Genomic DNA, 55,379 nt, shown 5'->3' on the forward strand with positions numbered 1-55,379 from the left:
GGGGATTGCGAGCCCGGACTCACGGGAGCAGCAGTTCCGCGCGGATCTTGACCACCGCCTTGCGCACGGTCTGCGTGGCCGGGGTGGTCTTGCACTGGCTTAAGTGCGCGTCGTGCGGCAGGTACAGCGCGAACTGGCCGGGGTGCAGCGTGAACAGGGCGTTGAAACGGTCCGGGTGGTTGTACTGGGCCGCGTCCGTGGCCTCGTCATAGGGCGTTTTGGCGGTGAGTTCCTCCAGGCAGAAGCGGGCGTGGACCTCCGGCCCGGTGAGCGGCACGTGCAGGTCCGCGTAGACGCGGTGCGCCTCGAGCGTGGTGTCGAGCAGGTTCTTGGTCTGAAAGTCGAAGACCACGCCGTACATGTCCGCGCGGCCGTTGCCGCAGAGGTCGATGGCGTGCTCGCCCAGGGCCGTGTCCGGCGTGAGGGCCAGCACCCAGGCGAAGGCCTTCTGCCAGGCGGGGCGCTGCGAGTAGAGCTGCCAGTTCTCCAAGGCGTCGAGGATCATGGGTGCCTCCCAGTTCGTGCGGCGGCCGCTATTGCAGCGAGGCCGGGTTTTTGGTTCCCACCGGCTTGACCGGCTTGCCCGGTTTGGCGGACTGCTTCTGGGGCAGGCGGTCGCGCAGGTAGTCCTGGGCGGTGATCGGCTTTCCGGCGGGCTTGGGGGCGTCGGTCGAGACGGGCGGCAGGGGCTTGGGTATCATGTCGCTCGCCAGACCTGCGGCGGGCAGGTAAAATGCCAGGGCCAGGACGGCAAAGGTGGCGCACAGTCGTTTCATGAGGACATCCTTGGTTGTCGGCGTGATGTCGGCGTAGCTTCTTGTAGGGAGCACGCCTCGCGGCGTCAAGGCGGTGAGCGCCAGCCCCCCCACATGTCACTTGCCTTTGGTGAAAAAGTGGCTAAGTGAATGGGCGAGGATACCCCCCCATGAGTAAAATCATCTGCCACTGCTTCGGCTTCACCGCCAAGGACATTGAACAGGACCTGGTCCTGAACGGGCGCTCCACGCTCATTGAGCGCATCAAGGCCACCCTCAAGTCCGGCCAGAGCCAGTGCGCCACGAAAAACCCCAAAGGGTGCTGATGTATCGCCGAAGTCCGCCAGGTGGTGGGCAAGGTGTTGCAGGAGCAAGCTGGAGTTGCGGCGCCAGAGCCGGACGACTGCTCCGATTGCGAGGCCAACGGCCCCTGCTGCTAGCCCGACCACAGGCCCGCCTGCTTCTTTAAATATATATAGCGCCGAAATAAACAGCGCCCGCCAAGCTGAAGCCTGACGGGCGCTGCGTCGTTTCGTCCGGGACTCGGCCTACTCGGCGGGCTTGTCCTTCTTGGCCGGGCGCTCGGGAAGCTTGCCGGTCATGGTGATGACGGCGCGCTCCACGGCCACGGGCCGGTGGCTGGTCTTCTGCGACAGGCAGTTCACGGGGCACACGTCCACGCACACGCCACAGCCGACGCAGGCGAAGAACTCAAGAGCCCAGGTGCCCTCGGTCTTGTCCTTGGTGACGGTGAGGCACTGGGACGGGCACTTGCGCGAGCAGGTGCCGCAGAAGATGCACTTCTCGATGTCGTTGATGAGTTCGCCTCTGGCGTGCTCGAAGTTGTCGCGCACGTAGAACGGATAGTTCCTCGTGGCGGCCTTGCCGAACAGGTTGGAGATGACGGTTGGCAGCATTTTCATGGTTCTACCTCTCCGTGCAGCTGATGCAGGGGTCGATGGACAGGACCACCACCGGCACGTCAGCGAAGTCGAGCCCGGGCAGGATGGCTGCCAGGGGCGGGATGTTGGCGAAGGTTGGGGTGCGGATGCGCACGCGCTCCAGGTTGTTGGTGCCGTTGCCCTTCAAGTAGTACAGGCACTCGCCGCGCGGCTGCTCCACGCGGGTGATGACCTCGCCCTCGGGCTTGCCCTTGACCTTCACGGCCAGTTCGGAGCCGTCGAGCTTGTCCAGGGCCTGGCGCACCAGGTCGATGGACTGGAGCGACTCGCGGAAGCGCACGGTGCTGCGCGCCCAGCAGTCGCCGGCGGTTTCGACGATGGGCTCGAAGGCGATCTCGTCGAAGCCAGCGTACTTGAGCTGGCGCATGTCCTGGGCCACACCGCTGCCGCGCAGCATGGGGCCGGCGGCGCCCAGGTCATAGGCGGCCTGCTTGGTCAGCACGCCCACGCCCACCGTGCGCTTGCACACGGTGGAGTCGTTCATGATGGTGGACTGCAGGCTCTTGATGCTGGCCTCGACCTCCACCAGGGTGTCCTTGATCCAGCGGATCTGGCTCTCGTCCAGGTCGGCGCGCACGCCGCCGACCACGTTCACCGAGACGATGACGCGGTTGCCGGTGGTGGCCTCGTTCAGGTCCATGACGCGCTCGCGGATCTTCCACAGCTGCATGAACAGGCTCTCGAAGCCGAAGCTGTCGGCAAAGAGGCCCAGCCACAGCAGGTGGCTGTGCAGGCGGTGCAGCTCGCTCCAGACCACGCGGAGCATCTTGGCGCGGCGGGGCACCTCGATGCCCATCATTTCCTCAATGCCCTGGCAGTAGCACAGGGAGTGGATCATGGAGCAGATGCCGCAGACGCGCTCCACGATCTGGATCATCTGGTTGTAGTCGCGCTTGACGGCGAGCATTTCCAGGCCGCGGTGCACGTAGCCCAGGGTGGGCAGCGCCTCGACGACCTTCTCGTCCTCGACCACAAGCGACAGGTGGATGGGCTCGGGCAGCACCGGGTGCTGCGGCCCGAAGGGGATGACGGTGCGGGCCATTTAGTTCGCCTCCTTCTTGCTCACGGCGTATTTGCAGAAGGGCGAGCTGGCGGCGGTCTGCACGGTCTCGTTGTAGAGCTTGCCCTGGTAGTCCAGCACCAGCCCGTCGAAGGAGAGCGCGAACTGGTCGCGGATCTCGTTTTCCACCAGGAAGGCGGCAAAGACCACGCCGGAGATGGAGGGCAGCTTGCCACCCTTCTCCACCTGCACGCGCAGGTTCTTGAGCTTCAGGTCGCGGTCGAAGTGGTACAGGACTTCCATGTTCTTCTCGTCAAGCTCGACGCTCGACATGGTGACGAACCGGTAGCCCTCGGCCTTGATTTTCGTCACCTCGGCCACCAGCTGGGCCGGGGTGATGGCGGTTGCTTCAATACACATCAGCTTGCCTCCAGAATGCCCTTGAGCTTGCCCAGACCCGTGACAACGGCGTCCATGATGGCTTCGGGCTTGGCCGGGCAGCCAGGCACGTACACGTCAACGGGGATGACCTTGTCCACGCCGCCCAGAACGTTCGGGGCCTCGCGGAACACGCCGCCGGAGCACCCGCAGGCGCCGATGGCGATGACGAGCTTGGGGCTCGGCATCTGGTCGTAGATGTTTTTCAGGATCACGGCGTTGCGCTTGTTCACGGTGCCGGTGACCACAAGCACGTCGGCGTGGCGCGGGTTGCCCACGTTGATGATGCCGAAGCGCTCCACGTCGTACACAGGGGTCAGGCAGGCCAGCGTCTCGATGTCGCAGCCGTTGCACGAGCCGCAGTCGAAGTGCATGAGCCAGGGGCTCTTGACCTGGGATGTTTTCAGGAATGATCCGAACATGAGCTTACTCCAGATACAGCCAGACGAGGTTCGCCGTGGCCAGGATCAGGGTGATGGGAGCAACGCGCCCCAGCATGGTGCGCCAGGTCAGGCGCGCGCTGATGTTGTCGATGACGAGCGCCGCGAACAGGAACAGGCCCGCGGTGACGACCATGGTGAGCGGGCTGGTGGCCCACAGGAACGAGCAGATCCAGAGCACCACGGTCACGTCCGCCCAGTGGGCGATCTCAAGCAGGGCGAAGTCGCGTCCGGCGTAGTCGGTGTACACGCCGCGCACAACTTCCTGGTGCATGTGGTGGCTGGCCGCGATGTCGAACGGGCTCTTGCGCAGCTTCACCAGCACCACGAACAACAGGCCGGGCACGATGAGCGGCATCTTGAAGAGCAGCGGCCCCTGGGCGGCCATGAAGCTGTAAGCGTCAAAGGCTCCGGCGGCCTTGGCCATGCACAGGATGCCGACCATGAACACCGGCTCGTAGGCCAGGAGCTGGAACAGCTCGCGCTGGGCGCCGAGCTTGCTGTAGGGCGAGTTGCCGCAGAAGGCTCCCAGGGCCACGAAGCTTGCGCTGGCGGCCTGGACGAAGAAGCACATCAGCACGTCGGCCCCGGCGGCGAGCATGACGTCGGAGGCCAGCGAGGCCACCAGCGCCCAGCGCACGAACATGCCCTGCCAGTGGCTGGCCGGGGCGATGACCTTGCTCATGAGCTTGCCCACGTCGTAGAAGGGCTGCATGAGCGGCGGGCCCATGCGCGACTGCAGGCGGGCGGTGACGACGCGATCGACACCGGCCACAAGCCCGCCCACGAGCGGGGCGAGGATGAGTCCGGCGACGGCCAGGTAGAATGTATTCAGATTCATATGAGCGCACCTCCCACCAGGGCGAGCAGCAAGGCGACGGCGACGACACCGGCCAGCTTGGTCAGTTTCGGTTCGCCGAAGAACTCCGTGGCGTACTCGTTGCCCTCGGACAGCGTCCAGTTGCGGCCCAGCGCGCCGACGAAGCTTCCGGCCTCCTTGGAGGGCAGCCCGCCGATGTATGGCGTGGCGAGCTTGGCCTGGCTCTGGCGGCCCAGCACCTTGATGCCGACGATCCAGGCCAGCATGGCGGTGATGAACAGCGGCGGCATGAGGCCCCAGCCACCGCCGAGGGCGTTGCCCACGCCAGCGGGCAGGAGCATGGCGTTCAGCCAGGGGGCGGCCATGCCGAGGCCCACGGCCCCGGCCAGCATGGTCAGGATCGGGCCGGTGGAGAGGCTTGAGGTGTGGGCGGCCGGGTCGGCCTTGGAGCCCATGGACACGCCGCTCATGAGGGTGCCGGTGAAGCGCACCCAGCAGACGACGCCAAGGGCGCTGCCCACGGCCATCATGACCATGGACACCGGGCTTGCGGCGGCGGCCTCAAGGGCGGCCCACTTGCCGACAAGCATGCCGAGCGGCGGCAGCACCATGGCCATGGAACCGGCGCTGGCGGCCAGGGCCGTCACCGGAGAGGTGGCGATCATGCCGCGCAGGTCTTCCAGGTCGCGGCTGCCGATGGTCTGCTCCATGTCGCCCACGCAGAGGAACAGCAGTCCCTTGGTGCAGGCGTGGATGACCATCAGCACCACGCCCGCGGCGATGGCTACAGGCGTGCCGATGCCGGCGCAGGCGATGATGAGGCCCAGGTTGGCGGCGGTGGAGTAGGCCAGGATCTTCTTGGCGTTGCTCTGGCCCAGGGCCAGGGCGCTGGCGGCCAGGAAGGTGAAGGCTCCGGCCAGGGTCAGCACGCGGCCGGTGGAGGTGCCTTCGAACACCGGGGCCAGGCGCAGGCACACGAACACGCCCACCTTGACCATGGTGCTGGAGTGCAGCAGCGCGGAGACCGGCGTGGGCGCCACCATGGCGCCGAGCAGCCAGGCCTGGAAGGGCAGCTGGGCGGCCTTGACGCAGGCGGCCATGGCGATGAGCGCCAGGGGCAGCAGCGTGGTGCCGGTCCACAGGGCCGGGCTCACCAGCGCCTGGATGTCGGCGATGCCGTGCTGCTTCTGGATGAGCAGGATGCCCGCGTGCAGGAACACGCCGCCCATGCTGTTCATCCACAGGGCGCGCAGGCCGCTCTTCTTGGCGTCAGCGGTCTGGTCGTGCCCGATGAGCAGGAAGGAGCACAGGGTGGTGGCCTCGTAGAAGGCCGAGAAGACGTGCAGGTTGTTGGACAGGGCCAGGCCGTTCATGAAGCCCAGGAAAGCCAGGAGGATCATGAAGAACTGCGGCTGGCGCGAGGTCTTCAGGTGCAGGTGCTCCTCGTGGTGCTTCATGTAGGGCAGGGCGAAGATGCTGATGAGCGAGCCCACGAGGGACACCACCAGCACGAGCGCCAGGGACAGGCCGTCGCAGACCACGGCGGTCTTGACCTCTGCCGGCGCGGCCAGGCCGAACTCGCCAAAGGCGGCCAGGCCGAGCTGCAGCAGCGCGAAGACGATGACGAGCGGGTGCTTCTCTTTCAGGCCCATCAGCAGGAAATAGACCGGGAAGAGGAAGGACGCCGCCTGCGCCACGTGCAGCGCAGTGGCGGAAGCCAGGAACGCGGGGCTCGCCGTGAGCGGCGCCTGGGTGGCAAGACCCACGGCGGCCGCGGCCAGAACCGCAGCGGTGGCCATGACCAGCATGGACCGCAAGGCTGGTGCCCGAAGCACCAGACAGGCGAGTCCCGCGGCCACGGGCCAGAGAACCAGAAGCCCGATGTACGCATCTATCATGTGATGAAACCCCCTCAAAAACATGATGAACTTATAGGAACGCAGCCCTTTACCCGAATTTTATTTTCAGGGGAAGAGGGGGAAAGGCTGCCTCGCGCCAAATGGAGTAGTTTTTGGGGTGGGGAAAAGGGTGTGGAAATTCGAGCCGATCCAGAAATGCCAAGGGCTGCGGTATGAGAATAAATTTGTTGGAATTTATGTGGCGGCAGGTCGGCGGATCAACGAGCCGGGGCGCACCTGCACACCGTTTTGCATGCTGGCGACAACGTTATTGTCGACGGAATCGACAATTTTTGCCTGGCCGAGGACAGAGTGGGCGCGTTCGTCCAGCACGTCCACCAGCATGCCGGCCTTCAGGCCGTGAACCGGTCCGGGGCTGAAGAAAATGCGCTGGCCGTCGTCGGCATCACGGTCGTCCTCTGGAGCGTCGTCCAGCGGGCTGTCCTTTGGCGGGGCCATGGCGCGGAAGATTTCGGCCATGCCAGCCGCGCGCAGGGCCTGCGCAATCTTGCGGGTGAGCACGAAGCTGGCGGCCATCGGGAGAAGGGCCAGCCCCAGCAGGCACAGCACAAGGACGTAGGGCGAGATCCCGAGGGTGCGCATGGTCAGAGAGCTCGAGGCGGCCCTGATGGCGCCTGCGTCCGGGTGCACGCTGATGGTGAAGGCCTGGCGCTCTCCTGCGTCGGTGCCGTTGTGGTAGAACATGGCTACCCGGTGCACGCCCACGGGCAGGTCCGGGGCCAGTTCGGCCTCCGCCCGCCAGATGGAGCCGCCCATCCAGAAGCCGGAGTACTGCTCCTTGACCTTGACGGAAATTCGCGCGTCGGAGGGGCGCGGCTCGATGTCGTGCATGTCCTTCGCGCCGCGCGGCAACTGCTCGCTCAGGCTGACCGTCTGCCCCGCCAGCGCGTCCAGGCGGTTCGGGTCCTTGAGCCCGCCAGCGATCACGCCGTCAAACAGCGCGGCCAGGATCAGCAGCATGAGGACGCAGCCGACCTGCCCGCAGAGCCTGCGCTGGGCGTAGAGCGCGGCGTAGCTCATCAGCCTGCGCTCTGCTGGACGCGGTCGCGCAGCTTGCGGAAGCCCACGAACCCGATGACCATGGTGGGGATGAACATCAGGAAGAACGGCTTCATGAAGGACGGGGTGAAGGTCTCCGGGTTGGCGCTGGCGCTGGCCATGGCGATGCAGAGTTCGACGAGGATGGCCAGGTCGAGGACCACGATGAAGAACTTCTGACGCCAGTTCATGCTGATTCTGGGGTTTTCGGATTCGTCGCGGAAGATCATGGTCTGGCTCCTTCTGTTTCTTGTGTGGCGGCGGGCCGGGTTGGAAGTCCCCGACCCACCGGCCGTTCGCCGTCTACTTCTTGAAGATGTTGGTCTTGGTGATGTTCATGTAGCGCAGGGCCTTGCCGTCTTCCTTGTAGTACACGCGGGCTTCGTCGCCGGCGTCCCAGGTGCTCTCGGGCATGGCGAAGTACTCCTCGGGCAGCTGGATGACCGAGAGGGTCTTCTGGCGGCCGGAGTAGATGGTCACGGTCTTCTTGTCCTTGTCGACCACGGGGAACTTCTTGGCCTTGTCCGCTTCCTTGTCGTAGACAAGCGGATGGTTCTTGTCGATGTTCTCCTTGAAGTCGACCATGACGAAGTCGATGGTCTTGAAGTTCTGCGTGGCCGGATCATAGATGGTGATCTGGTTCTTCTTGTTGTCGATCTTCATGCGCCCGCCGGCCTTGGGGTCCGGGCCGTTCTCGGCCGGGTCCGTGGGCAGCACGTAGGTGATGGGCGGCAGATACGTGTAGTCCGGGTTCTGGGTGTCGTTGGCCTTGTCCCGGATGAAGGTCATGGTCCTGGTCGCGGGATCAAACTTGACCACACGGCCCTGATCGACCTTGCCGTAGTCCGTGCAGCCGAGGAGCAGCATCAGGGGCAGGGCCACGAGGATGGTGCGCCACATGCTTTTGCCGTTCATATCGAGTCTCCTTCGTTTTCTAGGTCGCGTTGATGTTCTGCGCAGCGTGCGGTGCGCCTAGCCCCTGGCCGCGATCATGGCCAGTTCCCTCTTGCAGCCGGCGATGAACCTGACGAGGATGTACAGGGACAGCGTGGACACGACGCCGAGGACGAAGAAGGTGGAAACGTCGTCCAGGATCGGCATGTTGTACTGCTTGGCGGCAAGCTTCAGGATGATGGAGACCATGCAGCCCACGACCGCGAGGCCGAAGGCGTAACGGATGCCGTAACCCTTGATGTACTTGGTGGCCACAGCGCCCACCTGGGCACCCATGGAGGCGCCGATGAGCATGATGACGGCGGCCACGAGCTCGGTGCGGCCCTTGTAGGTATAGGTGCCAGCGCCGTACAGGCCGGAGATGGCGACTTCGAACAGGTCGGTGCCGACGGCCACGTGGGTCGGGCAGCCGACGAGGTAGATGAGCGAAGGCATGCGGATGAGGCCGCCGCCGATGCCCAGGATGCCGGCCAGCCAGCCGGTGAAGAAGCTCACGGCCACGGGCAGCCACATGGAGCAGTAGATGCCGGCCTCGTTGAAGTGCATCATGGGCGGGATCTTGATGGCGTGGAAGGTCTTGTGCCACTCGACGCCCTTGGCGTCCTTGATGTCGCCGCCGGAGGCGAGCATCTCGGCTTCCTTGCGCTTCTTCACGTTGATGTCGTGGAAGACCATCCAGGCGATGCAGGCCAGCAGCACCACGTACAGGTAGCGCACGACCTTCTCGACGCTGCCCAGGCGCTCCAGCCACATGATCATTTGCGCGCCGATTTCAAAGCCCACCACGGTTCCGATGAGCATGACGATGCCGAGCTTGTAGTCGACGTTGCCGAACTTGCCGTGGCGCATGGTGGAGATGAGGGACTTGCCCGCCATGTGGGCGATGTCCGTGCCGATGGCGAAGGCCATGGGGAAGCCCAGGATGTTCAGGCCGGGAGTCACCATCCACGCGCCGCCCATGCCGAAGAACCCGCCGATGATGCCAACGCCCACGCCAAGGATGATGAGGCCAGGCCAGAAGATTTTCACGCCCGCGATGGGCATGAGCACGTACAACCATTCCATATCGCACTCTCCTCTTGTTTGGCCTTGGTTAGTGGTCCGCGATCTCGCGGGACTTCAGGTCGATGCCGATGAAGCTCATGAGGAAGTCGGCAAAGGTGCCGAAGAGCACGCCGATGGTCGGGATGAGAGCCATGGTCAGCAGCGCGAAATACAGATGGCTCTCGTTGTACAGGTTGGTCCACCAGGCTTCCCAGCCGGAGAACTTGCGAGTGTCGGCCACGATGACGATGTTTGAAACCTTGGCCGCTGCGGCCAGTGCGAACTCCGGCAGCGCCAGACCCACGAACAGGCACCATGTGAACAGCTTCGTGAAGCGGATTTTCATTGGGCTCCTCCTTCCAAAATGACGTTTCTACTAGACCCCTGCCACTGTTCCGGCCACCGTGGTGCGGACTTGAACCCACTTGGCCGGCATTGTCCGTCTTTCGTGATTATTCCTTGAGCAAGGCCTGTGCCACGCGAAAAAGCTTGACGGAATCATTGGAAATGTTTTAGTCGTGCAAAACTGGTGTGCGCGACTTGCGGCATTGCGCAAGGTTGTTTTGCGGTTGAAAACGTTCATTTTTGCGCGAATCGGCGCCTGTGATGGCGGAGGGGGATTGATGGCGTGGAGTCCCAATCGTGCGAAGGCGGAGGCCGATGCGAGGCAGCATTTCTTCGCCACCTGGAGCGTGCAGAAAAAGCTCCTTGTGTCGCTTATTCCTTCCATCGCCTTGATTCTGGTGTTCACCGGCTATGTGACCAACCTCTATTCCACCCGTTACCTGAACCAGTCCCTGCATCGCACGGCGCAGACCCAGAACCTGGCGCAGGCGATGGACTTCGAGGCGCTGCTGGAGTTCTTCCGCAAGGGGATTGTGGTGGTAGCGGAGTCAGGGCAGGTGGGGCGCGATTCCCTCACCGCCGCGTACAGGCAGTGGTCGGTGTATCGTCCCGGCATAGTGGCGGAACTGGCCTTCGTGGGGTTGAACGAGGCGGACACGCTGCTGCTGGTCCCGGTGGATGGCAAGCTGGCCGAAATCAGCCAAGGCCAGTACCAGTTCATCAAGAACAGCCCCATGGTGCTGGCGCAGAAGGCCCATGAGATCCGCCCCGGCTGCACGCAGCTCTCTGAGCTGACCGAGGTCGCCTATCCGCCTTCAGCATTTCCCGAGGCTCCCCGCGCCCGCAGCATGGACGTCTACCGCATGCTCACGCCGGTGTTCGATGCCCAGTCCAAGCTGCGCGGGCACCTCATCGTCTCCATCGACGCCTTGGCCCTGCGCAACATCCTGTCCCTGTACAACTCCCCGAAATCGCCCCTTTTCTCGTTCGCGCGGTCCAGTGAGAACCGCTTCAGCTTCTTCTTCGACGCGGAAGGCTGGATGCTCTTCCAGTCTGAAAACCACGAGGACCGCGGCAAGGAGCTGTCCGTCGAAATCGCCCGGTTGGGCATGACGGGCGACTACGGCATGCCCGAGTACCACAAGGCGTTTCGTCCGTCGACACGGCACGAGTCTTACTGGCGCATGATCGTGGAGACACAGGCCGGGCAGCAGGGGCTCATGGAGGCGGAGGCGCTGCCCACCGCGGCGGGCATTCTGAGCGACCAGCACTTCCTCGTCTATGCGCCGGTTCGCTTCCGCGCCCAGCCGGACAAGGACGCCGAAATCATCGGCGGCCTGGCCTATGTCGACCGCAGCCGCCTGGCCGACGCGGCAGAGTTCCGGCACATGGACGTCATGGCCGTCATCACCGTCGTCGTGGTCGCGCTCATCGTGCTGCTGGTGATCTTCATCAGCAGGGTGATCACCCGGCCCGTGCTGACGCTGGCCGCGGAGATCAGCGCCATCTTTGAGGAAAACTCGCTGCGGCCAGTGCGGCTGGCCAGCTACGACCGCGAGTCAATGGTGCTGAAGGATGCGCTGAACAAGATGATCAAGGCCATCCAGGACAAGCAGGAGCAGATTCGCCAGCGTGATGAGCACATCCAGATGGTCTCGCAGCGGCAGAAGGTGTCCTTTGACGGTGAGCTTCCGGCGAGCCTTGGCTGGCAGCTGGTGGGCGAGATACCGGACCTGATCGGCCAGAGCCCGCTCATGAACTCCTTGCAGAGCATGATCCGCAAGGCCGCGGGCTCGGAGGCGGATGTGCTGGTGGTGGGCGAGACCGGCACAGGCAAGGAGCTGACGGCCGAGGGCATCCACAAGTTCAGCTCGCGTTCGACCAAGCCGTTCATATCCATCAATTGCGGCGGGTTGGACGAGAACCTGCTCCTCGACGCGCTCTTCGGCCACGTCAAGGGCGCCTTCACCGAGGCCAATGCCGACCGCAAGGGCGCGTTCCTGGCGGCCAACGAGGGAACCCTGTTCCTGGACGAGATCGGCACCGCCTCGGACAAGGTCCAGAAGGCGTTGCTGCGCGCGCTGTCCGTGCGCCGCATCCGGCCTCTGGGCAGCGACCAGGAGATCGACTTCAACGTGCGCGTGGTGGCCGCCACCAACGTGGACCTCATGGAACTGGTGCAGCGGGGCGAGTTCCGCGAAGACCTCTACTACCGCCTCAAGGTCATCACCATCCAGACCCCGGCGCTGCGCCAGCGCAAGGAGGACATACCCCTGCTGGCCAACCACTTCCTGAAGGAGTCGGCTTTGCATTCGCGTCGCGGCGAGATGGGGCTGTCGCGGGGGGCGCTGGAAAAGCTCATGGCCCATGACTGGCCCGGCAACGTGCGCGAGCTCAAGAACTGCATCACGCGGGCCATGGCCTTTGCAGACGGCGAGGTGCTCTACGCCGAGGATCTCGTGTTCGATGACACCATGCTCTCGCCCCAGGTGCATTGGGACTCCGCCGAGGCGCGTGCCTTTGCCCCCAGGCCGCATGAATTGCCGCCCAGGGGAGTCGCGCAAGATCAGCCCCAGTCCTCGCCGCGCCCTCCGCAGATTGCGCAATCGTCTGGGAAGAGCGGAAACCCGCGACACGACATTGCCATCGGTCTGGCAAAAGCCGGGGGCAGCTTCACCCGCCTGGACTACCAGAACGCCCTGGGCGCGGACGTCTCGCAGCGCACGGCCCAGTATGATCTGCAGACGCTTGTCAAGGGCGGCGTGCTGCGCAAGACGGGAAAGGGACCGGCTACGCAGTACTCCTTGGGCGAGGTGTAGCGTGTCTATTTCTGGCGGTTGCGCGAAGGCGTCATCTACGGATTGCGCGATCTTGCTGCGCGCGATTTTGTGTTGCGTTCGTTGCGCGAAATTCTCTGGGAGCGCGCGGCATGCATAGCGAAATCCTTGAGAACTTGAAGCGCTTCTTATGCTTCCTGTTCGGCAGTGGCAGGGCCTGCGTTGACGACCTGGCTGTGCAGGAGCTTTTCCGAAAGAAGTACAGGCACTTCCAGGAGCTTCTTGAGTCCAACTCCGAGTTGTTGAAAATCGTCTCGGACATGGAACTCAAGCTCCAGGGCGGCCAGCTCTTCGGAATGTCCTACGTGCGCAGCCAGGCCACACGGGCCGTGTTCCATGCCTTGCGCCTGGCGGCGAGCTTCGAGAGCCTCTCGGGCAAGCCGAACCCGAACCTCCGGGCAAAGGTTGAGGAATTGCAGGAGCGCATCAAGGCCGAGCTCGAATCACGCAAGGAACTCCAGGACCAGGAACGTGTCCTGTCGTATTCTCAGATAACACGAGAGATGGTCGACGCCGTTGGCGGCAAGAGCGCCAACCTGGGCGAGGTGAAGAATCGCGTGGGGCTGCCGGTGCCGCGCGGGTTCGCCATCACCACGAGCGCCTTTCGGCTCCTGTTCGAGCAGGCGGGCTTGTGGGACGAGATCAAGCGCATCAAGCTCGGCATCATCCCGGATGCCCCGAATTCCCTGGAAGAAGCCAGCGAGGACATCCAGCGCGCCATCCTGAGCGCGGCCATGCCCGCGGACCTCGAACAGGAACTGCTTGACGCGCACTCGCGGCTTGCGAGGGAATGCGGCCTGGAGCCGGACGAACTCCGCGTGGCCCTGCGCTCTAGCGCCTTGGGTGAGGACAGCGAGCTCTCCTTCGCCGGGCAGTACCTGTCTGTGCTGAACGTCCCGCGCCAGCGCCTGCTGACCAACTATCGCTACGTGCTGGCCAGCCTGTACACCCCGCGCGCCATCTCCTACCGCCTGCTCAAGGGCATCGTGGACGAGGACATGGCAATGAGCGTGGCCTGCCTGGAGATGATCGACTCGGTGGCCAGCGGCGTCATGTACACGCGACACCCCTTCCACGCCAGCGACGACCGCATCCTTATCAACGCGGTCTGGGGGCTTGGCCCTTACGCAGTGGATGGAGTCATCACGCCGGACAGCCTTTCGGTGGACCGCAAGGATTTGTCCATAAAGGACTGGCGCGTTGCCGAGAAGCCTGTCCGGCTTGTCTGCGCGCAGGGCGGAAAACTTGTCGAAGAGCCGGTGCCGCAGGAGGACCAGGCGCGCCCCTGCCTGAGCGAGGCCCAGGTCGGCGTTCTGGCCGACTATGCGCTCAAGCTGGAGAAGCACTACGGCCTGGCCCAGGACATCGAGTGGGCGCTGACTCCCGGCGGCGAGCTGCTGGTGCTGCAGTCGAGACCGCTTGGGGTGGTGCCGGGGGTCCAGGGAGTCCCGGCGGGCATGCCGACCATTGAGGGACGCGACATTCTGGTTCAGGGCGGCGAGGTTGCGCAGCCCGGCGTCGGCTCCGGCCCGGCCTTCCACGTCACCTGCGACGACGACCTTCCGGCGTTTCCGGAGGGCGGCGTGCTTGTGGCGGCGCACTCCTCGCCAAAGTTCATGGTGGTGATGCAGAAGGCCCAGGCCATCCTGGCGGATTCCGGCAGCATCACCGGGCACATGGCCTCGCTCACGCGGGAGTTCGGCGTGCCGACCATCCTTGGGCTCAAGACAGCCACCCGCGACATCCCCCCCGGGGCCATGGTCACGGTGGACGCCTACACCGGCAGGGTCTACGCCGGGGCGGTGGACGAGCTGCTGGCCTTCAAGGCCGAGAAGACCACCCTCATGGCCGGAACTCCCGTTTATGAGGTGCTGACCCGCGTGGCCCGGCACATCGTGCCCTTGCGCCTCACCGATCCCAAGTCGCCGGATTTCAAGGTGGCATCCTGCGCGACCCTGCACGATCTCATGCGCCTGCTGCACGAGCGCTCCTACGGCGAGATGTTCACCCTGAGCGACATGGCCTCGGGCGAGACCGGCGTGTCCCGGCGCCTGCGCGCCCAGACCGGGCTCGACCTGCACGTCATCGACCTGGGCGGCGGCGTGGACCCGGAGGCGCCGCTCGGGCGCAACCTTCGGCCCGAGGACGTCATCTCCAAGCCTTTCGCGGCGCTCTTGGGTGGGCTGGTGCTGGACCAGGAGCAGCTCTCAACGCCCAGACCCGTGCAGGTGGGCGGGCTTTTGTCGGTCATGGGCCAGCAAATGATCCAGAACCCGGCGGCCGATGGTCAGCGCTTCGGCGACCGCAGCTACGCCATCATCTCAGACAAGTACCTGAACTTCAGCTCGCGCGTGGGGTACCATTACGGCGTGCTCGACTGCTACTGCGGCCGCACCGAGAGCAAGAACTACATCACCTTCTCCTTCAAGGGCGGCGCGGCGGACGACGTGAAGCGCGCGCGCAGGGCGCGGGCCATCGGGCTGATCCTGGAAGGCCTGGGCTTTTCCGTGGACGTGACCGGCGACCGCGTGGTGGGCCGCCTGCACAAGCGCGATACCGAGGAGACCCTTGAGAAGCTCTGGCTCATGGGCAAGCTTCTTCAGTTCACCCGCCAGACGGACATGCTCATGACCGACGAGAAGAGCGTGCACGCCCTGGCCGACTGCTTCCTGACCGGGCGCTACGTGCTGGACGGGTCCTGCCCCCTTACGGAACAGGCCCAAAAAATGCGGAAAACGAAGGACAACCAGGCCTCGTAGCCCAACAGCTGGTTTGCAGTCATGCCAGGAACGCAAAGGCGCGCGGCTGTGCGTGGCGGCGTGGCGCCGCGGGGCGGCTAAAGCGCTGTGACGGTGGAACCGGCGGCGCGTTCCAGGGTGTGGAAGAGCCGCGCCGCCACCTCGTCTGGCTCGATGGAGGTGAGACATTCCCGGCCGCGCTTGCAGGCGGTGCTGCCGTGCAGGGAGCAGGGGCGGCATTGCAGGGGCTGCTCGAGCACCGTGTCGTAGCGCCCGCTGGGGTAGAAGCCCCAGGCCCTGGACGTGGGGCCGAAGAGGGCCACCACGGGGGTGCCCACGGCGGTGCCAAGGTGCATCGGGCCGGAGTCCGCCGTGACCAGGGCCTTGGCCTGGGCGATGAGCGCGCAGGTTTCGCGCAGAGACGTGCGGCCCGTCAGGTTGCGCGGGTCGTCCAGGGCTTCCAGGTGGTCCGGGTTCTTGCCGATGATGATCCAGTCAAGCCCGGCGCGTTCAATGAGAGGGATGAGCGAGAGCCAGTAGCCCATGGGCCAGGCCTTGTCCGGGTGCGTGGCGAAGGGGTGCAGGGCCACAAAGGGCTTTGTCAGGCCGATGTGCGAGAGGTGTGTCCGGGCTGCTTGGGTCTCGGCCTCGGACAGGTAGATGACAGGCCTGAGCTCCTCCACCGGGGGCGGCGTCGCATCCAGCGCCAGGGCGTAGCGCTGAGGAACGTTCAGCGCGCTCAAGCGGCGTTCAAGGTAACCGAAGGAAAAGTGGCGGTACAGGCGCCTTGTCATGCCGAACTTGGGATAGTCCCTGGTGTGGCCGTCCCAGTGCAGGTTCAGCGCCATGGAGCGCAGGCTGCGGTGCAGGTCGAGAAAGCCCATGCCGGAGCAGTCCGTGGCGATGCGCCGGGCCTTGCGCCACCAGTCGTGCCCGTCGATCTCGTCCAGGGCCACGGGGATGACCTCGTCCACGGCGGGATGCCCGGCCAGGATGGGAGCCAGCGCGCTCCTGGTGATGAAGGTGAAGCGCAGCCCCTGTGTGCGGTGCCACCAGTCGAGCACCCCCGTGGTCAGGGTGACGTCGCCGAGGGCGCTGGCGCGAAAGACCGCCCATCTGTCAGGAAAATCCCTGGCCATGCGTGAAAACTCCAAGCAATAACGATGTCGGGCATATGCGCCCCGATCTAAAATCATGGCCGGGAATGCGCGCCAAGTCAAGAATTATGGCTGTTGCGCTGCTGGGGGGAAGCTGGTAGTGGATTTCCAGGTCGGCGCACGGCATACCTGCCTGGACCGGTCATAAAAATTATGTTTGAACTCATCCTCGCGGTTGCGCTGGCCACAGCGGTGTCCTTCCTCTGTTCCATCACCGAGGCCGCCTTCTATTCCATTCCCTTGAGCCGCATCGAGCGCATGCGCAAGGAAGGCAGGAAGGCTGGCGAGATTCTTTACGCGCTGCGCATGGACGTGGAAAAGCCCATCACCGCCATCCTGACGCTGAACACCGTGGCGGCCACCGCCGGGGCGGCCGTGGCGGGCGCGGCGGCCGTGCATGTCTTCGGCGACCAGCACCTTGTGCTGTTCACGGCGGGCTTCACTCTGTTGATACTGCTCCTGGGCGAGATTGTGCCCAAGACCACCGGCGTGGCCTATGCCCGGCAGCTGGCCCCGGCCCTAGCCAAGCCGCTGCTGGTCATGGTCTGGGTCAGCATGCCCGTGATCTGGCTTTTCGGTCGGCTGGTGCGGCTCATTCGCAGCCGCCAGACCGAGCCCGACGCCGACGAGGACGACATCCGGGCGCTGGTGACCCTCACGCGGCGCCAGGGCACCCTCAAGCCCTACGAGGAGTCGGCCATCCGCAACATCCTGGCGCTGGACGACAAGCACGTGGAGCAGATCATGACGCCGCGCACCGTGGTGTTCTCGCTCCCGGCGACCATGACCGTGGGCGAGGCCATGGAGGTCAACAAGACCTGGCCGCACACGCGCATTCCGGTCTACGAGGGCGAGGACGCCGAGGAGATCGTGGGAGTGGTCTACCGCAGGCAGGTGTTCGAGGCCGCGGCCAACGACCACCTGGACATGCCGCTTTCCTCCCTCATGCGGCCCGTGCGCTTCGTGCTGGAGAACCTGACGCTGGACCGGCTGCTGCGCAAGTTCCTGGAGAGCCGCATGCACCTCTTCGTGGTGCTCGACGAATACGGCGGCATGGCCGGCGTGGTGAGCCTGGAGGACGTGCTTGAGGAAATGCTCGGCAGCGAGATAGTGGACGAGACCGACCAGTTCGTGGACATGCGCGAGCTTGCGCGGATGCGCCGCAGTGAACTGGTTCCCGGCGCGAAGGCCCCGCAGGCCGGTGGCCCGGGTGGACAATCGCAGCGATAACACGTAAGAACAGGTGCACGTTGTACGGAAGTGAAGAGCCAACAACGCACACAAACGGGAAGACTATGGCCACCAAAGGTGGAAAAGGCATTTACATCGCAGCCCTTGTGCTGTTTTTGGGCGGGGTGGGCTATCTCGTCACCTCCGGCGTGACCAAGGACAGCGTCTATTTTCTGAACGTGGGCGAGGCCCTGGCCACGGACGCCACCCAGCTCAAGCAGGCCCGCCTGTTCGGCAACGTTGCCGCGGAGGGCATCGAGTCCCTGCAGCCCGGCCCTGGCGTCAGTTTTGTCCTGCTGGACAAGGAAACGCCCGGCAAGACCCTGCACGTCAGCTATCGTGGCGCGGTGCCCGACACCTTCAAGGCCGGGGCCGAGGTCATCGTCGAGGGCGGCATGGACACGGCAACCGGCGTGTTCAAGGCCAGCACCCTCATCACCAAGTGTCCCTCCAAGTACCAGAAGCAGAACAGGAGCTAGGCCGCAGGGCGGGGGCGTAACGCACCCGGCCCTCCGTCTCACGCGTCCTGCACACCGGAGCATCGCGCCATGCACATGACCGCCTACATCACCATGCTTTTCGCCCTTATCGGCACCCTGTTCCTGGGGGGCTGGACTGCCGCCGCCTACCTGGCCGGACGCCAGGAGCGCCTTGTGTTCTCCGAGCGCGGCCAGTGGGCCGTCACCTCGCTGCTCATCTTCGCCTCGGGCATCCTGCTCCGGGCGCTGATAATGCGGGACTACAGCTTCCTCTACGTCATGAGCCACGTGGACAATACCTTGGAGCTGGCCTACGTGCTGACGGCCTTCTGGGCCGGCAGCGAAGGCTCGCTGCTGTTCTGGGCCGTGGTCATGGCCATCTCGGCGGCGGCGTTCATCTTCACGCCGGGCTACCGCGCGCTTTCCGAGCGCACCCGCGCCTGGTTCTGGATCGTGTTCTTCGTCATCCAGGCCTTCTTCCTGCTCATGCTCACCTGCTGGGTGAACCCCTTCGTGCAGGCCGCTCCGGCCCCGCCCGACGGCAAGGGCCTGAACCCGCTCCTGCGCAACCCCGGCATGATCTTCCATCCGCCGCTTTTGCTGCTCGGCTACGCCGTGTATGTCATCCCGGCCTGCGCGGCCCTGGGCGCGGCCCTCTCCGGCGACAAGCCCGACTGGATCCGCCCCACGCGCAACTGGAGCATCCTGGCCTGGGTGTTCCTGACCTCGGGCATCATCCTGGGCGGCTGGTGGTCCTACATGGAACTCGGCTGGGGCGGCTACTGGGCCTGGGACCCGGTTGAGAACGCCTCGCTGATCCCCTGGTGCACGGGCACGGCCTTCCTGCACACGGCCATCGTGGGCGCGCGCAGGAACGCCCTGGTCAAAAGCAACATCCTCATCATGGGCATCACCTTCGTCCTCTGCGTGTTCGGAACCTACCTCGTGCGCAGCGGCGTGGTGGAATCCCTGCACGCCTTTGGCGAGGGCGGGGTGGCCGCGCCGCTTCTGTCCTTCATCCTGTTCCTCTCGGCCATTTCAGTCTTCTCGGCGTCCCTCGCCAACACCGACGGCCAGCGCACCCTGGGCGGCCTGCTCAGCCGCGAGGGCCTTCTGGTCATCGCCGCGTGGACGCTTCTGGCGCTCGGCTTCGTGGTCGGCCTGGGCACCATGTGGCCGGTGCTGAGCAAGCTCTGGAGCGCCAAGTCCGTCGGCCTGGACGCCAACTTCTACAATCGTGTCTGCCTGCCGCTCTTCGTGCTGCTGGCGCTGCTGTTCTCCGCCTGCCCGTGGCTCGGCTGGAAAGAGGGCGTGCGTGACAAGCGCGGTCTTGTGGCCGCCGCGAGCGCCTTCGTGATTTCCGCCGGGGCGTTCTACGCCATGGGCTACCGCCTGCCGCTGGCGCTCCTCGGCGCGGCGGGCGCGGTGTCCTGCATCACCACCTCGCTCTTGGCCCTGGGCCTCCTGCCCGAGCTCCGCACGCGCCAGTCCATCGGCGCCGCGGCCATCCACCTTGGCCTTGGCCTCATGGTGCTCGGCGTGGCCTTCTCCGGCCCCTATCAGGTGAGCGCCGAGCGCGACGTGGCCGTGGGCCAGTCCTTCGAGGTGGGCGGCTACACCGTGACCCTGAAGGAACTGCACGAGAAGAGCGCCCGGAACATGGCCCAGCTCATCGCCGAGTTCGAGGTCAAGAAGGGCGACAAGGTGCTGGGCACCGTGATTCCCGAGCGGCGCCTGTACCGTGGCTTCGAGCAGCCCTTCGCCGAGGTGGCGGTGCTGCCCGGCCTGGGTGATGAGATCTTCGCCGTGCTGCTCGGCCTGACAGAAGACGGCGGGGCCTCGGTGAAGTTCAACGTGAACCCCCTGGTGAACTGGGTCTGGATCGGCGGCACCATCTTGAGCGTCGCGCCGCTGTTCATCCTGCGCAGGCGCAAGGGCCGGGACCAGGAGTAGCACCCGTGAGCGCCAGCGCCAGCACACAGGCTTCGCCGAAGCGGTCAGAGCTTCGCCTTGAGGCGCGCCGCGTGGGCAAGTTCTTCGGCTCCAAGCTGGTGCTGCGCGATGTGTCGGCCCAGGTGACGGCGGGGGAGGCCCTGCTGGTGGTGGGCGGCAACGGCGCGGGCAAGACCACGCTGCTCAAGATCATGGCGGGCCTGAGCCGTCCCACGGCCGGAGAGGTCGCCCTCGGCGTCGAACCCGAGGACTGCGCCTACCTGGGGCACGCCACGTTCCAGTATCCGCGCCTGTCGGCCTGCGCCAACCTGACCTTCTGGGGCCGCATGTACGGCCGCTCGCCCAGCCGCGACGAGGTGGAGGCGGTGCTTGAGCGCGTGGGCCTCTCCCGCGTCGCCGACGAGCCCGCCGGGACCTTCTCGCGCGGGATGGCCCAGCGCCTGAATTTGGCGCGGGTGTTCCTCATCAAGCCGAAGCTGGTGTTTCTGGACGAGCCGGGCACCGGGCTTGATCCGGCCTCGCAGGAGCTGCTGCGCCGCGAGATCGAGACCCTGAAAGGCACGGGCGCCGGCGTGGTCTGGGTCAGCCACCATCTGGCGGCGGATCTGCCCTTTGCCGAGAGCGTGCTCTATTTGAAGGACTCCGGCGCGGCCTATTGCGGTCCGGCCAGCGGCTTCGACCCCGCATCGAACGGGGGGGGGCTCACGTGCTGAGGCGCGCCGGGTATATCGCGGCCAAGGACCTGCGGCTTTCCGTGGGCGGCGGGCAGGGCCTGGTGCAGGCCATGCTGCTCGGGCTGCTGCTGATTTTCCTGTTCTCGCTGTCCCGGCCCACGGGTGAGCTGGTCTCGGGCCAGGCCGCGGCGGCCATCTTCTGGCTGGCCTCGGCCTTCGGGCTGGTGCTGGTGTTCAACGACCTGTTCAGCCTGGAGGAGCACCAGGGCTGCCGCCTGGGGCTTTTGTCCTCGCCGGTGCCGGAGCATTCCGTGTGGCTGGGCAAGGGGCTTGCCGGGCTGGGGCTGCTGCTCTTGTCCCAGGCCGTGTTCCTGCCCGCGGCGGCGGTGTTCCTTGGCCAGGACGTGCAGGGCTCCTGGGGCGTGCTGCTTTTGGCGATCCTCGGTGTGGACTGGGGCCTGGTGGCCCTGGGCGCGCTTTTGGGGGCGCTGGCGCAGGGGCAGGGCGCGCGGGAGTCGCTGTTCTCGGTGATTCTTTTCCCGCTGCTTCTGCCGGTGCTCCTGGGCGGCATCCGCATCTTCGCCGGGGTCTTCACCGGCGACGTGGCCCAGGACCAGGGGCTGTGGGCGGGCATCATCGTGGCCTTCGACGCCGTGTTCACCGCGGCGGGTGCGTTTTTGTTCCCGTTCCTGTATACGGGCGAAGAGTAGCGGCTTTAAGCCGCGCGGAGTGTGACCATGCCGAGCATACGAATCCTTGCAGCCCTTTCCGTGGTGGCCCTGGCCGTGGGCCAGTGGTTCATCTGGGCCTACGCGCCCGTGGAAGAGACCATGGGCCTGGTGCAGAAGATCTTCTACATCCACATGCCCCTGGCCTGGTGGGCGCTGGTGAGCTTCTTCGTGGTGTTTTGCGCAAGCATCCGCCACCTCATGACCAGAAGCGCCGCCTCGGACATCCTGGCGGGCTCCGCAGCGGAGCTTGGCGTGCTGTTCTCCGGCCTGGCGCTCATCTCGGGCTCCATCTGGGGGCGCGCGGCCTGGAACGTCTGGTGGACCTGGGACCCCCGGCTCACCACGACGCTCATCATGTGGTTCGTGTACGCCGGCTATCTGGTGCTGCGCGGGGCGAATATGGGCGGCGAGCGCCGGGCCATGGTCTGCGCTGTCCTGGGCGTGGTGGCCTTCCTCGATGTGCCGCTGGTGTTCTACTCGGCGCGCATCTGGCGCAGCGTGCACCCCGCGGTGCTGGCCAGCCAGGGCGGCGGCATGGAGCCGGAGATGTGGCACGCTGTGCTGGCGAATTTGTTGGCCTTCGGCCTCTTGTGGCTCACGATGCTTGTGCTGCGCTTCGGCGTGGGCCGGGCCGAGGAGCGCGCGCAGGCCTTGCTGCAAGGCCGGGAGGTGTAGCGATGAACGGATATCTTGTGGCGGCCAATGTCGCCGTGTGGTTCTTACTGGCGGCCTACGGGGCCTGGCTGGTCCTGCGTGGACGGGCTGTGGACAGACGCCTTAAACAACTGGAGATGCTTAAGTGAGCGCAACGACGAGTCATCTTAATTCCCCCGCGCCCCTGGGCGCAGGCCGCAAGTTCGTGCTGGCGGCGCTTCTGGCGGCGCTGTTCGCCATGTTCGTCGGCTCCTTCGTGTACCGCATGCAGGGCGCCGGGCTGGTGGTCGAGATCAAGCAGGAGCGTGGCCCGATGGGCGGCAAGGGCGGCATGGGCGGCGTCATGGGCGGCATCGACATGGAGCACCTGCGCGAGCTCATGCAGGAAGTTGATAAGAACCCGAACGATCCGAGGGTGTTGCTTGAGCTCGGCAATACCTTCATGATGATGCAGGCCTGGGACAAGGCCCTGGAGTATCTGGACAAGGCCGTAAAGACCTCGCCGGACGACCCCCAGGTGCACCGGGCCATGGGCATGGTGCGTTTCGAGCGCAAGGAGTACCCCCAGGCCCGCAAGTCTTTCGAGACCGTGCTGAAGAAGGAGCCCGGCGACGTGATGGCCCATTACAACATGGGCATCCTGCTCAAGCATTATTTGAAGCTCCCGGCCGAGGGCGACGCGCACTTCCGCAAGGTGGTGCAGCTCGGCTCCGCAAGCCCGGAGATTACCAAGAGCGCCGAGCAGGAGCTGGCGGCGGCGGCCAAATAGCAGGGAGTCCAGATGGTTGCGAGTGCGCCTTGACATGGGCGGATAACTCTCTAAAATACCCGGCTTCAAGGTTGTTGCGGCGGGAAAACGCGTGTTTTTCGCGCCTGGATCATATGTGGTGAATGTAGTTAAAAGAACTCATCTGGAGGAACTCGCGATGAAGTCGAAATGGATCATGACGGTTCTTGGTGTCGCCTTGGCTGGCATGCTGGCCGTTGGTTGCGGCGGCGAGAAAAAGGAAGAGACAAAGGCCGAGGCTCCCAAGCAGGAAGCCCCCGCCGCCAAGAAGCTGGTGCTCGGCGTTGCCGGCGCCCAGTCGGGCGATCTGGCCTCCTACGGCCTGCCCTCCGTCAATGCCGCCAAGCTGGTGGCCAAGGAATTGAACGCCAAGGGTGGCGTGAACGGCATGATGGTCGAAGTGCTGCCCATGGACGACCAGTGCAAGCCTGAACTGGCCACCAACGCCGCCACCAAGCTCGTGAGCGAGAAGGTCAGCATCGTCATCGGCCACATCTGCTCCGGCGCCACCAAGGCCGCCCTGCCCATCTACAAGGACGCCAAGGTCGTGGTCATGAGCCCCTCTGCCACCAGCACCGAGCTGACCCAGAGCGGCAACTACCCCAACTTTTTCCGCACCATCTCCTATGACCTGATCCAGGGCAACGCCGCCGCCGGCTTCGCCACTGCCGAGCTCAAGGTCAAGAAGATCGCCGTCATCCACGACAAGGGCGACTACGGCAAGGGTTTTGCCGAGAGCGCCAAGAAGGCCATCGAGGACGGCAAGGTCGCCAAGGTCGTGCTGTTCGAGGGCATCACCCCCGGCGGCGTGGACTACTCCGCCGTCATCCAGAAGATCAAGGCCGCCGGCGCGGACTGCGTGCTCTTCGGCGGCTACCACCCCGAGGCCTCCAAGATCGTCACCCAGATGCACAAGAAGGGCATGAAGATCGCCTTCGTGTCTGACGACGGCGTGAAGGACGACACCTTCATCAAGACCGCCGGTCCCGACGCCGAGGGCGTGTACGCCACCGGTCCCCAGATCCTGGCCGACAACGAGGTCTTCAAGAAGGCCCTGGCCGACCACCAGAAGGAATTCGGCTCCGAGCCGGGCGCCTTCTACTCCCAGGCCTACGCCGCCGCCCAAGCCCTGCTGAACGCCGTGGCCAAGGCCGGCAGCACCGACTACGACAAGGTCGTGGCCGCCCTGCGCAGCGAGTACATCGAGACCCCGGTCGGCAAGATCAAGTTCGACGCCAAGGGCGACGCCGAGGGCGTGAGCTTCTCCGTCTACCAGGTGAAAGACGGCAAGTACGTACTGGTGAAGTAGCCTCCGCCGCCCGGCATCCGGGTGAGCGATAATCTGCCAGGGGGCGGGGGCGTTTGGCGCCCGTCCCCTGGTTCTGTAAGGCCGCCCCCGGGTCCCCCCCCGATCGGCCAGGTGGTTTTTTGAAATGGAATATTTCCTACAGCTATTTTTCGGCGGCCTGAGCCGGGGCAGCGTCTACGCGCTCATCGCGCTGGGCTACACCATGGTTTACGGCATCATCGAGCTCATTAATTTCGCCCACGGCGAGATCTACATGATCGGCGCCTTCATGGGCCTCATCGTGGCCGGGGTGCTGACCGCGCTCGGCTGGCCCGCGCTGTCCATCCTGGCCATCGCGCTGGTGGTCTCGGTCCTGTACTCCGCCGCCTACGGCTACACGGTGGAGAAGATCGCCTACAAGCCGCTGCGCAACGCACCGCGCCTGGCCCCGCTCATCTCGGCCATCGGCATGTCGATCCTGCTCCAGAACTACATCATGCTCGCCCAGACCCCGGACTTTCTGCCTTTCCCCCGCCTCATCCCCGAGCTTGAGTTCATGGACCGCTTCAGCAACTACCTCGGCACGTCGGACATGTTCATCATCGTCACCTCGCTGGTGGTCATGATCGCGCTGACCTTCTTCATCAAGTTCACCCGCATGGGCAAGGCCATGCGCGCCACCGCCCAGAACAGGAAGATGGCCATGCTCGTCGGCGTCAACGTCGACCAGGTCATCAGCGCCACGTTCGTCATCGGGTCGAGCCTGGCGGCGGTCGGCGGCGTGCTCATCGGCGCGCACGTGGGCCAGATCAACTTCGCCATCGGCTTCCTGGCGGGCATCAAGGCCTTCACTGCGGCGGTGCTTGGCGGCATCGGCAGCATTCCCGGCGCCGTGCTGGGCGGGCTGGTGCTGGGCTGGGCCGAGAGCTTCGCCACAGGCTATGTTTCGAGCGACTACGAAGACGTTTTCGCCTTTCTGCTGCTCGTGGTCATCCTGATCTTCCGCCCCGCTGGCCTGCTCGGCAAGCAGCGGGCGCAAAAGGTGTAGCGCCATGGTTGCCGCAAACATCATCAAACACCTCAAGGGCGCGCTCATCGCCTCGATCTGGCTGGCGTTTCTGACCCTGCCCATCATGGTCATCCGCGTGGACACGGTTGAGAAGACCGTGACCTGGCGCTGGATGCACCTGGCCTACATGGCCGTTGGCAGCTTCGTGCTGGCCTTCATCTGGAACATCTTCCTGGAGCGGCGCGACCGCGGCCAGGCCAAGAAAGCCCTGGAGACCGTGGAGCGTGTCTCGGCCCTCTCCCAGTTCCTGTCCGATCCGCGCTTCGCCCGTCCGCTCATGGCCTTCGGGTTCCTTGTGGCGGCGGCCTTCCCCTGGTTCTTCTCCATGTACCAGACGAACATCCTGGTCAGCGCGCTGATCTACGTGGTGCTCGGCCTGGGCTTGAACATCACGGTGGGCCTGGCCGGTCTGCTGGACCTGGGCTACGTGGCCTTCTACGCCGTGGGCGCCTACACCTACGCGCTTTTGAACTACCACTTCCACCTGGGGTTCTGGGCCGTGCTGCCCATGGGCGCGGTCATGGGCGCGTTCTTCGGCATCCTGCTGGGCTTCCCGGTGCTGCGCCTGCGCGGCGACTACCTCGCCATCGTGACGCTCGGCTTCGGGCAGATCATCCGCCTGGTGCTGGAAAACTGGAGCGCGTTCTCCTTCGGCCCGAGCGGCATCTCCAACATCGACAGGCCTGGGCTCTTCGGCATCACCTACTCGGTTGAGCAGGCCACCACCTACATGTACTACATCATGCTGGCGCTGGTGGTCCTGACCATCTTCGTCACGGCCCGCCTGAAGGATTCTCGCATCGGGCGGGCCTGGCTGGCCCTGCGCGAGGACGAGATCGCCTGCCAGGCCATGGGCATCGACAACACCCGCGCCAAGCTCATGGCGTTCGCCCTGGGCGCGACCCTGGCCTCGCTCATGGGCGTTGTCTTCGCGGCCAAGACCACCTTCATCAACCCCGCGAGCTTCACCTTCATGGAGTCGGCCATGATCCTGGCCATCGTGGTGCTGGGCGGCATGGGCTCGGTCCTGGGCGTCATCCTGGGCGCGTTCATGCTCATGCTGCTGCCCGAGTACCTGCGCGCCTTCTCCGAGTACCGCATGCTCATCTTCGGGGCCACCATGGTGCTGATCATGGTCTTCAGACCCCAGGGGCTGGTTCGCGCCAAGCGCAAGGTCTACAAAATCAACACGGAAGCGGCGGGCTAGGCCATGGCGCAGAACATGAACGAACTGAACAACCAGAACACCGTGCTCTCGGTGCGCAACGTGAGCATGAACTTCGGCGGCCTGCGCGCGCTTTCCGAGGTCGACCTGGACGTGCACCCCGGCGAAGTGGTGGCGCTCATCGGCCCAAACGGCGCTGGCAAGACCACCTTCTTCAACTGCATCACCGGCATCTACACCCCCACCGAGGGCGTGGTGACGGCCTACCCCAAGACCGGCAAGCCCCGTCGCATCAACGGCATGCGCACCAACCTGGTGTGCGAGCTTGGCATGGCGCGCACCTTCCAGAACATCCGCCTGTTCCCGTCCATGACGGCGCTTGAGAACGTCATGATCGGGCGGCACTGCCGCACCAAGACCGGCATTCTGGGCGCGGTGCTGCGCGGTTCGGGCACCCGGCGGGAGGAGCAGGAGGTCGTCGACAAGAGCTACGAGATGCTGACCAAGGTCGGCCTGGAAAAGCTCGCCAACGAGTACTCGCGCAACCTGCCCTACGGCGCCCAGCGCAGGCTGGAGATAGCCCGCGCCCTGGCCACGGAGCCCTTCCTGCTGCTGCTGGACGAGCCCGCCGCGGGCATGAACCCGCAGGAGACCGAGGAACTCAAGCAGATGGTCATCCGCATCCGCGAGGAGTTCAAGGTGTCCGTGCTTCTGATCGAGCACGACATGAAGATGGTCATGAGCCTGTCCGACCGCATCTACGTCATGGAATACGGCCGCATCATCTCCACCGGCACCCCGAAGGAAGTGAGCGAAGACCCGCAGGTCATCCGGGCCTATCTGGGGGAGGACGACGATGCTTGAGCTTAAGAATATCGACACCTTCTACGGCAACATCCAGGCCCTGCGCGATGTGAGCATAAAGATCGGCGAGGGCGAGATCATCACGCTCATCGGGGCCAACGGCGCGGGCAAGAGCACCACGCTCATGACCATCTGCGGCGTGGTGCCGCCGAGAAACGGCGAGGTGCTGTTCCAGGGCCAGTCGCTCGGCGGCGTGTCCCCGGACAAGGTCGTGGCGCGCGGCATTTGCCAGGTGCCCGAGGGCCGTCTCATCTTCCCCGACCTGACCGTGCAGGAGAACCTGGACATGGGCGCCTTTCTGCGCTCGGACAAGGCCGGCATCAGGACCGACCTGGACCAGGTCTTCGCGCTGTTCCCCATCCTGAAGGAACGGCGCGGGCAGCTGGGCGGCACGCTTTCCGGCGGCGAGCAGCAGATGCTGGCCATCAGCCGCGCGCTCATGGCCCGGCCCAAGCTGCTCCTGCTCGACGAGCCCTCCCTTGGCCTAGCGCCGCTCATCATCCGGCAGATTTTCGACATCATCAAGCAGATCAACAGGGAGTCGAACACCACGATCTTTCTGGTGGAGCAGAACGCCAACCAGGCGCTCAAGGTGGCGCACAGGGGCTACGTCATGGAGAACGGGCGCATAACGCTCGAAGATTCCTGCGACAAGCTTCTTGCCAACGACGAGGTCAAGAAGGCATATCTGGGTCTCTAAACGACCTTCGGCCGCACTCGAAACCCGGGAACAAGCCGGGAAAAACGGGAGAAAAGGACCATGCAGGACAAAATCATCGGCAAAGCGCTCACCTTCGACGACGTGCTGCTCATGCCGGACTATTCGGAGGTCCTGCCGGACACGGTGGATGTCGGCTCCATGCTCACCCCGAGCATCCGGCTGAACATCCCGCTTCTGTCCGCCGCCATGGACACCGTCACCGAGGCGCGCATGGCCATCAGCATGGCCCGGCACGGCGGCGTGGGAGTCGTCCACAAGAACATGAGCATCCGCGACCAGGTGCGCGAGGTGGACAAGGTCAAGAAGAGCGAGTCGGGCATGATCACCGACCCCGTGACCGTGCACCCGGACGACAACGTGGGGAAAGTGCTCGACCTCATGAGCGAGTATCGCATCTCGGGCCTGCCCGTTGTCCGCGGCGACAAGCTCGTCGGCATCGTCACCAACCGCGACGTGCGCTTCGTCACCGAATCCACCACCCCGGTGTCCGAGGTGATGACCAGCCGCAACCTCGTCACCGTGCCCGAGGGCATCAGCGACGAGGAGGCCAAGCGCCACCTGCACCAGAACCGCATCGAGAAGCTCCTGGTGGTGGACGAGGAGAACAAGCTCAAGGGCCTGATCACCATCAAGGACATCGAGAAGGTCAAGAAATACCCCAACGCCTGCAAGGACGACCTGGGCCGCCTGCGCGTGGGCGCGGCCGTGGGCGTGGGCCAGGACGGCATCGCCCGGGCCGAGGCGCTGCTGCGCGCCGGGTGCGACTTCCTGGTGCTCGACTCTGCCCACGGACACTCCAAGAACATCCTGGACGCCGCGCGCGTCCTGCGCGCCACCTTCCCCGACGCCCAGCTCATCGGCGGCAACGTGGCCACCTACGAGGGCGCCAAGGCCCTCATCGACGCGGGCGTGGACACTGTGAAGGTCGGCATCGGGCCGGGCAGCATCTGCACCACCCGCATCGTGGCCGGCGTGGGCGTGCCGCAGATCACCGCCATCCTTGAGGCCGGCCGCGCCTGCCGCGAGGCGGGCAAGTGCATCATCGCCGACGGCGGCATCAAGTTCTCCGGCGACGTGGTGAAGGCGCTGGCCGCAGGGGCCGACACCTGCATGATGGGCAGCCTGTTCGCGGGCACCGAGGAAAGCCCCGGCGAGACCATCCTGTACCAGGGCCGCACGTACAAGATCTACCGGGGCATGGGCTCCATCGACGCCATGGCCGCCGGCAGCAGCGACCGCTACTTCCAGGACAAGAGCAAGAAGCTCGTGCCAGAGGGCATCGTGGGCCGCGTTCCCTTCCGGGGCCAGGTCACGGAGAGCATCCACCAGCTGGTGGGCGGCCTGCGTTCCGGCATGGGCTACCTCGGCTGCGCCAGCATCGAGGAGCTCAAGGTCAAGGCCCGGTTCATGCAGATTTCGTCCGCAGGCCTGCGCGAGAGCCACGTCCACGACGTCATCATCACCAAGGAATCTCCCAACTACCGCGTGGAATCCTAGAGCGCGCGAAGCAGGCTAGCCATATGCAGCACGAAGAAAAAGTCATCATCCTGGACTTCGGGTCCCAGGTCACCCAGCTCATCGCCAGGCGCATCCGCGAGGCCGGGGTGTACTCCGAGATCCACCCCTGCACCAGCGATCCTGCGGTGATCAAGGCCCTGAACCCCAAGGCGCTTGTGCTCTCGGGCGGGCCTTCCAGCGTGCACGACGACGGCGCGCCCCCCCTGCCCAAGGAATACCTCGGCTGGGGCCTGCCCATCCTGGGCATCTGCTACGGCATGCAGATTCTGGCGCATACCCTCGACGGCGAGGTGACCCGTTCCCAGGACCGCGAGTACGGCCGCGCCGAGTTCGAGGCCGTTGGCGAGTGCCCGCTGTTCGAGGGCGTGGAGGGCAAGGAGAAGCTGACCGTCTGGATGAGCCACGGCGACCACGTGGGCAAGCTGCCCACGGGCTTCGTCCGCATGGGCAAGACCGGCAGCCTGGAAAACGCCGCCATGTGCAACCCGGCGAAGAAGATCTACGCCGTGCAGTTCCACCCCGAGGTGGCCCACACCGAGCAGGGCGAGCGCATCCTCGCGAACTTCCTGTTCAAGGTGGCGGGCTGCAAGCCTGGCTGGACCATGGCCTCCTTCGTTGACTCCAGCATCAAGATCATGAGCGACCAGGTGGGCGAGGGCAAGGTGGTGCTGGGCCTGTCCGGCGGCATCGACTCCACCGTGGCCGCGGTGCTGCTGCACCGGGCCATCGGCAAGCGCCTGTACTGCATCTTCGTGGACAACGGGCTCTTGCGCATGGGCGAGCGCCAGGAGGTCATCGGCTTCCTGGAGGAGCACTTCGACCTGAACGTGAAGTGCGTGGACGCCCGCAAGGAGTTCCTGGACAAGCTTGAGGGCGTGCAGGACCCCGAGCAGAAGCGCAAGATCATCGGCTACACCTTCATCGAGGTCTTCGACCGCGAGGCCAAGGCCATCGAGGGCGTGGAGTTCCTGGCCCAGGGCACCCTGTATCCGGACGTCATCGAGTCCGTGTCCTTCAAGGGGCCTTCGGCGGTCATCAAGAGCCACCACAACGTCGGCGGCCTGCCGGAAAAGATGAACCTGAAGCTGGTGGAGCCCCTGCGCGAGCTGTTCAAGGACGAGGTGCGCAAGGTGGCCTACGAGCTCGGCATGCCCGAGCACATCATCTGGCGCCAGCCTTTCCCCGGCCCTGGCTTGGCCATCCGCGTCATCGGCGAGATCACGGCCGAGCGCCTGGAGATTCTGCGCCAGGCGGACAAGATCGTGCAGCACGAGCTGGTGGCCAGCGACTGGTACCGCAAGGTCTGGCAGGGCTTCGCCGTGCTGCTGCCGCTCAAGACCGTGGGCGTCATGGGCGACGACCGCACCTACGAGCACGTCATCGCCCTGCGCATCGTCGACAGCCTGGACGCCATGACGGCGGACTGGTCGCGCCTGCCCACAGAACTCCTGGCGCGCATGTCAAATCGCATCATCAACGAGGTCAAGGGCGTGAACCGCGTGGTGCTGGACATCTCCAGCAAACCGCCCAGCACCATTGAATGGGAATAGCGGCGTGACGAACACGCGCTCGCACCAGGGGAACTAAGGGTATGCTCGGAACCACGGAATTGCTTGTCGTCGCCATTGTGGGGCTCATTGTTGTGGACCCCAAGAAGCTGCCGGACCTGATGAAGGGCCTGGGCAGGGCGCTTAGCGAATTCAAGCAGATGAGCGGCGACGTGAAGCGCACCTTTGAGCGCGAGGCCGAAATGGCCGACTTCGAGAAACGCAAGGCCGAGGCGCATGAGCAGCTCTATGGCGACAAGGCCACTCAGGCCGAGGCCGCCGCGGAGCCGGAGCCGCTCATCGAGACCATGGAGCCCGTGGTCGTCCCCACCGCAGAGCCTGTTGCCGAAAGCGTTGCCGAACCCGTTGCCGACCCCGTCGCAGAGCCCGTCGCAGAACCCGTTGCCGAACCCGCGCCAGCAGCCGCAGAGCCGGTTGCTGATGCCGTTGCAGAGAGCGTTGAAGAAGCCGTTGGCGGGAGCGTTGCCGAGAGCGTTGCCGAACCCGTTGCCAAGAGCGACGAGGCCGCGCCAGCTCCCGAGTCCGTTCCGGCCCCCGCGGAGTCTGCTCCGTTGCCCGCGCCCGCCGCTGAGGCCGGGCTCCCCGCCGAGGCCGAGCCGGTTCAGACCCCGGCGGAGGCCGCGCCGCCGCCACCTCCGCCACCGCCACCTCCGCCTGTCGGCGATGAGGCCGTTGGCGAGGGCCAGAGCGCCCGCATGACGTTCATCGGCCACCTGCAGGACCTGCGCAAGGGCGTCACGCGCTCCCTCGTGGCCATCCTGGTGGGCTTCCTGGCCAGCTACGCCTTTGCCGGGCAGATGCTCAAGATCCTCATGCAGCCCATGCTCACGGCGCTGAAGCAGAGCCATTTCATCTACACCATCCCCACCGAGGCCTTCTTCGCCGAGATGTGGATCGCCTTCATCGCAGGCATGTTCCTGGCCAGCCCGTACATCTTCTACCAGATCTGGAGTTTTGTGGCGCCGGGGCTGTATTCCCACGAGCGGCGCTGGATCATTCCCATCGCCCTGTGCTCCGCCATCTTCTTTACCTTTGGCGCGATGTTCGGCTACTTCGTGGTCTTCCCCTTCGGGTTCGAGTTCTTCGCCAGCTACGCCAGCGACATTCTGTTCTTCACGCCGAAGCTCGACGAGTACCTGAGCTTCGCGCTCAAGCTCCTGTTCGCCTTCGGCATCGTGTTCGAACTGCCGCTGTTCATGTTCTTCCTGGCGCGGCTTGGCATCGTGAGCCATGTGGGCCTGCGGGCCAAGCGCAAGTACGCCATCCTCGGTTCGTTCATCGTGGCCGCGGCGCTCACCCCGCCCGACGCCCTCAGCCAGACCATGATGGCTGTGCCCCTGTGCCTGTTGTACGAGGTGGGCATATGGGGAGCGTACTTCTTCGGCAAAAAGAAGAAGGAAGCCCCGGCCGAGGATGCCGCCACCCCGCCGGGCGAGGCAGCCGCCTAGGGTCTAATGAACCGCGCCAGCCCGCCGATGAGTCGTTGTCGTGCGGGCCGGGGGCAGGGAAAAGCGGCTCGCGTCTTGACAACAGCCGCCGCCTCTGATCTTGGGTTGGGAGCGTCGCAACCTTTTGACTTGCATGGCGGCTAGTTGCGGCGCAAAGGAGATTCATCCGTGGCACAACGCGCGTCCAGTCTTTCGCGGACGACCAAGGAAACCGACATCCGGGTGGCCATCGCCGTGGACGGCGCAGGCGTCTGCGACATCCAGACCGGCATCGGCTTTGCCGACCACATGCTGACCCTCATGGCCTTCTGGGCCGGGTTCGACCTCACGGTGTCCTGCAAGGGCGACCTGCACATCGACGCCCACCACAGCCTGGAGGACATCGGCCTCTCGCTCGGCCAGGCCCTGGCCGAGGCCTTGGGCGACAAGTTCGGCATCGCCCGCGTGGCGTCCGCCAAGGTCCCCATGGACGAGGCCCTGGCCGAAGTGGTGCTGGACCTGTCCGGCCGTCCCTACCTGGTCTATTGCGACGACCTCCTGCCAGCCATCATCGCGGGCGAGGAAAAGGACGTCTGGCGCGAATTCTTCAAGTCCCTGGCGCAGCGGGCCGGGATGAACCTGCACATACACTTTGCGTACGGAAAAAATGGCCACCATCTGCTGGAAGCTGCCTTCAAGGCCCTGGGTCTGGCTCTGCGCCAGGCTGTCCAGGTTTGCCGGACGGGCGCGCCCAGCACCAAGGGGAGCGTAGACTGATGCATAAGCGCACCATCGTTCATGTTTTGGCGATCCTAAGCCTTCTGGCGCTCGCGTCGCTGACGGGCTGCGCGCCCAAGCCCATCACCCCGCAGATTCGGCCCATGGGCAACATCGCCGTGGCTGCCTTCACCGCGCCCAAGTACAACTGGGAACTGCTGGCCGGCTACCTGCCCGAGGAGGGCAAGGGCGTGAAGCCCGAGATACTCGCCCGCCTGGACGCGAACCTGGACCAGACCTTGCGCGCCCACGGCGTGAAGGTGTCGGCCACGCCAGCGGCCACGCGCCAGTGCCAGGAGATCGTGGTCTTCGAGCGCGCCGGCAAGTCCCGCGAGTCCGCCTGGTCCTACTGGCTGAACGTGGGCAAGTGCCTGCCCGCGGACTTCATCCTGGTGCCCCAGGTTTTGTACTGGCGCGAGCTTGAGGGCGGCGGCAGCCCGGCCTCGGTGGTCATGGACCTGTTCCTGCTGGACGTGAAGGCCGAGCGCGTGGTCAGCCGCTACCATTTCGACGAGACCCAGAAGGCCCTCTCCGACAACCTGCTCGACATGGGCAAGTTTGTGCGCCGCAAGGGCGAGTGGGTTTCGGCCGACGTGCTGGCCTCGGAAGGCATCGAGGCGGGCCTGCGGGAGATGGGGCTGTGATCCTGTTCCCGGCTGTCGACATCAAGGACGGTCGTTGCGTGCGCCTGGAGCAGGGCCGCGCCGACGCCGTCACCGTGTTCGGCGAGGACCCGGCCGCCAGCGCCATGCACTGGGTGGCCCTGGGCGCGGAGTGGCTGCACATCGTCGACCTGGACGGGGCCTTCAGCGGGCTGCCGCGCAACGCCGAGCTGGTGGGGCGCATCTGCGCCGAGGCCAAGATCCCCGTGCAACTGGGCGGCGGCATCCGCGACCTGGCCACGGCCAAGGCCTACATCCAGGCCGGGGTGAGCAGGCTCATCATCGGCACCATCGCGCTGGAGGAGCCGGACCTCTTCGCCGAGCTCTGCGCCGCGCTGCCGGGCAAGGTCGGCGTCTCCCTCGACGCCGTGGACGGCAAGCTCAAGAGCCGCGGCTGGGTGACCGACGCGGGCCTGAGCGTGTCCGACGTGCTGCCGCGCATCGAGGCAGCGGGAGCCGCGTTCATCATCTACACCGACATCGCCCGCGACGGCATGCAGAGCGGGGTGAACATCCCGGCGCTGACGGCCCTGTGCGAGAGCACGAAGCTGCCCGTTGTGGCGGCTGGCGGCGTGACCAACCTGCAGGACCTGAAGAACCTGGCGCCGCTGTGCGCCAAGGGCCTGCAGGGAGCCATCACGGGGCGCGCCATCTACGCGGGCACGCTGAACTTCATCGACGGCCTGGCCTTCACCAAGGAGTGCCGCGCGGCGTAGCCGGTTTACGAACATGTTGTGGAAAAGGAAGGGGGCCGCGCGGCCCCCTTTTTCATTGGTCGTGCCGACCATCAAGCACCGACCGGTCATGCCTCCCCGCGCGCCATCCGCAGAATTCACGTTGACACGGCAAAAATGTGGCGTAAGTATGCGCCCCTGGTGGGGGAAAACCTTCCATTCCGAGCCATTTCCCCGGGACCAACGGCCTCCGGGCAGGGGGAGAGCGCATGATCGCCTGGATCGAGGCCCAACGGGCCGGACTCATCAATTCAAAGAACATCACCAACAACATCCTCTCCGGCTTCGTGGTCGGCGTCGTGGCCATCCCGCTGGCCATGGCCTTCGCCATCGCCTCCGGGGCCAAGCCGGAGCAGGGGCTTTACACGGCCATCGTTTCCGGGGCGGTGGTGTCCATCCTGGGCGGCTGCCGCCTGCAGATCGCCGGGCCCACCGGCGCCTTCATCGTCATCCTGGCGGCCATCACCGCCAAGTTTGGCGTCAGCGGGCTCATGATAGCCACCCTGATGGCGGGTGTCATCCTGGTGCTGCTAGGCGCCATGCGCCTGGGCGCGGTGCTCAAGTTCATCCCCAGGCCGGTCATCGTCGGCTTCACCAGCGGCATCGCGGTGATCATCTGGGTGGGGCAGTGGAAGGATTTCTTCGGTCTGCCCAAACCCCACGGCGAGCTGTTCCACGAGAAGTTTTTGTCCCTGGTGGCGGCCTTTCCACACCTGAGCCTGAACACCACCATGCTGGGCTGCCTGAGCCTCGCGGTGCTGCTGCTCAGCCCCAGGGTGCTGAAGCGCATCCCCTCGCCCCTGGTGGCCATGGTGGTGGTGACGGCGCTGCAGGCGGCCTTCCAGTTCGAGGGCGTGGCCACCATCGGCACTGCCTTCGGCGGCATCCCCAGCACCCTGCCCACGCCCGGCCTGCCGGAAACCAGCCTGAATCAGGTGGTGCGGCTCATCGGCCCGGCCTTCACCATCGCCTTCCTGGGGGCCATCGAGTCCCTGCTCTCGGCCGTGGTGGCCGACGGCATGGCTGGCACGCGCCACAACTCCAACCAGGAGCTCATCGGCCAGGGCATCGCCAACATCCTTTGCCCGTTCTTCGGCGGGTTCGCGGCCACCGGGGCCATCGCCCGCACGGCCACCAACATCAAGAACGGCGCCACCAGCCCGCTGTCCGGCGTGGTGCACTCGGCGGTGGTGCTGCTGACGGTACTGTTCCTGGCGCCCCTGGCCTCGAACATTCCGCTGTGCGCCCTGGCCGCCATCCTCTTCGTCGTGTCCTACAACATGTGCGAGGCCAGGCACTTCGCGGACCTGGTGCGCACCGGCCCCAAGGCCGACATCTTCATCCTGATCCTGACCTTTGGCCTGACGGTCTTCACGGACCTTGTGGTGGCGGTGAACGTGGGCGTGGGCATCGCCTCGCTGATCTTCATGGCGCGCATGGCCAACAGCGTGCAGGTGGTGGAGGACGACGCGGCCACCCGGCTGATCTACGGCGCGCCCGAAGGCGACGGGCATATCCACATCCACACGCCCGAGGAGATCGCCGAGTTCGACACCTGCTGCGAGACCGACGTCATGGTCTACACCATCAGCGGGCCGTTCTTCTTCGGCGCGGCGGAGCGCATCGAGAGCATCCTCTCCTCCATCAACGTGCCGGTGACGACCATCGTGCTGCGCTTCGGCAACGTGCCCTTCGTGGACGCCACGGGAGTCAACGCCTTCCGCAACATCATCAAGCGCATGGAAGGCCACGGCATGCGCGTGGTTTTGTGCAACCTGCAGCCCTATGTGTTTGAGAAGTTCGACCGCGGCGGGATCCTGGACATGGTGGGCCGTGAGAACATCATCTCCAACATCCGCGACCTGCGGACCGTGTGCCCCTGCAAGCTGCCCCAGACCTCGTGAGCGCCCGGGCCGCGCATCGGCAAAAGAGAAGGGGGGCCAAGGCCCCCCTTTTTCGTTGCGCCAGGCGCTGATGATCAAAACCGGTGCGGGGCGGCTAGCACTCGCCGTCGAGCAGGATGGCCAGGGCCTTGCCCGCGCGGGTGGCCTTGAACTCGATGATCTCGCAGGTGGCCGCGCCCTGGCTCACGAAGGGGTCCTGGGCCAGGATGGCGGCCAGTTCCTCGCGGGTGCCGGCGCGGGCCAGGATGACGCCGCCGTCGCGCGGTTCGCGCGGGCCGGAGACGAGGAAGAATCCGGCGCGGTAGTTGGCTTCCAGGAATTCGCGGTGGGCGGGCAGAAGCTCGTCGATGACGGCGAGCGGCTTCACGTAGTTGACGAGCACGAGGTACATGGGGTCTCCTTGTTGGCTTGAGGCCGCGCGGTGGGGATGCTGGCCTGCGCCGCCAGTTTCTTCTTCAGCTTCTGGATGCGCGCGAAGGACTGCCGCAGCCGCTCGTGGCTCACCTTGCCCTCGGCCACCAGCTCCATGAGCGCATCCAGGGTCTTGTCCGCGATGTTGGCGTCGAAATCAAGGTTGTTGCCGATGAGCAGAACATCGGCACCGGCGTTCACGATGAGCCGCACCGATTCCTTCAGCCCGTAGCGTCCGGCCACGGCGCGCATCTGCAGGTCGTCGGTCACCACCACGCCCTCGAAGCCCAGGCCGCGCCGCAGCACGCCGTCGATGACGCGGCCCGAGAGCGTGGCCGGATAGTCCGGGTCCAGGCGCGCGTCGAACACATGGGCGGTCATGACCATGTCCGCCAGGCCCTTGCGCGTCAGCTCGGCAAAGGGGACGAGTTCGGCTTCGGTCCAGGTGTCCGTAACGTCGGTGAAGCCCAGGTGGCTGTCCGCGCGGCTGGAGCCGTGGCCGGGGAAATGCTTGGCCGCGGTGAGCACGCCCTGGCCCTGGAGCCCCCAGGCAAAGGCACCGGCGCAGTCCGCGACGGCCTTGGGGTCGGCGGAGAAGCTGCGGCCCAGGCCGCCGATGACCGGGTTCGCCGTGTTCACGTTGACGTCCGCCACGGGGGCGAAGTCCAGGTTGATGCCGACGCCCATCAGGGTGCGGCCAACGGTTTCGCCCGCGGCAAGGGCCAGGGTGGTGTCGGCGCCGGCTTGGCCGACAGGGCAGAGCTCGGCTGCGGCGGGCGTCTCGGCAAAGCCGCGCGCGGCCTTGAGGCGTTGCACCCGCCCGCCCTCCTGGTCCACGGCGATGAACAGCGGCGGTGAGCCTGCGGCCTTTGCCGCGGCCTGCAAGGCGCTGGTGAGCCGGGCGAGCTGCTGCGGGCTCTCGACGTTCCGGTCCGGGCTTTTCAGCGCCACGTCGCGGTCGAAGAGGATGACCCCGCCAAGATTCAGCCGCGCGATCTGCCCCAGGATAGGCAGCGCTTCCGGCGTGCCGAGGCCGGGCTCCGCGCCGCGAAAGCCCACCAGGAGCATCTGCCCGGCCATGCGCCTGAGCTCAGGGGTGGGCTCTTGCGGGCGCATGAGGGCGCAGCCGTCCAGAAGAGACAGGCACAGGGCCAGGACCGCCAGCAGGCGGCCTCGGCCAGGCGTGCGGCGCGGAATGCGCGCGGTAAAGGACATGGGCCTTCGCCGCTTAGGCCCCTTCGGCGCCGAGGGAGAAGGTGCTCTCCATGTCGTAGCTGGAGATGACCCGGTAGGAGATGAGGGTCTCCGAGCTGGTGATGCCGAGGATCTTGAGCATGTGGTCGGTGACGATGGAGGCCAGGTCGTCGTTGTCGCGGGCGCGGATGATGGCCACCAGGTCGAAGCGTCCGCCCACGGAGTGGACTTCGCTGATGCCTCTGATCTCGACGAGCTTCTGGGCCACCACGTTGATGGCGTCGGGCTGAACGTGCAGCAGTACGATTGCGTTGGTCATGACGATCCTCCGTTGTTTGTGTCTTTACCCCTTTGCCTCCCGCTGGTCAAAGGGAGAGGGGCGAAAAAAAGCCCCCGGAGCGAAATCCGGAGGCTGGTCGTCGGGGGCTTGCGCGGGGCTGCTCCAGGCCGGGGCGGCGAGGAAGGCCCGGCCCGGCGCTGTGCCGTCATCCCTCCCGGGGCGGCCTTCTGCTGCCCTGGTAGAGCTCGAACTCCAGCAGGCGGCATTCGATCTTGGCGTTGTAGAAGGGGATGCGCCGCTTGGGCTTGAGCCCCACGCGCTTGGCGAGTTCCGCGTTGCCGGTGAACACGTAGCCGCGCCAGCCGGGCAGGCGCTGCTTGAAGAAGTCGCCGATGGCGGCGTACGTCTCGGCCAGCTGCGCGATGTCGCCCAGGCGCTCGCCGTATTCCGGGTTCAGCACGCACACGCCGGGGCCTTCTGGAACCTCCGTCTCGCGGAAGTCGGCCACGGAGAACTCGATGTGGTCCTCCACGCCCGCGGTGCGGGCGTTCTGGCGCGCGGCCTCCACGGCCTGGGGGTCGTTGTCGCTGGCCAGGATGCGGCAGGGCAGGGTCTTTTTCGCCTGGGCGTGCAGCTCGCGGCGCAGGGCGTCGTAGGCCGCCTCGTCAAAGTCGATGAGGTGGCGGAAGGCGAAGTCGGGCCGGAGCAGGCCCGGCGCGCGGCCAAGGCCCAAAAGCGCGGCCTCGATGGCCAGGGTGCCGCTGCCGCACATGGGTGAGAGAAAATGTTCGGTTTGCGCGTCAAAGCGTGTGGCGAGGATGATTCCGGCGGCCAGGGACTCCTGCAGCGGAGCCTTGTGGGGCATCTTGCGATAGCCGCGCCGGGGCAGGGGGTAGCCGGTGGTGTCCAGGTACACGGTCACGTCCGAGCCGCGCCAGTGCAGGAACACGCACGCGCCCACCGGGTCCGGGCCGGAGTTGGGCCGCCTGCCCTCCTGCTCCTGGATGCGGTCCACGATGGCGTCCTTGGCCTTCTGGTTGGCGAAGCGCCCGTCCGTGACGAAATCGTTTTGCACCGAGGAGTCCACGGTGAGGTGCCCGTCCACGGGGATGATGTCCTCCCAGGGCAGGCGGAACAGCTCGCGGCCCAGGGCGGTGGGATCGTCGGCACGGAAGCGCTCCAGCTCGTACAAGACGCGGTGCCCGGTGCGCAGGCTCAAGTTCAGGCGCATGCAGGTGTGCATGTCTCCCCGGGTCTCCACCGCGGCGGTGAGCTCCCGGGCGGGCAGGCCAAGGGCTTCAAGCTCGGCGCGCAGGAAGGGCGGCAGGGCCTTGGGACAGGTGACGAGGATGGGGCGTTGCCCGGCGGTGATTGTCATGGGCGAGGTGAATCACGCCTTGTCGGCTGCGTCAAGCCCGGCGAGGATCCTGCCCCCCGGTTCTGGCTGCCGCCTTGGCGAAAGGCTCGGGCGCTTCCAGCAGGGCGGTCATCTCCTCCGCCGGCACCGGACGGCTGAAGTAATAGCCCTGGAACTCGCGGCAACCCAGGTTTGTCAGGAACCAGAGCTGCTCGGCGGTTTCCACGCCCTCGGCCACCACGCGCAGCTCCAGGTTGCGGGCCATGGTCAGGATGGTCTGGACGATGGCCGCGTCGTCCTCGTCCGTCGGCAGGTCGCTGACGAAGGAGCGGTCGATCTTGATGGCATCGATGGGCATCTTCTTGATGTAGCCCAGCGACGAGTATTCCTTGCCGAAGTCGTCGAGCACGATGGCCGCGCCCATCTTGGTCAGCTCGTTGAGGGCCTCGATGGTGGTTGGCAGGCTGCTCATGAGGGTGGTCTCGGTGATTTCGAGCTCCAGGGCGCTGGCGGGCAGGCCGACCTCCTCCAGGATGGACCGGATGCGCGCGGCCAGGCCCGGATGCAGGAATTGGCGCGGGGAGAGGTTCACGGCGAGGGTGAAGTTCTGTTGCCCGGCCTGGCGCCATTGCAGGGCCTGGGTGCAGGCAGTGCGCAGCACGATGTCCGACAGGGGCATGATGAGGCCCGTGTCCTCGGCCACGGAGATGAACTCGGCGGGCGCAACCAGGGTGCCGTCCTCCCTGCGCCAGCGCACCAGCGCCTCGGCCCCGCTGATGATGTTGCCGGGTTCCAGCACCTTGGGCTGGTAGAAGACCTCAAGGCCGCCGGAGGCCAGGGCGCGGCGCAGGCCGGTGGCGATCATGAGCCTGCGCACAACCTGGTCGTTCAGCTCGTTGGTGAAGAAATCGAAGGTGTTGCGCCCGCGTTCCTTGGCCCGGTACATGGCCAGGTCGGCGTTCTTCAGCAGGTCCTCGGGCGTGTCGCCGTAGGCGGGGAACATGGCCAGGCCGATGGACAGGCCCATGTGCAGGTTGTGCTCGTCCAGCTCGAAGGGTGCGGCGAAGGTGTCCAGAATGTGGCTGGCCACGCTGGCCACGGCCTCGGCGCTGGTCGGGCCGTCCATGACCACCACGAACTCGTCGCCGCCCAGGCGGGCCACGGTGTCCCGGCGGCGGACAACGCCGCTCAGGCGTTGGGCCACCATGGTCAGCAGCCTGTCGCCCAGGGAGTGCCCGAGGGAGTCGTTGATGTCCTTGAAGCGGTCCAGGTCCATGAGCAGCACGGCGAGGTTTTGGCTGTCGCGCCGGGCCGACTCCACCGAGCGCTCCAGGCGGTCGTGCAGCAGCAGGCGGTTGGGCAGGCCGGTGAGGGCGTCGTGGAAGGCCTGGTGGCGCAATTGTTTCTCGGCGCGCTTCTGCTCGGTGATGTCTTCCAGGGCCGCCACGCTGGTCTTGGTGCCCGGCAGCATGGCCACGGTGAGCCGTACGATCCGGTGCTCGCCGCTGGAGTTGACGAATTCCGTCTCGTAGTTGCGCGGGGCCAGTTCCGGGGAGACGCGGCGCTTCACGTGGTGGCGCAGCATCATCTCCACGCTCTCGGGCGAGAAGAACTCGGTCCAGCTCATGCGCCCTTCCACCATCTGCCGCTGCAGGCCGGAGAGCTTCTCGAACTCCTGGTTGGCCCGGGAGATGGTGGTGTCCTCCTCGATGAGCACTGTGGCCGTTCCGGTGTTCATGAACAGGGTGCGGTAGGTCTCCTCGGAGCGCTCCAGGGCTTCCTTGGCCTTGAGCAGGTCGTCCACGTCGATGAAGGTCTCGAGCAGGATGATCTTGCCGCCGCGGTCGATGCGCGAGACGGACTTCAGGATGGCCCGTGTGCTGCCATCCGCGCGCAGCAGCTTGCGCACGGCCTGCTCGCCGTTCTGGCCCAGGTCGACGATGGGGCACTGGTCCTGGGCGTTGGGGCAGACGAATCCGTGGCAGATGCGGCCGATGATCTCCTCGCGGGTGCGGCCGGCCAGGGTGGCGGCGAAGGCGTTGACCTCCACGATGCGGCGGCTCTGCGGATCGACCAGCATGACTCCGGCGTGGATGGAGTCGAGAATGTGCTGGAGGAACTGCTCCTGGGCCTCGGTGGCGGCGCACTGGGTGGCCAGCCCCTGGCGGGAGAACTGCAGCTCGCTCAGCATGTCGTTGATGCGCTTGGCCAGGGCGGCCAGCTCGTCCGTGCCGGGCATGTCCACCTGGCCGAGCACAGTGCCGCTGGCGTTGACCGCTTCCACCTGTTCGCGCAGGCGCAGCACGCGCCGCAGCACGCGCAGCTCAAGGAAAAGGAACAGGGCGCCCAGGAACAGCAGGCCGAAGCCGCTCATCCAGAGCTGGCTGTGGGTCAGGGCCAGGTCTCCCTGTTCCATGATCTCGCGCCGTTCGCGCACGACGAGCCTCAGGGCGGGGTAGCCCCAAATGTCCGTCATGACAGTGGCCCCGGCCACGATGTCGTCGTTCAGCGGGGCCACGGCGATATCGCCCACGGGCACCCGGATGCGGTCCGCCAGGTCTGGCGGCAGGGGAGTGTCGGCGGGTTCCAGGGTGAGCGGCAGGCGAACGCGTTCGGAGATTTGTGCGGCCTCCTGGCTGCCCAGGGGGCGGGCCATCACCAGGGTGCCGGCGGCTGGGCCGGTGGCCTCGCTGGTGAGGATGGGGCTGGCCGCCACCAGCAGAACCCCCTGGGGCAGCTGCACCAGGCCCTTGACGCGGTCCTCGGCATGCTTCCCGGCCAGCAGGGCGGAGCCGGGGTGCAGGCGCTCCATGAACCCCTCGGGCAGAGGCGCCTTGGCCCCCTTGGCCGGGTCCACGCCCATGGCCAGCTTCACCGCGCCCTTGGCGTCGAGGAAGACGATGGCCGAGAGGCGCAGGGAGGCCAGGGTGCGGTCGTTCAAATTGGAGCTGATGAAGTCCGGGCTCTTGTCCTGCATGAACAGCACGGTGTCGTCCCACACCGCCCAGTCCACAAGCAGGTCGTCGAGTTTTTGGAGATCGTCCTTGATGGCGTTCTTGGCGCGCTCGACGTTCTTTCTCGTTTGCGACTGCTCAAGCGCCAGGAAGCTGGTGTCGATGATGGTGTGGGTGGACGCAAGCAACACCGCGAGCAGGGTCAAGGTGCCCAGGCCCGTCAGTAGAAGTGTTGCCTTGCGCAGTGTCATGCAGCCTCGCCTGTAAGCTCTCTGCTCCCTCGACGAATTTCGAAGGAATGCCGCCTTCATGGATACTTAGCAAAAAGAAAGTTGCATGAACAGAAAAAATAGCTGCCGCGATGAATTTTCGCAAAAGGTGTGGGGAGCTTAACCGCCTGTGTTGTATCGAATGTTTATTCTCTGGGGCGTGCGGCGTCCTTGGCGGCGGCGAGGGTCCGGGGTGCGCAGGCGATCCTCCTGTGCTGGCGCCTCCACAGGGTCGATCGGGTTGGCCCTGGTCCACCAGCCCTCCAGGGGGGCCTCGGTGAATTCCACCCGGTGCACGAACTTGATGCTCTTGTAGGCCAGGTCGAAGGGGCTCACCACGCGGGCCGGGGCGCCGCGGGAAGTCTTGCCTTGCGTGCACAGCCCGGCTACTCTGGATGGCACAAACGCTCAATTCTTCGCGGAGGCCACGTTCATGCACATCGAATCGTTCAACCTGGGACCGCTTGAGACCAACTGCCACGTGCTCTCCCACCTGGGTCAGGCCGTGGTCGTGGACCCCGGCGGAGACCCGGCCCAGGTCCTTGATTATCTGAGCGCCGAGAAGCTCGCGCTGACGCACATCCTGGTCACGCACCTGCACTTCGACCATATCTATGGATGCGCCAGGCTCGCCCGCGCGACCAAGGCGCCCGTGCTCGCCCCGGAGGGCGACGCCGCGCTCATGCAGACCGAGCTTGGCAACGGCGGCCTGTACGGCTTTCCGAGGGTGGAGCCCTTCGAAAGCTCGCCCGCGCCCACTGGCCCGGCCACCTTCGCCGGGCTGGAATGCCTGTGCCTGCCCACGCCGGGGCATTCGCCCGGCAGCACGACCTACTACTTCCCCCAGGCTGGCGCGGCCTTTGTCGGCGACCTCATCTTCTACCGCTCCGTGGGCCGCACCGACTTCCCCGGCGGCAGTTCCGCCACGCTGAAGCAATCCGTGCAGGAAAAGATCTTCACCCTGCCGGGAGACACCGTGCTGTATTCCGGCCACGGCCTGGAAACCACCGTGGACTCCGAACGCACCCACAACCCGTTCTTCATGGACGACATGCTGTAAAATGTGAAAAATCCCAGGTAACGCGGTTGTTGCTATGTCTGCCAAGCTCAAGCCGACGTGGTGCCTTCAACTTGTAATGTACGAGGAAATAGTATGCGACTCATGCTTGTTGCTACTTCTCTGTGTTTCTTGCTGTTCTCTGGCTCCCTGGCCCTGGCTCAACAGCCCCAGGCAAGAAAGAGTGCGCCGATACTAAGTCAAGCTGAGAGGGACAGCATTTGCGCAAAGGCTAGAAAGCAGGCCCTGGCTAACAGAATGGGTGAACTAAGCGAGGAAACTTGTAAGCTACTGGTCGAGGAAGAAGAGATGACGAGGAGGAGGAAGGCGGGGGTGCCGGACAACGAACCCATTGGCATGGGCATGTCCCAGAAATATAAGTTTTAGGAGACCGTTGCGTTCAAGGCCGTGCGGGGTATGCCATGACGACCATCGATTTGCGCGACAAGTGTTGAGGGCTGGGCATGGAGGTCGGGTGGCACCTCCGTTTCAGCCGCGAGGACGAGCTCGTGTTTCTGGTGCGCGCCGGGCTTTTGCCCAATGTCGAGGACGCGGTGTTCGTGGCCGGTGACTGGCTGCTGAGCTGGGAGCCGGACCCCGGGGACCCGGACCACGCGGCCGCGCGGGTGACGCGCAAGGTTCCGCGCGGCGGATCGTAGCCGCCCGAATCCGGCCCAAGCCGCCGGTTCACGCGCAATGAAGCGCCGAGAACGCTGGAGGAGGACCCGCCATGCCTGAGCTGGACACGTCCGTGCTGATCCTTGAGTGCAGCCACAGGGCCGGCGGCAATTCCGACGCCGCGGCGGAGCTGGTGGCGCGCGGCGTGCGCGAGGCCGGCGGCTCGGCCCGGGTGGTGGCCGTGCGCGACTATTCGGTGCTGGCCTGCCTGGCCTGCCGGGCCTGCGCCAAGCACAAGGACTCTGCCTGCGTGCTGCGCAGGAAGGACCAGGCCGAGGAGCTGTTCGCGCTGCTGCTGGCAGCGCCCAGCGTGGTCTTCTGCTCGCCCGTCTATTTCTACGCGCTGCCGTCGTTGTGCAAGACCTGGATCGACCGCTCCCAGCGCTTCTGGGAGGCGAAACGAAAGGGCGACGCCTGGCTGCTCGCGTATCCGGAGCGCCAGGGCTTCGCCTGTCTGGTGGGCGGCCAGCCCATGGGGCAGAAGCTTTTCGAGGGCGCGCGCCTGACGCTCAAGTACTTCCTGGTGAATTTCGCCGTGGCCCTGGCCGAGCCGGTGGGGCTGCGCGGCAAGGACGAGCCCGGCGATCTCTTGGCCGACCCCCTGGCCGTGGACCGCGCCCTGGCCCTGGGGCGAGAGGCCTGGGCCGCCGCGCAGGGCGCGTTGAAATGATCCGCCGGGGACTGGAGCGCGTCTCCGCAACCCTGGCCGGACTGGCCGGACCCCTGCTGGCGCCTCTGCTGCTGGACGACGCCCGCTGCCCCGGTTGCGGAGGCGTGGCCCCGCGTCAGCCCAGGCAGGACGTGGGGCTGTGCGCGGATTGCCGCCAGGCCCTGGCCCCGCAGGAGGCGGCGGCCTGCTCCGGTTGCGGCCAGCCGCTTTGCACGGACGAGGCGGCACCGCAGGCGGCGGCGCCGCTCTGTCCGGCCTGCCAGGACTCTCCGCGCCCGTGGGGGCGCCTGGTGTGCTGGGGGGAATACGATGGCCGCCTGCGCGAGCTGGTCCTGGGCTACAAGTTCGAGGCGCGCCTCGGGCTCGGGCGCCAGTTGCAGGAATGCCTGGCAGCGGCTTTCGAGAGCGCCGCCGCGCGGCACCCGGAGCTGGCGGGGTGCGAGCTCGTGGTGCCGGTGCCGCTGCATCCGGCGCGGCTGTTGCGGCGCGGGTTCAACCAGAGCCGGGAGTTGGCGAGGCTTCTGGCGCGCCGCCGGGGTCTGCCCATCCGCCAGGAGGCGCTCTTGCGCGTGCGGCGCACCAAACCGCAGATGGAGCTCGACCGCTCCGCCCGGGCGGAGAACATCCGCGGGGCCTTTGCGGCCGATGCCGGGCTTTTGGCGGGCCGCACCGCGCTTTTGGTGGACGACATCATGACAACGGGCTCGACATTGGAAGAATGTTCGCGCATGATGCTTGCCGCCGGTGCGGCGCAGGTGCACGTGCTGGTTTTGTGCCGGGCTTGAGGCCAGTCTGCGGAGGCGAAAAATAATCGTCACGCGGCGCTTGACTTTTCCCGGCAGTTGAAGCTAAAAGACCCCCTCTTACGCGATGGAGGTATTCGCAATGTTCGCAATCATCGAGACCGGCGGTAAGCAGTACCGCGTGGAACAGGGACTCGAGTTCAAGGTGGAGCTGCTTCAGGCTGAGGCCGGCAGCGAATTGGCCCTGGACAAGGTTCTGCTGGTGTCCGCCAATGGCGACACCAAGATCGGCGCTCCCTACCTGGAAGGCGCCAAAGTGTCCTGTGAAGTCCTTGGCCATGGCCGCGGCGAGAAGATCTTCGTGTTCAAGAAGAAGCGCCGCAACGACTTCCACAAGAAGACCGGACACCGTCAGGACTACACCAGCCTGAAGGTCAAATCCATCCAGGCTTAAGCCCCCTGAAGGAGAACTGATATGGCTCACAAGAAAGCGGGCGGCAGCTCCAGAAACGGCCGCGACAGCGCCGGACAGCGCCGGGGCGTCAAGCGTTACGGTGGTCAGAAGGTCCTGGCCGGCAACATCCTCGTTCGCCAGGTTGGAACTTCCATTCACCCCGGCAAGAACGTCGGCCTTGGCAAGGACTTCACCCTGTTCGCCCTGGTGGACGGAGAGGTCAAGTACGAGAAGTACATGCGCAACAACAAGGTCAAGACCCGGGTGCACATTCTGCCCGTGAGCGCCTAGGCACAAGGCTCTAGCACCCAACTCTCTACAGATCCGAACGGCGGGCAGGAGCGGCAGCATGCGGCTCCTGCCCGTTTTTCTTCGGTTCAGGCGGTTAACCAGCCCATGCGATTCGTCGACGAAGCCAGCATCATCGTGCGCTCCGGCAAGGGCGGCAACGGCAGCGCCTCCCTCAAACGCGCCAAGAACCTGCCTAAGGGCGGACCCGACGGCGGCGACGGCGGCAAGGGCGGCGATGTCATCTTCCGCGCCAGCAACCGCCTTTTGACCCTGTACGACTTCCGCGTGCGCAGCATGTTCGAGGCCGAGAACGGCGTCAACGGCAAGGGCCAGGACAAATACGGCCGCAACGGCGAGGACCTCGTCATCGAGGTGCCTGTGGGCACCATGCTCTGGGACATGACCGAGGACGAGGACGAGCCCGTGCTCCTCGCCGACCTCGCGCGCGCCGACCAGGAGTTCGTCGTCTGCCCCGGCGGCATCGGCGGGCGCGGCAATCTGCACTTCAAGACCTCCACCAACCGCGCGCCCAAATACGCCGAGCCCGGCAAGCCCGCCACGGAGAAGCGGCTCATGCTGCGGCTCAAGGTGCTGGCCGACGCGGGCCTGCTGGGCCTGCCCAACGCGGGCAAGTCCACCTTTCTCTCCGCCGTGTCCGCGGCGCGGCCCAAGATCGCGGCCTATCCCTTCACCACCCTGGTGCCCAACCTGGGCGTGGTGGAGGACCAGAACTCGCGCCGCCTGGTCATCGCCGACATTCCCGGCCTCATCGAGGGCGCCAGCCAGGGAGCGGGCCTGGGCTACCAGTTTCTGAAGCACGTGGAGCGCACGCGCTTTCTCGTGCACATCCTCTCCGGCGAGGATGCCGACCCGGAGAACCCGGAGGCCGGCTACGCCATGCTGAACGAGGAGCTGCGCGCGTTCGACGCCGACCTCGCGGCCAAGCCGCAGATTCGCGTCATCAACAAGATCGACGTGCTGGACCCGGAGCGGCTGGCCGCCCTGCGCAAGAACGCGCCAGGCGACATCCTTTTCGTCTCGGCACTCACCGGCGAGGGCCTGGACAAGCTTTTGGCCGAGATGTGGGCGCGCTTCGACGCGCTGAGCCCGGCTGCGGAACTGAACGAGGACGGCTCCGAGATCGAGGCGCCCGACTGGGCGGGGGAGAGCTAGGGCATGAGCGGAAAGTCCGGACACCCTGACGCGGGCGCCATGCGTCGTGAGAACCTGGGCCGCGAGATCCTTGGCCGCGCGAAATGCGTGGTGGTCAAGGTGGGCAGCGCGGTGCTGACCTCTGATAAGGGCCTGGACACGAGCGTCGTGGGACGCCTGGTCGACCAGATCGCCGCGCTGCGCGACCGTGGCCTGGAGGTGGTGCTCGTGAGCTCCGGGGCCGTGGCCGCCGGACGCATGCGCATCCGCCAGAGCCTGTCGGACGCCTCCAAGATCGATTTCGCCGAGCTGCCCTCGCGCCAGGCCGCCTCAAGCATCGGCCAGAGCCGGTTGATGCACGCCTACGACGAGGCCTTCAGCCGCTACGGAAAGACCGTGGCCCAGATCCTGCTCACCCGCGAGGACCTGAAGAGCCGCGCGCGCTTCCGCAACGCCCGCAACACCCTCCGCAGGCTGCTGGACTGGGGCGTCATCCCCATCGTCAACGAGAACGACACCGTGGCCGTGGCCGAGCTCAAGTTCGGCGACAACGACACCCTGGCGAGCCTCATGGTGGACCTGGTGGGCGCGGACCTGTTCGTGAATCTGACCAGCGCAGACGGCGTGTTCGACAAGAACCCGGACAAGCATCCTGACGCGGCCTGCGTGCCCATGATCGAGGACATCGAGAGCCTGGACATCGAGGTCATGTGCGACGGCAAGACAAGCGTCGGCTCCGGGGGCATGTACTCCAAGCTCCGGGCCGCGCGGCGCGCCGCCCAGCTCGGCGTGCCCACGCTCATTGTCTCGGGCAAGAGCCAGCTCGCGCTGGAGCGGATTTTCGCCGGGGAGGCCCTGGGCACCCTGGTGCTGCCCTGTGGGCGGCTGGTGTCGCACCGCAAGTTCTGGGTGGCCTACCACGATGACCCCGTGGGCACCGTGAGCGTCGATGCCGGGGCCGCCAAGGCCCTGCGCGAGAACGGCAAAAGCCTCCTGCCCGCGGGCATCCGCAAGGTGGAGGGCGGCTTCGAGCGCGGCGCGCTGGTGCGCATCGTCGACCTGGAAGGCCGCCACGTGGGCGTGGGCCTGTCCAACTATTCCGGCGCGGAGCTGGCCCGCATCCAGGGGCTCAAGAGCGCGGAGCTGGCCGAAGTGCTGGGCTCGGCCCCGTACCCCGAGGCCGTGCACCGCGACAACCTTCTCCTCGACGCCGCGTTGTAGCCGGGGCCTGCCGCGAGGCGTGTCCTGCGCCCCCTGGCTTTGTCGCGCGCCTGTCCGGGGCCGTGGCTGTACCGCCAGAGTACTATCCCCGGCCCCGGACAACCCCGCTCCTCGCCAGGAAACGCAATCCATCGCCTGGCGGCAGGCCCCAACGCCTGGCGTTGTTTCGGTACTCCCTTCGCATCCCCAAGAAAGCCGAAAGGGCTGTCTCTGGTTCCTCCTGAGACAGCCCTTTCGGTGTACTGTGGGGTCCGGGGGCCTCAGGCCCCCGGCGGGGTGCCAGGGGCGGAGCCCCAGCCTCGCTGGCCTTAGTACATGGGGTACACGCCGCCCACGGCTGCGCGGATGTGCTGGGTGGTGTCCAGGCCCGGCAGCACGCGGTCGCGCACGTAGCGGGCGATGAGTTCGCAGCCCTTGGCGTTGGGGTGGCCGCTGCGGGAATCCTGGGGGAAGATTCTGCCGCCGACGAAGTGCCGCAGGTAGCCGGAAAGATCGAAGCAGGGCAGCTCCAGGTCCGCGCAGGAGGCGCGCAGCTCGGCGAGCATGGTGGCCTCGGTCACGCCCAGGGTTTCCAGGCTGTCGCGGTCGCGCACATCGGCCTCGTCCAGGCGCGTGGCCACGAGGTATTCGCGGGTGGGGATGAGCATGACGCCAAGCGAAAAGCCGTAGTTCAGCGACAGGTCGCGCAGGTGGCCCAGTACCTTGCGTGTGATCATGAGCCCGGCGGCGATGGCCGGGTGGGAGAGGTCCTGCACGGCGTTGCGGAAGTTCTCGGCGAGGTAGAAACGGCTGGCATCGATGACGCAGGGGTTCACGTCCTTTTCGCCACGCCGGCCCAGTTCGGCCAGAATCTCGTCCGGGCCAAGGTCCTGGCGCTCCGCCGAGAGCTGGGCGACGGCACGCTCCGCGCGGCCCTTCGCCGTGAGGTCGGCCAGGGGCAGGGCGGCCCAGCTGGGGTTCCAGAAACTTTTTGCCAGGGGCGAGGTGCTGGCCCGCGCGCACTGGAAGGCCTCGGCGATGTCGTTGCCCGTGTGCAGGCAGACGACGACACGGCGCGGCGACAGGCAGAGCAGCTCCTCCATGGCCAGGGCGTATTGCACGCTGCCCCAGCCTTCGACCCCGGCGTTGTAGACCGGCTGTCCGGTCTCCGCCTGCAGGCGGAAGGGCCAGCACTGGTCTGCGCGCACGCAGGTCCCGTAGGCCTGGGAGTCGCCGATGATGGTGAGTTCGGCCTGGGAGGGCACCTCGCGGTTGCGCATGCCCAGCATGTCGTGCTCGGGATGCTCCGGGTTGCCGCGCATGAGCATCACCGGGTCATGGATGCTGCGGGGAATGTCCAGGGGCGACTCGCCGCAGGCGGCCTTGCCCAGGTAGCCCTGGAGCAGTTCGAATTGACGGAGCGTGGTCGTAATCTGTGCGCGCATGAAAACCCCCCTGAGCATGTTCGTGGCGCGGGGTAATTTCTTCCCGCGCCACGAGTTGTGCAAGGGGTGTGCCGGGGGCTAGCCGATTGGGCTGGGCGATATGGAATGCCGACAGGATCGGCGTCAAGTGGCTAGATGGATTCGAGAAAGGCGTCCAGGCAGGTCGGGCAGAAGTGGCTGCCGCGCCCTTTCTTGATGATCGCCAACGCCTGCTGCTTGCCCATGCCTTGGCGGTATGGCCGGTCGCTCGTCAGGGCGTCGTAGGCGTCGGCCAGGGCCAGCACGCGCGCCAGGAAGGGGATCTGCTCCCCCGTAAGGCCGCGCGGATAGCCGCTGCCGTCGTACTTCTCGTGGTGGGCATGGATGATGGTCGCCACCTCAAACAGGCTTGGAATGGGCTCCAGGATCCTTGCGCCGATGCCGGGGTGGGTCTTGATGATGTTGAATTCATCCTCGGTGAGCTTGCCCGGCTTCTGCAAAACGCTGTCAGGGATGCCGACCTTGCCGATGTCGTGCAGGCGCCCCGCGATGTGCGCCGTTTCCACCATGGTCGCACCGCAGGCCATGTGCCGGGCTATTCTGGTTGCGGTCTCGGCAACGCTGTCGGAGTGGCTGCGGGTGTAGGCGTCGCGTGCGTCCAGCGCCTGGGCCAGGCTCATGATGCTCGACAGGAGCATCACCTTTTCCTGGTTCGCCATCTCCTGCTGGGCGCTGATCAAGAGGTTCGTGTAGTCAAGAATCCTCTCGACCAGGATGATCATCTGGTCCGCCTTGAAGGGCTTGCTCAGGAAGGCCGAGACGCGCAGCTCGCGCATGATCTTGACGTTCTCTTCGGTGTCCTGGGTGCTCATGACCAGGAACGGAAGGGTGGCGTATTCCGGCTCTTCGAGCATCTTGGCGCGGAAGGCCTTGCCGTTCAAAACGGGCATGTCTATGTCTGAGATGACCATGTCCACATGGCGCTTGGCAAGAACCTTCAGCGCCTCGCGGCCATTCTCCGCGCAGTGCACGGTGTACCCGGCCTTGCCCAGGTTCTCTTCCATGAAGGTGCGGATGGCCCTGGAATCATCCACCACCAGGATGTGTGGAGGGTGGGGCTCTTGGACTGTCGCCTGCGCGGCGAAAGATTTGGCGGCAGCGTTCTTTGCCATAGACTATTCATGACCTCTCTTTCTGCATGCTGGGGGGGGCGCCTTCTTGGCAAAAGGCGCCGACATGAGCGGGAGAGCGAGCAACAGTCCTGGTCATCGGCCGGCCAGGAGGTGTAAATAGAAGAATATTCCATAGCCATTAATCACGACTGAACGCAAGCAGTTGTTTGAATTCAGACCATTCTCCGAGGTATTTGTCGGAAAGAAGTGTCCTCATGGGCTATGGGCTTGCGGCTGTCGAAAACTTTCCCTGGGCGAGGCTGCGAAAAAACTTCTAAACCCACTCTAGAAAAAATTGTGATTTTACTCGCCACAGGATTACTCAGTCTTGTGGAAAACAATTTATATTCATTTAGAATCACCTGTAGATCGGCGTAATCGTCAAATTTACAGAATTGTACCTCATGCTGCTTTCTGGCGCCCTGTACAGAAGTTGGCCGTTGGTGTATGTTCAGATCCAAGGCTCCGGGTTGTTTCGGAGCCCTTGTGCCGGGCCGCTTTGGCCTGGCGGGATTGTTTTGGCATCGGAGCTGCTGTCGACGTGAACCCGGAAAACGCCTGGCGACACCTGCGGGGGCTGACCCCCTTGAGCCTCTGCGACTGGCCCGGGCGGCCGTGCTGCGTGGTCTTCCTGGGCGGCTGCAACCTGCGCTGCCCCACCTGCCACAACGCCGCGCTCGCCTGGGACATGGAGAGCCAGCCCCAGTTGCCGCAGGCCCGCCTGAAAGCCTTCCTCTCCAGCCGCGCGCGCTGGCTGTCCGGGGTAACCGTCAGCGGCGGCGAGCCCACCAACGTCCCCGGCATCGGCATGATCCTGCACGAAATTTCCGCCTCCGGGCTGCCCATCAAGCTCGACACCAACGCCATGCGCCCCGACGTGGTGGAGGCCCTGCTGACCGAGGGCCTGGTGGAGTTCTTTTCCGTGGATGTCAAAGGCCCCTTCGACCAGTACCCGGCCCTCACCGGCGGCGCGGTGACCGAAGAGGACGCGCGCAGAAACCTCTCGCGCATCTTCGCCCTGGCCGAAGCCCGGCCCGAGGCCTTCGCCTTCCGCACCACGCTGGTGCCCCAGCTTTCCGACCGTGACCTGACCACCGTGCGCGGCATGCTGCCCGCCGGGTTCACCCTTGCCACCCAGGACTACAAGACCCCAAGGAGGCCGCATGCCCTCGCAGATTCTGAAGCGCGACGGACGACTGGAAACATGGTCCAATGACCGCATCGCCCAGGCCATCTTCAAGGCCCTCTCCGCCAGCGGCATAAAGGACCCGCTTCTTGGACGCCGCCTGGCGCTGAAGGTCGAGGCCAAGCTCAAGGATGTGGACATCCCCGAGCAGGAGCACGTGCAGGACATGGTGGAGCTGGTGCTCATGGAGATGCGCCAGTTCGCGGTGGCGCGCAAATACATCCTGTACCGCGAGAAGCGCAGGGCGCTCAGGAATCAGCGCGAGGCCTTCCTCGACATCACCGAGACCATCGACGAGTACCTGGCCAAGAGCGACTGGCGCGTGAGCGAGAACGCCAACATGAGCCACAGCTTCCAGGGGCTCATGCTGCACCTTTCCGGCACGGTGCAGGCGCGCTACGCCCTGGAGAAATATCCGGAGGAGGTGCGCCTGGCCCACGAGCACGGCTACTTCCACATCCACGACCTGTCCTTCGGCCTGGCCGGGTACTGCGCGGGCTGGAGCCTGCGCGACCTGCTGCTCGAGGGCTTCAACCTGGAGGGCCGCTCCTGCGCCGGTCCGGCCCGGCACTTCGACTCCGCCCTGGGGCAGATGGTGAACTTCCTGGGCACGCTGCAAAACGAGTGGGCGGGCGCCCAGGCCTTCAACAACGTGGACACCTACCTCGCGCCCTTCATCCGCCACGACGGCCTGAACTACAAGAAGGTGCGCCAGGCGGTGCAGAAGTTCGTGTTCAACGTCAACACCACCAGCCGCTGGGGCGGGCAGAGCCCCTTCACCAACCTGACCTTCGACCTGACCCCGCCCAAGCACATCGCCGGGGAGGCCATCATCATCGGCGGCGAGCTTCAGGACTCCACCTACGGCGAGTATGCGGCGGAAATGGAGATGTTCAATCGGGCGTTTCTGGAGGTCATGCTGGACGGCGACTACGCCGGGCAGATTTTCTCGTTCCCCATCCCCACCTACAACGTCACCGAGGACTTCCCCTGGGAGTCCGAGATCGGCGAGCTGCTCTTGAAGCTCACGGCCAAGTACGGCGCGCCCTATTTCCAGAACTTCATCAACTCCGACCTGCAGCCCGAGGACGTGCGCAGCATGTGCTGCCGCCTGAAGATGGACCTGCGCGAGCTGCGCAACAAGGTGGGCGGGCTGTTCGGCGCTGGCGACCTCACCGGCTCCATCGGCGTTGTCACGCTGAACCTGCCCAAGCTGGCGTATCTCTCCCAGGGCGAGGACGAGTTCCTGGGCCTGGTGGAGGAGTACGCGACCCTGGCCAAGGACTGCCTGGAGTTCAAGCGCAAACTCATCTCCGACAACCTTGAGCGCGGCATGTTCCCGTGGACCAAGCGCTACCTGAAGAACGGCTTCCGGGGGCACTTCTCCACCATCGGCCTGCTCGGCGGGCACGAGGCCTGCCTGAACCTCATCGGCAAGGGCATCGAGACCGAGAACGGCATGCGCCTGATGCGCCGCACCCTGAACCGCCTGCGCGACATCACCAGCCGCTTCCAGGAGGAGACGGGCACCCTGTACAACCTGGAGGCCACCCCGGCCGAGGGCACCAGCTACCGCCTGGCGAAGATCGACAAGAACCTTTACTCGGACATCATCACCAGCGGCAACGGCACGCCGTACTACACCAACTCCACCTGCCTGCCCGTGGGCCACTCGGAGGACGTGGTGGCCTGCCTGGAGCACCAGGACCAGCTGCAGCCGCTGTACACCGGCGGCACGGTGTTCCACACCTTCCTGGGCGAGTCCGTGGCCGACCTGGCGAGCCTGCGCGAGTTCATCGTGCGGAGCTTCCGCAACACCAAGCTGCCGTTCCTGTCCATCACGCCGACGTTCTCGGTGTGCAAGGGCCACGGCTACATCCACGGCGAGCACGAGGCCTGCCCCACCTGCGGCGAGGAGACCGAGGTCTACACGCGCATCGTGGGCTACTACCGGCCCGTGTCGCGCTGGAACAAGGGCAAGCAGGCCGAGTACGTGGACCGCAAGGTGTACGCGGGGGTGTGCGGCTGCGACCACTAGCCGCAGGCGTTTGCTGACCACGAAACCACCGCCGGGGCGTGCTGCTCCGGCGGTTCTGTTTTGCGGGGTAGGGCGGGGGAAGCGCTGGTGTATTTCGCCCGCCACGTTGACAGGACGCCCGAAGCGTGGAATCGTTGGCGCATCTGCAAATATGTGGTTGCGGGTGCGCCTGACCCAGCGCCCTGCGCCTCCAGACG

Annotated in this window: 56 protein-coding genes; 34 read left to right on the plus strand and 22 right to left on the minus strand. The window is 65.7% G+C overall.

Annotation, left to right across the window (positions count from 1 at the left end; translation table 11 throughout):
- Positions 1-19: 19 nt before the first annotated feature.
- A complete protein-coding gene (locus RDU24_RS04735) occupies positions 20-505 on the minus strand; it encodes a YhcH/YjgK/YiaL family protein (protein ID WP_308734586.1) in 486 nt (161 codons plus the stop codon).
- 28 nt (positions 506-533) lie between these two features.
- Positions 534-776 carry a hypothetical protein gene (locus RDU24_RS04740; protein ID WP_308734587.1) on the minus strand — a complete coding sequence of 81 codons (243 nt, stop codon included), beginning with the start codon at positions 774-776 and terminating at the stop codon, positions 534-536.
- A gap of 149 nt (positions 777-925) precedes the next feature.
- Between RDU24_RS04740 and RDU24_RS04745 the strand changes: the two genes are divergently transcribed.
- Positions 926-1,081 (plus strand): (2Fe-2S)-binding protein, encoded by a 156-nt coding sequence (locus RDU24_RS04745; RefSeq protein WP_308734588.1) that lies wholly within the window; start codon positions 926-928, stop codon positions 1,079-1,081.
- A gap of 222 nt (positions 1,082-1,303) precedes the next feature.
- Here the strand turns inward: RDU24_RS04745 and RDU24_RS04750 are convergent, their stop codons facing one another.
- The 11 genes from RDU24_RS04750 to RDU24_RS04800 form a co-directional block, all read right to left on the minus strand.
- The gene (locus RDU24_RS04750) at positions 1,304-1,678 is read right to left on the minus strand and encodes a 4Fe-4S binding protein (protein ID WP_308734589.1); all 375 of its coding nucleotides are present in this window, start codon (positions 1,676-1,678) and stop codon (positions 1,304-1,306) included.
- A gap of 4 nt (positions 1,679-1,682) precedes the next feature.
- Positions 1,683-2,759, minus strand: coding sequence for a hydrogenase large subunit (locus tag RDU24_RS04755; RefSeq protein WP_308734590.1), 1,077 nt, complete (start codon positions 2,757-2,759; stop codon positions 1,683-1,685).
- Entirely contained in the window at positions 2,760-3,137 is a 378-nt protein-coding gene (locus tag RDU24_RS04760) for an NADH-quinone oxidoreductase subunit C (RefSeq protein ID WP_308734591.1), read from the minus strand. It abuts the gene before it with no gap.
- Positions 3,137-3,577: an NADH-quinone oxidoreductase subunit B family protein gene (locus RDU24_RS04765; protein WP_308734592.1), complete on the minus strand. Its 441-nt coding sequence runs from the start codon at positions 3,575-3,577 to the stop codon at positions 3,137-3,139. Before RDU24_RS04765 ends, RDU24_RS04760 begins: the two co-directional genes overlap by 1 nt.
- A gap of 4 nt (positions 3,578-3,581) precedes the next feature.
- Entirely contained in the window at positions 3,582-4,436 is an 855-nt protein-coding gene (locus RDU24_RS04770) for an NADH-quinone oxidoreductase subunit H (RefSeq protein ID WP_308734593.1), read from the minus strand.
- Positions 4,433-6,313, minus strand: a complete 1,881-nt coding sequence (locus tag RDU24_RS04775; RefSeq protein ID WP_308734594.1) for an NADH-quinone oxidoreductase subunit 5 family protein — start codon at positions 6,311-6,313, stop codon at positions 4,433-4,435. The genes RDU24_RS04770 and RDU24_RS04775 overlap by 4 nt, the downstream gene beginning before the upstream one ends.
- Before the next feature lie 195 nt (positions 6,314-6,508).
- Complete coding sequence (locus RDU24_RS04780; RefSeq protein ID WP_308734595.1) at positions 6,509-7,354, minus strand: hypothetical protein; 846 nt, start codon at positions 7,352-7,354, stop codon at positions 6,509-6,511.
- Positions 7,354-7,602 (minus strand): hypothetical protein, encoded by a 249-nt coding sequence (locus RDU24_RS04785; protein ID WP_308734596.1) that lies wholly within the window; start codon positions 7,600-7,602, stop codon positions 7,354-7,356. Before RDU24_RS04785 ends, RDU24_RS04780 begins: the two co-directional genes overlap by 1 nt.
- Before the next feature lie 73 nt (positions 7,603-7,675).
- The gene (locus tag RDU24_RS04790) at positions 7,676-8,287 is read right to left on the minus strand and encodes a DUF4881 domain-containing protein (RefSeq protein ID WP_308734597.1); all 612 of its coding nucleotides are present in this window, start codon (positions 8,285-8,287) and stop codon (positions 7,676-7,678) included.
- A gap of 57 nt (positions 8,288-8,344) precedes the next feature.
- Entirely contained in the window at positions 8,345-9,391 is a 1,047-nt protein-coding gene (locus RDU24_RS04795; RefSeq protein WP_308734598.1) for a sulfite exporter TauE/SafE family protein, read from the minus strand.
- A 28-nt stretch (positions 9,392-9,419) separates the two neighbouring features.
- A complete protein-coding gene (locus tag RDU24_RS04800; RefSeq protein ID WP_308734599.1) occupies positions 9,420-9,716 on the minus strand; it encodes a DVU0150 family protein in 297 nt (98 codons plus the stop codon).
- Positions 9,717-9,993: 277 nt separating this feature from the next.
- Between RDU24_RS04800 and RDU24_RS04805 the strand changes: the two genes are divergently transcribed.
- Together RDU24_RS04805 and RDU24_RS04810 are read left to right on the plus strand one after the other, a co-directional pair.
- The gene (locus RDU24_RS04805) at positions 9,994-12,534 is read left to right on the plus strand and encodes a sigma-54 dependent transcriptional regulator (protein WP_308734600.1); all 2,541 of its coding nucleotides are present in this window, start codon (positions 9,994-9,996) and stop codon (positions 12,532-12,534) included.
- Positions 12,535-12,644: 110 nt separating this feature from the next.
- On the plus strand, positions 12,645-15,311 hold the full coding sequence (locus RDU24_RS04810; RefSeq protein WP_308734601.1) for a PEP/pyruvate-binding domain-containing protein: 2,667 nt from the start codon (positions 12,645-12,647) through the stop codon (positions 15,309-15,311).
- 77 nt (positions 15,312-15,388) lie between these two features.
- Here RDU24_RS04810 and RDU24_RS04815 read toward each other — a convergent pair whose 3' ends face one another.
- Positions 15,389-16,429, minus strand: coding sequence for a glycosyltransferase family 9 protein (locus RDU24_RS04815; protein WP_308734602.1), 1,041 nt, complete (start codon positions 16,427-16,429; stop codon positions 15,389-15,391).
- A 171-nt stretch (positions 16,430-16,600) separates the two neighbouring features.
- Between RDU24_RS04815 and RDU24_RS04820 the strand changes: the two genes are divergently transcribed.
- The 20 genes from RDU24_RS04820 to RDU24_RS04915 all read left to right on the plus strand — a co-directional run bounded on the left by RDU24_RS04820 (position 16,601) and on the right by RDU24_RS04915 (position 36,652).
- Positions 16,601-17,677, plus strand: coding sequence for a hemolysin family protein (locus RDU24_RS04820; protein WP_308734603.1), 1,077 nt, complete (start codon positions 16,601-16,603; stop codon positions 17,675-17,677).
- Positions 17,678-17,742: 65 nt separating this feature from the next.
- Entirely contained in the window at positions 17,743-18,156 is a 414-nt protein-coding gene (locus tag RDU24_RS04825; RefSeq protein ID WP_308734604.1) for a cytochrome c maturation protein CcmE, read from the plus strand.
- Between the two features lie 69 nt (positions 18,157-18,225).
- Entirely contained in the window at positions 18,226-20,109 is a 1,884-nt protein-coding gene (locus tag RDU24_RS04830; protein ID WP_308734605.1) for a heme lyase CcmF/NrfE family subunit, read from the plus strand.
- A gap of 5 nt (positions 20,110-20,114) precedes the next feature.
- Complete coding sequence (locus RDU24_RS04835; RefSeq protein WP_308734606.1) at positions 20,115-20,822, plus strand: ABC transporter ATP-binding protein; 708 nt, start codon at positions 20,115-20,117, stop codon at positions 20,820-20,822.
- Complete coding sequence (locus tag RDU24_RS04840) at positions 20,816-21,493, plus strand: heme exporter protein CcmB (protein WP_308734607.1); 678 nt, start codon at positions 20,816-20,818, stop codon at positions 21,491-21,493. The genes RDU24_RS04835 and RDU24_RS04840 overlap by 7 nt, the downstream gene beginning before the upstream one ends.
- 27 nt (positions 21,494-21,520) lie before the next feature.
- On the plus strand, positions 21,521-22,189 hold the full coding sequence (ccsA, locus tag RDU24_RS04845; protein WP_308734608.1) for a cytochrome c biogenesis protein CcsA: 669 nt from the start codon (positions 21,521-21,523) through the stop codon (positions 22,187-22,189).
- 2 nt (positions 22,190-22,191) lie between these two features.
- The gene (locus RDU24_RS04850) at positions 22,192-22,317 is read left to right on the plus strand and encodes a CcmD family protein (protein ID WP_308734609.1); all 126 of its coding nucleotides are present in this window, start codon (positions 22,192-22,194) and stop codon (positions 22,315-22,317) included.
- Positions 22,314-22,937, plus strand: a complete 624-nt coding sequence (locus RDU24_RS04855) for a tetratricopeptide repeat protein (RefSeq protein ID WP_308734610.1) — start codon at positions 22,314-22,316, stop codon at positions 22,935-22,937. Before RDU24_RS04850 ends, RDU24_RS04855 begins: the two co-directional genes overlap by 4 nt.
- A gap of 157 nt (positions 22,938-23,094) precedes the next feature.
- A complete protein-coding gene (locus tag RDU24_RS04860) occupies positions 23,095-24,264 on the plus strand; it encodes a branched-chain amino acid ABC transporter substrate-binding protein (RefSeq protein WP_308734611.1) in 1,170 nt (389 codons plus the stop codon).
- A gap of 124 nt (positions 24,265-24,388) precedes the next feature.
- Positions 24,389-25,291, plus strand: coding sequence for a branched-chain amino acid ABC transporter permease (locus RDU24_RS04865; RefSeq protein ID WP_308734612.1), 903 nt, complete (start codon positions 24,389-24,391; stop codon positions 25,289-25,291).
- A 22-nt stretch (positions 25,292-25,313) separates the two neighbouring features.
- On the plus strand, positions 25,314-26,519 hold the full coding sequence (locus RDU24_RS04870) for an ABC transporter permease subunit (protein ID WP_308734654.1): 1,206 nt from the start codon (positions 25,314-25,316) through the stop codon (positions 26,517-26,519).
- A gap of 15 nt (positions 26,520-26,534) precedes the next feature.
- A complete protein-coding gene (locus RDU24_RS04875) occupies positions 26,535-27,341 on the plus strand; it encodes an ABC transporter ATP-binding protein (RefSeq protein WP_308734613.1) in 807 nt (268 codons plus the stop codon).
- The gene (locus RDU24_RS04880) at positions 27,334-28,041 is read left to right on the plus strand and encodes an ABC transporter ATP-binding protein (RefSeq protein WP_308734614.1); all 708 of its coding nucleotides are present in this window, start codon (positions 27,334-27,336) and stop codon (positions 28,039-28,041) included. The genes RDU24_RS04875 and RDU24_RS04880 overlap by 8 nt, the downstream gene beginning before the upstream one ends.
- A gap of 60 nt (positions 28,042-28,101) precedes the next feature.
- Positions 28,102-29,559: an IMP dehydrogenase gene (gene guaB / locus RDU24_RS04885; RefSeq protein ID WP_308734615.1), complete on the plus strand. Its 1,458-nt coding sequence runs from the start codon at positions 28,102-28,104 to the stop codon at positions 29,557-29,559.
- 23 nt (positions 29,560-29,582) lie between these two features.
- Complete coding sequence (gene guaA, locus RDU24_RS04890; RefSeq protein ID WP_308734616.1) at positions 29,583-31,130, plus strand: glutamine-hydrolyzing GMP synthase; 1,548 nt, start codon at positions 29,583-29,585, stop codon at positions 31,128-31,130.
- 41 nt (positions 31,131-31,171) lie between these two features.
- Positions 31,172-32,596 carry a twin-arginine translocase subunit TatC gene (tatC, locus tag RDU24_RS04895; protein WP_308734617.1) on the plus strand — a complete coding sequence of 475 codons (1,425 nt, stop codon included), beginning with the start codon at positions 31,172-31,174 and terminating at the stop codon, positions 32,594-32,596.
- Between the two features lie 168 nt (positions 32,597-32,764).
- Positions 32,765-33,352, plus strand: a complete 588-nt coding sequence (gene hisB, locus RDU24_RS04900; RefSeq protein WP_308734618.1) for an imidazoleglycerol-phosphate dehydratase HisB — start codon at positions 32,765-32,767, stop codon at positions 33,350-33,352.
- Positions 33,352-33,996 carry a hypothetical protein gene (locus tag RDU24_RS04905; RefSeq protein WP_308734619.1) on the plus strand — a complete coding sequence of 215 codons (645 nt, stop codon included), beginning with the start codon at positions 33,352-33,354 and terminating at the stop codon, positions 33,994-33,996. The genes hisB and RDU24_RS04905 overlap by 1 nt, the downstream gene beginning before the upstream one ends.
- Entirely contained in the window at positions 33,993-34,730 is a 738-nt protein-coding gene (gene hisA / locus RDU24_RS04910) for a 1-(5-phosphoribosyl)-5-[(5-phosphoribosylamino)methylideneamino]imidazole-4-carboxamide isomerase (protein ID WP_308734620.1), read from the plus strand. The genes RDU24_RS04905 and hisA overlap by 4 nt, the downstream gene beginning before the upstream one ends.
- 227 nt (positions 34,731-34,957) lie before the next feature.
- Positions 34,958-36,652: a SulP family inorganic anion transporter gene (locus tag RDU24_RS04915; RefSeq protein WP_308734621.1), complete on the plus strand. Its 1,695-nt coding sequence runs from the start codon at positions 34,958-34,960 to the stop codon at positions 36,650-36,652.
- A gap of 94 nt (positions 36,653-36,746) precedes the next feature.
- Here the strand turns inward: RDU24_RS04915 and RDU24_RS04920 are convergent, their stop codons facing one another.
- From RDU24_RS04920 to RDU24_RS04945, 6 genes are all read right to left on the minus strand, one after another.
- The gene (locus RDU24_RS04920; RefSeq protein WP_308734622.1) at positions 36,747-37,043 is read right to left on the minus strand and encodes a YciI family protein; all 297 of its coding nucleotides are present in this window, start codon (positions 37,041-37,043) and stop codon (positions 36,747-36,749) included.
- A complete protein-coding gene (locus RDU24_RS04925) occupies positions 37,016-38,278 on the minus strand; it encodes a glycoside hydrolase family 3 protein (protein ID WP_308734623.1) in 1,263 nt (420 codons plus the stop codon). The genes RDU24_RS04920 and RDU24_RS04925 overlap by 28 nt, the downstream gene beginning before the upstream one ends.
- 13 nt (positions 38,279-38,291) lie before the next feature.
- On the minus strand, positions 38,292-38,576 hold the full coding sequence (locus RDU24_RS04930; protein WP_308734624.1) for an Lrp/AsnC family transcriptional regulator: 285 nt from the start codon (positions 38,574-38,576) through the stop codon (positions 38,292-38,294).
- Positions 38,577-38,742: 166 nt separating this feature from the next.
- Positions 38,743-39,915 (minus strand): THUMP domain-containing class I SAM-dependent RNA methyltransferase, encoded by a 1,173-nt coding sequence (locus tag RDU24_RS04935; RefSeq protein WP_308734625.1) that lies wholly within the window; start codon positions 39,913-39,915, stop codon positions 38,743-38,745.
- A gap of 31 nt (positions 39,916-39,946) precedes the next feature.
- On the minus strand, positions 39,947-43,099 hold the full coding sequence (locus RDU24_RS04940) for a bifunctional diguanylate cyclase/phosphodiesterase (protein WP_308734626.1): 3,153 nt from the start codon (positions 43,097-43,099) through the stop codon (positions 39,947-39,949).
- A gap of 138 nt (positions 43,100-43,237) precedes the next feature.
- The gene (locus tag RDU24_RS04945; protein ID WP_308734627.1) at positions 43,238-43,519 is read right to left on the minus strand and encodes a hypothetical protein; all 282 of its coding nucleotides are present in this window, start codon (positions 43,517-43,519) and stop codon (positions 43,238-43,240) included.
- Between the two features lie 31 nt (positions 43,520-43,550).
- Here RDU24_RS04945 and RDU24_RS04950 point away from each other — a divergent pair, with 31 nt between their 5' ends.
- The 9 genes from RDU24_RS04950 (at position 43,551) to proB (ending at position 49,383) form a co-directional block, all read left to right on the plus strand.
- Positions 43,551-44,177: an MBL fold metallo-hydrolase gene (locus tag RDU24_RS04950; RefSeq protein ID WP_308734629.1), complete on the plus strand. Its 627-nt coding sequence runs from the start codon at positions 43,551-43,553 to the stop codon at positions 44,175-44,177.
- A gap of 93 nt (positions 44,178-44,270) precedes the next feature.
- Positions 44,271-44,561, plus strand: a complete 291-nt coding sequence (locus RDU24_RS04955) for a hypothetical protein (RefSeq protein WP_308734630.1) — start codon at positions 44,271-44,273, stop codon at positions 44,559-44,561.
- A 77-nt stretch (positions 44,562-44,638) separates the two neighbouring features.
- Positions 44,639-44,833: a hypothetical protein gene (locus tag RDU24_RS04960; protein ID WP_308734631.1), complete on the plus strand. Its 195-nt coding sequence runs from the start codon at positions 44,639-44,641 to the stop codon at positions 44,831-44,833.
- Positions 44,834-44,904: 71 nt separating this feature from the next.
- On the plus strand, positions 44,905-45,522 hold the full coding sequence (locus tag RDU24_RS04965) for a flavodoxin family protein (RefSeq protein WP_308734632.1): 618 nt from the start codon (positions 44,905-44,907) through the stop codon (positions 45,520-45,522).
- Positions 45,519-46,307, plus strand: coding sequence for a ComF family protein (locus RDU24_RS04970; protein ID WP_308734633.1), 789 nt, complete (start codon positions 45,519-45,521; stop codon positions 46,305-46,307). The genes RDU24_RS04965 and RDU24_RS04970 overlap by 4 nt, the downstream gene beginning before the upstream one ends.
- Positions 46,308-46,407: 100 nt before the next feature.
- Positions 46,408-46,719 carry a 50S ribosomal protein L21 gene (gene rplU, locus RDU24_RS04975; RefSeq protein WP_308734634.1) on the plus strand — a complete coding sequence of 104 codons (312 nt, stop codon included), beginning with the start codon at positions 46,408-46,410 and terminating at the stop codon, positions 46,717-46,719.
- A 21-nt stretch (positions 46,720-46,740) separates the two neighbouring features.
- Positions 46,741-47,010 carry a 50S ribosomal protein L27 gene (gene rpmA / locus RDU24_RS04980; protein WP_308734635.1) on the plus strand — a complete coding sequence of 90 codons (270 nt, stop codon included), beginning with the start codon at positions 46,741-46,743 and terminating at the stop codon, positions 47,008-47,010.
- Between the two features lie 105 nt (positions 47,011-47,115).
- Positions 47,116-48,183 carry a GTPase ObgE gene (gene obgE, locus RDU24_RS04985; protein WP_308734636.1) on the plus strand — a complete coding sequence of 356 codons (1,068 nt, stop codon included), beginning with the start codon at positions 47,116-47,118 and terminating at the stop codon, positions 48,181-48,183.
- 3 nt (positions 48,184-48,186) lie between these two features.
- On the plus strand, positions 48,187-49,383 hold the full coding sequence (gene proB / locus RDU24_RS04990) for a glutamate 5-kinase (protein WP_374989741.1): 1,197 nt from the start codon (positions 48,187-48,189) through the stop codon (positions 49,381-49,383).
- Between the two features lie 308 nt (positions 49,384-49,691).
- Here proB and RDU24_RS04995 read toward each other — a convergent pair whose 3' ends face one another.
- Both RDU24_RS04995 and RDU24_RS05000 read right to left on the minus strand, forming a co-directional pair.
- On the minus strand, positions 49,692-50,807 hold the full coding sequence (locus RDU24_RS04995; protein ID WP_308734637.1) for a hypothetical protein: 1,116 nt from the start codon (positions 50,805-50,807) through the stop codon (positions 49,692-49,694).
- Positions 50,808-50,938: 131 nt separating this feature from the next.
- Positions 50,939-51,958 carry an HD domain-containing phosphohydrolase gene (locus tag RDU24_RS05000; RefSeq protein WP_308734638.1) on the minus strand — a complete coding sequence of 340 codons (1,020 nt, stop codon included), beginning with the start codon at positions 51,956-51,958 and terminating at the stop codon, positions 50,939-50,941.
- Between the two features lie 541 nt (positions 51,959-52,499).
- Here RDU24_RS05000 and RDU24_RS05005 point away from each other — a divergent pair.
- The gene (locus tag RDU24_RS05005) at positions 52,500-53,174 is read left to right on the plus strand and encodes an anaerobic ribonucleoside-triphosphate reductase activating protein (protein WP_308734639.1); all 675 of its coding nucleotides are present in this window, start codon (positions 52,500-52,502) and stop codon (positions 53,172-53,174) included.
- Positions 53,122-55,182, plus strand: coding sequence for a ribonucleoside triphosphate reductase (locus tag RDU24_RS05010; RefSeq protein ID WP_308734640.1), 2,061 nt, complete (start codon positions 53,122-53,124; stop codon positions 55,180-55,182). Before RDU24_RS05005 ends, RDU24_RS05010 begins: the two co-directional genes overlap by 53 nt.
- Positions 55,183-55,379 lie beyond the last annotated feature (197 nt).

The organism is Humidesulfovibrio sp., from assembly GCF_031082295.1.
Lineage (GTDB): Bacteria > Desulfobacterota > Desulfovibrionia > Desulfovibrionales > Desulfovibrionaceae > Humidesulfovibrio.

Excerpts from the sequence above, each read along its gene's own strand:
- RDU24_RS04735 (WP_308734586.1), bottom strand. The coding sequence starts at position 505 with ATGATCCTCGACGCCTTGGAGAACTGGCAGCTCTACTCGCAGCGCCCC.
- RDU24_RS04740 (WP_308734587.1), bottom strand. The coding sequence starts at position 776 with ATGAAACGACTGTGCGCCACCTTTGCCGTCCTGGCCCTGGCATTTTAC.
- RDU24_RS04745 (WP_308734588.1), top strand. The coding sequence starts at position 926 with ATGAGTAAAATCATCTGCCACTGCTTCGGCTTCACCGCCAAGGACATT.
- RDU24_RS04750 (WP_308734589.1), bottom strand. The coding sequence starts at position 1,678 with ATGAAAATGCTGCCAACCGTCATCTCCAACCTGTTCGGCAAGGCCGCC.
- RDU24_RS04755 (WP_308734590.1), bottom strand. The coding sequence starts at position 2,759 with ATGGCCCGCACCGTCATCCCCTTCGGGCCGCAGCACCCGGTGCTGCCC.
- RDU24_RS04760 (WP_308734591.1), bottom strand. The coding sequence starts at position 3,137 with ATGTGTATTGAAGCAACCGCCATCACCCCGGCCCAGCTGGTGGCCGAG.
- RDU24_RS04765 (WP_308734592.1), bottom strand. The coding sequence starts at position 3,577 with ATGTTCGGATCATTCCTGAAAACATCCCAGGTCAAGAGCCCCTGGCTC.
- RDU24_RS04770 (WP_308734593.1), bottom strand. The coding sequence starts at position 4,436 with ATGAATCTGAATACATTCTACCTGGCCGTCGCCGGACTCATCCTCGCC.
- RDU24_RS04775 (WP_308734594.1), bottom strand. The coding sequence starts at position 6,313 with ATGATAGATGCGTACATCGGGCTTCTGGTTCTCTGGCCCGTGGCCGCG.
- RDU24_RS04780 (WP_308734595.1), bottom strand. The coding sequence starts at position 7,354 with ATGAGCTACGCCGCGCTCTACGCCCAGCGCAGGCTCTGCGGGCAGGTC.
- RDU24_RS04785 (WP_308734596.1), bottom strand. The coding sequence starts at position 7,602 with ATGATCTTCCGCGACGAATCCGAAAACCCCAGAATCAGCATGAACTGG.
- RDU24_RS04790 (WP_308734597.1), bottom strand. The coding sequence starts at position 8,287 with ATGAACGGCAAAAGCATGTGGCGCACCATCCTCGTGGCCCTGCCCCTG.
- RDU24_RS04795 (WP_308734598.1), bottom strand. The coding sequence starts at position 9,391 with ATGGAATGGTTGTACGTGCTCATGCCCATCGCGGGCGTGAAAATCTTC.
- RDU24_RS04800 (WP_308734599.1), bottom strand. The coding sequence starts at position 9,716 with ATGAAAATCCGCTTCACGAAGCTGTTCACATGGTGCCTGTTCGTGGGT.
- RDU24_RS04805 (WP_308734600.1), top strand. The coding sequence starts at position 9,994 with ATGGCGTGGAGTCCCAATCGTGCGAAGGCGGAGGCCGATGCGAGGCAG.
- RDU24_RS04810 (WP_308734601.1), top strand. The coding sequence starts at position 12,645 with ATGCATAGCGAAATCCTTGAGAACTTGAAGCGCTTCTTATGCTTCCTG.
- RDU24_RS04815 (WP_308734602.1), bottom strand. The coding sequence starts at position 16,429 with ATGGCCAGGGATTTTCCTGACAGATGGGCGGTCTTTCGCGCCAGCGCC.
- RDU24_RS04820 (WP_308734603.1), top strand. The coding sequence starts at position 16,601 with ATGTTTGAACTCATCCTCGCGGTTGCGCTGGCCACAGCGGTGTCCTTC.
- RDU24_RS04825 (WP_308734604.1), top strand. The coding sequence starts at position 17,743 with ATGGCCACCAAAGGTGGAAAAGGCATTTACATCGCAGCCCTTGTGCTG.
- RDU24_RS04830 (WP_308734605.1), top strand. The coding sequence starts at position 18,226 with ATGCACATGACCGCCTACATCACCATGCTTTTCGCCCTTATCGGCACC.
- ccsA (WP_308734608.1), top strand. The coding sequence starts at position 21,521 with ATGCCGAGCATACGAATCCTTGCAGCCCTTTCCGTGGTGGCCCTGGCC.
- RDU24_RS04850 (WP_308734609.1), top strand. The coding sequence starts at position 22,192 with ATGAACGGATATCTTGTGGCGGCCAATGTCGCCGTGTGGTTCTTACTG.
- RDU24_RS04860 (WP_308734611.1), top strand. The coding sequence starts at position 23,095 with ATGAAGTCGAAATGGATCATGACGGTTCTTGGTGTCGCCTTGGCTGGC.
- RDU24_RS04865 (WP_308734612.1), top strand. The coding sequence starts at position 24,389 with ATGGAATATTTCCTACAGCTATTTTTCGGCGGCCTGAGCCGGGGCAGC.
- RDU24_RS04875 (WP_308734613.1), top strand. The coding sequence starts at position 26,535 with ATGAACGAACTGAACAACCAGAACACCGTGCTCTCGGTGCGCAACGTG.
- RDU24_RS04880 (WP_308734614.1), top strand. The coding sequence starts at position 27,334 with ATGCTTGAGCTTAAGAATATCGACACCTTCTACGGCAACATCCAGGCC.
- guaB (WP_308734615.1), top strand. The coding sequence starts at position 28,102 with ATGCAGGACAAAATCATCGGCAAAGCGCTCACCTTCGACGACGTGCTG.
- guaA (WP_308734616.1), top strand. The coding sequence starts at position 29,583 with ATGCAGCACGAAGAAAAAGTCATCATCCTGGACTTCGGGTCCCAGGTC.
- tatC (WP_308734617.1), top strand. The coding sequence starts at position 31,172 with ATGCTCGGAACCACGGAATTGCTTGTCGTCGCCATTGTGGGGCTCATT.
- RDU24_RS04905 (WP_308734619.1), top strand. The coding sequence starts at position 33,352 with ATGCATAAGCGCACCATCGTTCATGTTTTGGCGATCCTAAGCCTTCTG.
- RDU24_RS04915 (WP_308734621.1), top strand. The coding sequence starts at position 34,958 with ATGATCGCCTGGATCGAGGCCCAACGGGCCGGACTCATCAATTCAAAG.
- RDU24_RS04920 (WP_308734622.1), bottom strand. The coding sequence starts at position 37,043 with ATGTACCTCGTGCTCGTCAACTACGTGAAGCCGCTCGCCGTCATCGAC.
- RDU24_RS04925 (WP_308734623.1), bottom strand. The coding sequence starts at position 38,278 with ATGTCCTTTACCGCGCGCATTCCGCGCCGCACGCCTGGCCGAGGCCGC.
- RDU24_RS04930 (WP_308734624.1), bottom strand. The coding sequence starts at position 38,576 with ATGACCAACGCAATCGTACTGCTGCACGTTCAGCCCGACGCCATCAAC.
- RDU24_RS04935 (WP_308734625.1), bottom strand. The coding sequence starts at position 39,915 with ATGACAATCACCGCCGGGCAACGCCCCATCCTCGTCACCTGTCCCAAG.
- RDU24_RS04940 (WP_308734626.1), bottom strand. The coding sequence starts at position 43,099 with ATGACACTGCGCAAGGCAACACTTCTACTGACGGGCCTGGGCACCTTG.
- RDU24_RS04950 (WP_308734629.1), top strand. The coding sequence starts at position 43,551 with ATGCACATCGAATCGTTCAACCTGGGACCGCTTGAGACCAACTGCCAC.
- RDU24_RS04955 (WP_308734630.1), top strand. The coding sequence starts at position 44,271 with ATGCGACTCATGCTTGTTGCTACTTCTCTGTGTTTCTTGCTGTTCTCT.
- RDU24_RS04960 (WP_308734631.1), top strand. The coding sequence starts at position 44,639 with ATGGAGGTCGGGTGGCACCTCCGTTTCAGCCGCGAGGACGAGCTCGTG.
- RDU24_RS04965 (WP_308734632.1), top strand. The coding sequence starts at position 44,905 with ATGCCTGAGCTGGACACGTCCGTGCTGATCCTTGAGTGCAGCCACAGG.
- RDU24_RS04970 (WP_308734633.1), top strand. The coding sequence starts at position 45,519 with ATGATCCGCCGGGGACTGGAGCGCGTCTCCGCAACCCTGGCCGGACTG.
- rplU (WP_308734634.1), top strand. The coding sequence starts at position 46,408 with ATGTTCGCAATCATCGAGACCGGCGGTAAGCAGTACCGCGTGGAACAG.
- rpmA (WP_308734635.1), top strand. The coding sequence starts at position 46,741 with ATGGCTCACAAGAAAGCGGGCGGCAGCTCCAGAAACGGCCGCGACAGC.
- obgE (WP_308734636.1), top strand. The coding sequence starts at position 47,116 with ATGCGATTCGTCGACGAAGCCAGCATCATCGTGCGCTCCGGCAAGGGC.
- proB (WP_374989741.1), top strand. The coding sequence starts at position 48,187 with ATGAGCGGAAAGTCCGGACACCCTGACGCGGGCGCCATGCGTCGTGAG.
- RDU24_RS04995 (WP_308734637.1), bottom strand. The coding sequence starts at position 50,807 with ATGCGCGCACAGATTACGACCACGCTCCGTCAATTCGAACTGCTCCAG.
- RDU24_RS05000 (WP_308734638.1), bottom strand. The coding sequence starts at position 51,958 with ATGGCAAAGAACGCTGCCGCCAAATCTTTCGCCGCGCAGGCGACAGTC.
- RDU24_RS05010 (WP_308734640.1), top strand. The coding sequence starts at position 53,122 with ATGCCCTCGCAGATTCTGAAGCGCGACGGACGACTGGAAACATGGTCC.